The 52,684-nt window shown below is 62.7% G+C and carries 48 protein-coding genes (1 of these 48 running past the window's edge); 19 read left to right on the top strand and 29 right to left on the bottom strand.

The genetic code is table 11. The features are described 5' to 3' along the window. Positions 1-297 precede the first annotated feature (297 nt). The 20 genes from ftsZ to CV013_RS13980 all read right to left on the bottom strand — a co-directional run bounded on the left by ftsZ (position 298) and on the right by CV013_RS13980 (position 22,110). On the bottom strand, positions 298-1,929 hold the full coding sequence (gene ftsZ / locus CV013_RS14075) for a cell division protein FtsZ (RefSeq protein ID WP_102156334.1): 1,632 nt from the start codon (positions 1,927-1,929) through the stop codon (positions 298-300). A gap of 161 nt (positions 1,930-2,090) precedes the next feature. Next, a complete protein-coding gene (ftsA, locus tag CV013_RS14070) occupies positions 2,091-3,374 on the bottom strand; it encodes a cell division protein FtsA (RefSeq protein ID WP_102156333.1) in 1,284 nt (427 codons plus the stop codon). After that, positions 3,374-4,285, bottom strand: coding sequence for a cell division protein FtsQ/DivIB (locus CV013_RS14065; RefSeq protein ID WP_102156332.1), 912 nt, complete (start codon positions 4,283-4,285; stop codon positions 3,374-3,376). The genes ftsA and CV013_RS14065 overlap by 1 nt, the downstream gene beginning before the upstream one ends. Further along, positions 4,278-5,258: a D-alanine--D-alanine ligase gene (locus CV013_RS14060; protein WP_102156331.1), complete on the bottom strand. Its 981-nt coding sequence runs from the start codon at positions 5,256-5,258 to the stop codon at positions 4,278-4,280. Before CV013_RS14060 ends, CV013_RS14065 begins: the two co-directional genes overlap by 8 nt. After that, positions 5,255-6,223, bottom strand: coding sequence for a UDP-N-acetylmuramate dehydrogenase (gene murB, locus CV013_RS14055; RefSeq protein ID WP_102156330.1), 969 nt, complete (start codon positions 6,221-6,223; stop codon positions 5,255-5,257). The genes CV013_RS14060 and murB overlap by 4 nt, the downstream gene beginning before the upstream one ends. Further along, a complete protein-coding gene (gene murC / locus CV013_RS14050; protein ID WP_102156329.1) occupies positions 6,220-7,641 on the bottom strand; it encodes a UDP-N-acetylmuramate--L-alanine ligase in 1,422 nt (473 codons plus the stop codon). The genes murB and murC overlap by 4 nt, the downstream gene beginning before the upstream one ends. Further along, the gene (gene murG / locus CV013_RS14045) at positions 7,638-8,834 is read right to left on the bottom strand and encodes an undecaprenyldiphospho-muramoylpentapeptide beta-N-acetylglucosaminyltransferase (RefSeq protein ID WP_102156328.1); all 1,197 of its coding nucleotides are present in this window, start codon (positions 8,832-8,834) and stop codon (positions 7,638-7,640) included. Before murG ends, murC begins: the two co-directional genes overlap by 4 nt. After that, the gene (locus CV013_RS14040; protein ID WP_102156327.1) at positions 8,831-10,078 is read right to left on the bottom strand and encodes an FtsW/RodA/SpoVE family cell cycle protein; all 1,248 of its coding nucleotides are present in this window, start codon (positions 10,076-10,078) and stop codon (positions 8,831-8,833) included. The genes murG and CV013_RS14040 overlap by 4 nt, the downstream gene beginning before the upstream one ends. Beyond that, on the bottom strand, positions 10,075-11,421 hold the full coding sequence (gene murD / locus CV013_RS14035; RefSeq protein ID WP_102156344.1) for a UDP-N-acetylmuramoyl-L-alanine--D-glutamate ligase: 1,347 nt from the start codon (positions 11,419-11,421) through the stop codon (positions 10,075-10,077). Before murD ends, CV013_RS14040 begins: the two co-directional genes overlap by 4 nt. A gap of 52 nt (positions 11,422-11,473) precedes the next feature. Next, positions 11,474-12,544 (bottom strand): phospho-N-acetylmuramoyl-pentapeptide-transferase, encoded by a 1,071-nt coding sequence (gene mraY / locus CV013_RS14030; RefSeq protein ID WP_102156326.1) that lies wholly within the window; start codon positions 12,542-12,544, stop codon positions 11,474-11,476. Beyond that, positions 12,544-14,016 (bottom strand): UDP-N-acetylmuramoyl-tripeptide--D-alanyl-D-alanine ligase, encoded by a 1,473-nt coding sequence (locus CV013_RS14025; RefSeq protein WP_102156325.1) that lies wholly within the window; start codon positions 14,014-14,016, stop codon positions 12,544-12,546. Before CV013_RS14025 ends, mraY begins: the two co-directional genes overlap by 1 nt. After that, positions 14,013-15,476 (bottom strand): UDP-N-acetylmuramoyl-L-alanyl-D-glutamate--2,6-diaminopimelate ligase, encoded by a 1,464-nt coding sequence (locus CV013_RS14020; RefSeq protein ID WP_102156324.1) that lies wholly within the window; start codon positions 15,474-15,476, stop codon positions 14,013-14,015. Before CV013_RS14020 ends, CV013_RS14025 begins: the two co-directional genes overlap by 4 nt. Beyond that, a complete protein-coding gene (locus CV013_RS14015; RefSeq protein ID WP_102156343.1) occupies positions 15,473-17,140 on the bottom strand; it encodes a peptidoglycan D,D-transpeptidase FtsI family protein in 1,668 nt (555 codons plus the stop codon). Before CV013_RS14015 ends, CV013_RS14020 begins: the two co-directional genes overlap by 4 nt. Positions 17,141-17,193: 53 nt before the next feature. Further along, positions 17,194-17,601, bottom strand: coding sequence for a hypothetical protein (locus tag CV013_RS14010; protein WP_102156323.1), 408 nt, complete (start codon positions 17,599-17,601; stop codon positions 17,194-17,196). A gap of 68 nt (positions 17,602-17,669) precedes the next feature. Next, entirely contained in the window at positions 17,670-18,626 is a 957-nt protein-coding gene (gene rsmH, locus CV013_RS14005) for a 16S rRNA (cytosine(1402)-N(4))-methyltransferase RsmH (protein ID WP_102156322.1), read from the bottom strand. Continuing rightward, the gene (locus CV013_RS14000; protein ID WP_223805401.1) at positions 18,623-19,102 is read right to left on the bottom strand and encodes a division/cell wall cluster transcriptional repressor MraZ; all 480 of its coding nucleotides are present in this window, start codon (positions 19,100-19,102) and stop codon (positions 18,623-18,625) included. Before CV013_RS14000 ends, rsmH begins: the two co-directional genes overlap by 4 nt. Before the next feature lie 384 nt (positions 19,103-19,486). Further along, positions 19,487-20,266: a motility-associated ABC transporter substrate-binding family protein gene (locus CV013_RS13995; RefSeq protein ID WP_102156321.1), complete on the bottom strand. Its 780-nt coding sequence runs from the start codon at positions 20,264-20,266 to the stop codon at positions 19,487-19,489. Continuing rightward, positions 20,263-20,619: a hypothetical protein gene (locus CV013_RS13990; protein WP_102156320.1), complete on the bottom strand. Its 357-nt coding sequence runs from the start codon at positions 20,617-20,619 to the stop codon at positions 20,263-20,265. The genes CV013_RS13995 and CV013_RS13990 overlap by 4 nt, the downstream gene beginning before the upstream one ends. Before the next feature lie 69 nt (positions 20,620-20,688). Further along, complete coding sequence (locus CV013_RS13985; RefSeq protein WP_102156319.1) at positions 20,689-21,690, bottom strand: cysteine synthase A; 1,002 nt, start codon at positions 21,688-21,690, stop codon at positions 20,689-20,691. 102 nt (positions 21,691-21,792) lie between these two features. Beyond that, positions 21,793-22,110 carry a 2Fe-2S iron-sulfur cluster-binding protein gene (locus tag CV013_RS13980; protein WP_102156318.1) on the bottom strand — a complete coding sequence of 106 codons (318 nt, stop codon included), beginning with the start codon at positions 22,108-22,110 and terminating at the stop codon, positions 21,793-21,795. Between the two features lie 117 nt (positions 22,111-22,227). Here CV013_RS13980 and CV013_RS13975 point away from each other — a divergent pair, with 117 nt between their 5' ends. Continuing rightward, on the top strand, positions 22,228-22,818 hold the full coding sequence (locus tag CV013_RS13975; protein ID WP_102156317.1) for a DNA-3-methyladenine glycosylase family protein: 591 nt from the start codon (positions 22,228-22,230) through the stop codon (positions 22,816-22,818). Between the two features lie 103 nt (positions 22,819-22,921). Here the strand turns inward: CV013_RS13975 and CV013_RS13970 are convergent, their stop codons facing one another. After that, complete coding sequence (locus tag CV013_RS13970; RefSeq protein ID WP_102156316.1) at positions 22,922-23,365, bottom strand: MarR family winged helix-turn-helix transcriptional regulator; 444 nt, start codon at positions 23,363-23,365, stop codon at positions 22,922-22,924. Positions 23,366-23,446: 81 nt separating this feature from the next. On the opposite strand from CV013_RS13970, the gene CV013_RS13965 reads away from it, so the two are divergent. From CV013_RS13965 to CV013_RS13950, 4 genes are all read left to right on the top strand, one after another. Continuing rightward, complete coding sequence (locus tag CV013_RS13965; protein ID WP_102156315.1) at positions 23,447-23,902, top strand: hypothetical protein; 456 nt, start codon at positions 23,447-23,449, stop codon at positions 23,900-23,902. A gap of 122 nt (positions 23,903-24,024) precedes the next feature. Beyond that, positions 24,025-25,083: an NAD(P)H-dependent flavin oxidoreductase gene (locus CV013_RS13960; protein WP_102156314.1), complete on the top strand. Its 1,059-nt coding sequence runs from the start codon at positions 24,025-24,027 to the stop codon at positions 25,081-25,083. A gap of 78 nt (positions 25,084-25,161) precedes the next feature. After that, positions 25,162-27,234 carry an alpha/beta hydrolase family protein gene (locus tag CV013_RS13955; RefSeq protein ID WP_321196996.1) on the top strand — a complete coding sequence of 691 codons (2,073 nt, stop codon included), beginning with the start codon at positions 25,162-25,164 and terminating at the stop codon, positions 27,232-27,234. A 103-nt stretch (positions 27,235-27,337) separates the two neighbouring features. Continuing rightward, positions 27,338-28,144 carry an SDR family oxidoreductase gene (locus tag CV013_RS13950; protein WP_102156313.1) on the top strand — a complete coding sequence of 269 codons (807 nt, stop codon included), beginning with the start codon at positions 27,338-27,340 and terminating at the stop codon, positions 28,142-28,144. 41 nt (positions 28,145-28,185) lie between these two features. Here the strand turns inward: CV013_RS13950 and CV013_RS13945 are convergent, their stop codons facing one another. Further along, positions 28,186-28,476, bottom strand: a complete 291-nt coding sequence (locus CV013_RS13945; RefSeq protein WP_102156312.1) for a 4a-hydroxytetrahydrobiopterin dehydratase — start codon at positions 28,474-28,476, stop codon at positions 28,186-28,188. 47 nt (positions 28,477-28,523) lie between these two features. On the opposite strand from CV013_RS13945, the gene ccmA reads away from it, so the two are divergent. Together ccmA and CV013_RS13935 are read left to right on the top strand one after the other, a co-directional pair. Further along, complete coding sequence (ccmA, locus tag CV013_RS13940) at positions 28,524-29,105, top strand: heme ABC exporter ATP-binding protein CcmA (RefSeq protein ID WP_102156311.1); 582 nt, start codon at positions 28,524-28,526, stop codon at positions 29,103-29,105. Next, a complete protein-coding gene (locus CV013_RS13935) occupies positions 29,102-29,758 on the top strand; it encodes a heme exporter protein CcmB (RefSeq protein ID WP_102156310.1) in 657 nt (218 codons plus the stop codon). The genes ccmA and CV013_RS13935 overlap by 4 nt, the downstream gene beginning before the upstream one ends. A 204-nt stretch (positions 29,759-29,962) precedes the next feature. Here the strand turns inward: CV013_RS13935 and map are convergent, their stop codons facing one another. Both map and CV013_RS13925 read right to left on the bottom strand, forming a co-directional pair. Next, on the bottom strand, positions 29,963-30,790 hold the full coding sequence (map, locus tag CV013_RS13930; RefSeq protein WP_102156309.1) for a type I methionyl aminopeptidase: 828 nt from the start codon (positions 30,788-30,790) through the stop codon (positions 29,963-29,965). Positions 30,791-30,823: 33 nt separating this feature from the next. Continuing rightward, positions 30,824-31,660 (bottom strand): DUF3298 and DUF4163 domain-containing protein, encoded by an 837-nt coding sequence (locus tag CV013_RS13925; protein ID WP_102156308.1) that lies wholly within the window; start codon positions 31,658-31,660, stop codon positions 30,824-30,826. Positions 31,661-31,696: 36 nt separating this feature from the next. On the opposite strand from CV013_RS13925, the gene CV013_RS13920 reads away from it, so the two are divergent. The 8 genes from CV013_RS13920 (at position 31,697) to CV013_RS13885 (ending at position 39,593) form a co-directional block, all read left to right on the top strand. Beyond that, the gene (locus CV013_RS13920; RefSeq protein ID WP_102156307.1) at positions 31,697-33,079 is read left to right on the top strand and encodes a leucyl aminopeptidase family protein; all 1,383 of its coding nucleotides are present in this window, start codon (positions 31,697-31,699) and stop codon (positions 33,077-33,079) included. Positions 33,080-33,227: 148 nt separating this feature from the next. Beyond that, on the top strand, positions 33,228-33,566 hold the full coding sequence (locus CV013_RS13915; RefSeq protein ID WP_102156306.1) for a hypothetical protein: 339 nt from the start codon (positions 33,228-33,230) through the stop codon (positions 33,564-33,566). A 6-nt stretch (positions 33,567-33,572) separates the two neighbouring features. Then, positions 33,573-34,508 (top strand): N-acetyl-gamma-glutamyl-phosphate reductase, encoded by a 936-nt coding sequence (gene argC, locus CV013_RS13910; RefSeq protein WP_102156305.1) that lies wholly within the window; start codon positions 33,573-33,575, stop codon positions 34,506-34,508. 251 nt (positions 34,509-34,759) lie between these two features. Then, positions 34,760-35,098 carry a P-II family nitrogen regulator gene (locus tag CV013_RS13905; RefSeq protein ID WP_102156304.1) on the top strand — a complete coding sequence of 113 codons (339 nt, stop codon included), beginning with the start codon at positions 34,760-34,762 and terminating at the stop codon, positions 35,096-35,098. Positions 35,099-35,191: 93 nt separating this feature from the next. Beyond that, positions 35,192-36,601 (top strand): type I glutamate--ammonia ligase, encoded by a 1,410-nt coding sequence (gene glnA, locus CV013_RS13900; RefSeq protein ID WP_102156303.1) that lies wholly within the window; start codon positions 35,192-35,194, stop codon positions 36,599-36,601. A gap of 642 nt (positions 36,602-37,243) precedes the next feature. Beyond that, positions 37,244-37,819 (top strand): lysozyme, encoded by a 576-nt coding sequence (locus tag CV013_RS13895; protein WP_102156302.1) that lies wholly within the window; start codon positions 37,244-37,246, stop codon positions 37,817-37,819. Positions 37,820-37,893: 74 nt separating this feature from the next. Beyond that, positions 37,894-38,991: a hypothetical protein gene (locus tag CV013_RS13890; RefSeq protein WP_102156301.1), complete on the top strand. Its 1,098-nt coding sequence runs from the start codon at positions 37,894-37,896 to the stop codon at positions 38,989-38,991. Between the two features lie 11 nt (positions 38,992-39,002). Next, on the top strand, positions 39,003-39,593 hold the full coding sequence (locus tag CV013_RS13885; protein ID WP_102156300.1) for a fasciclin domain-containing protein: 591 nt from the start codon (positions 39,003-39,005) through the stop codon (positions 39,591-39,593). Positions 39,594-39,652: 59 nt separating this feature from the next. On the opposite strand, the gene CV013_RS13880 is transcribed toward CV013_RS13885, so the two are convergent. The 4 genes from CV013_RS13880 to CV013_RS13865 all read right to left on the bottom strand — a co-directional run bounded on the left by CV013_RS13880 (position 39,653) and on the right by CV013_RS13865 (position 48,453). Then, positions 39,653-43,885, bottom strand: coding sequence for a translocation/assembly module TamB domain-containing protein (locus CV013_RS13880; protein WP_102156299.1), 4,233 nt, complete (start codon positions 43,883-43,885; stop codon positions 39,653-39,655). Further along, positions 43,885-46,152 (bottom strand): autotransporter assembly complex protein TamA, encoded by a 2,268-nt coding sequence (locus CV013_RS13875; RefSeq protein ID WP_223805400.1) that lies wholly within the window; start codon positions 46,150-46,152, stop codon positions 43,885-43,887. The genes CV013_RS13880 and CV013_RS13875 overlap by 1 nt, the downstream gene beginning before the upstream one ends. 1 nt (position 46,153) lies before the next feature. Then, complete coding sequence (locus tag CV013_RS13870; RefSeq protein WP_102156297.1) at positions 46,154-46,996, bottom strand: arginyltransferase; 843 nt, start codon at positions 46,994-46,996, stop codon at positions 46,154-46,156. Positions 46,997-47,202: 206 nt separating this feature from the next. Further along, on the bottom strand, positions 47,203-48,453 hold the full coding sequence (locus CV013_RS13865; protein WP_102156296.1) for a threonine ammonia-lyase: 1,251 nt from the start codon (positions 48,451-48,453) through the stop codon (positions 47,203-47,205). An 89-nt stretch (positions 48,454-48,542) separates the two neighbouring features. Between CV013_RS13865 and CV013_RS13860 the strand changes: the two genes are divergently transcribed. The 4 genes from CV013_RS13860 (at position 48,543) to CV013_RS13845 (ending at position 51,853) form a co-directional block, all read left to right on the top strand. Beyond that, on the top strand, positions 48,543-50,207 hold the full coding sequence (locus tag CV013_RS13860; protein ID WP_102156340.1) for an amidohydrolase: 1,665 nt from the start codon (positions 48,543-48,545) through the stop codon (positions 50,205-50,207). Positions 50,208-50,585: 378 nt separating this feature from the next. Next, on the top strand, positions 50,586-50,807 hold the full coding sequence (locus tag CV013_RS13855; RefSeq protein ID WP_102156295.1) for a hypothetical protein: 222 nt from the start codon (positions 50,586-50,588) through the stop codon (positions 50,805-50,807). A gap of 201 nt (positions 50,808-51,008) precedes the next feature. After that, complete coding sequence (locus CV013_RS13850) at positions 51,009-51,473, top strand: PaaI family thioesterase (RefSeq protein WP_102156294.1); 465 nt, start codon at positions 51,009-51,011, stop codon at positions 51,471-51,473. After that, positions 51,458-51,853 carry a PaaI family thioesterase gene (locus tag CV013_RS13845; protein ID WP_102156293.1) on the top strand — a complete coding sequence of 132 codons (396 nt, stop codon included), beginning with the start codon at positions 51,458-51,460 and terminating at the stop codon, positions 51,851-51,853. The genes CV013_RS13850 and CV013_RS13845 overlap by 16 nt, the downstream gene beginning before the upstream one ends. Positions 51,854-52,397: 544 nt before the next feature. On the opposite strand, the gene CV013_RS13840 is transcribed toward CV013_RS13845, so the two are convergent. Beyond that, a protein-coding gene (locus tag CV013_RS13840) for a transglycosylase domain-containing protein (protein ID WP_102156292.1) crosses the window boundary here: on the bottom strand, positions 52,398-52,684 show its end. 2,026 nt of this gene lie beyond the right edge of the window; the window shows 287 of its 2,313 coding nt (coding positions 2,027-2,313); its start codon lies off the right edge, out of view; its stop codon occupies positions 52,398-52,400.

Genomic DNA, 52,684 nt, shown 5'->3' with positions numbered 1-52,684 from the left:
TAGGCTCAGGACCCATTACCGGCACCATTGAGGTTTGAAGCAAAATGGCTCAGCGCAAGAAAAAAGGGCGCAGGAATATGTCAATATTTCAAGTCCTTTTGACGCCGCGATGGGCCATTTTGGTCAAATCCCTTCGGGACGTCCAAATGGCTTCCATCTCAAGTCAAACCACCCTTGGAAAGGCGGATAGCCTTCCCGGCGGGCAGTTTGACTTGATATGTTCGCCATTTGGACGCCTCAACGGTGCCGGTAATGGGTCCTGAGCCTAACCACCGCGTAACGGGCCATTGCGTTCCCTTACTGGTTGTTCTGGCGACCGAGGAAGCGGGGAATCGAGAGCGATCCCGAATCCGCATCGTCGTCATCGTCCTCGGTATCGCGCGATCCTGCCGCGGGGCCGGAACCGCGCGAAAGGTTGGCCATCCGTTCGAACAGAGTGCTGCCACCTGTCTTTGCGCCTCCGGTGCCAGCACCAGCACCGCCGGGAGCCGCGCCACCACGGCTGGCGGGCGCAGTTCCGTCGGCACCACCATCGGCACCGCCGGACAGCAGACCGCGACGGCGGTTGTCTTCGGGCGGAGTGACCGGGGCATCGCGCTCGACCAGTCGGTCGGCATCGAGCAGCAGTTCGTCCTGTGCAGGAGGGGGGGCAGCATGGGAATCGCCACTGGCAGCGGGCGGCGGGCCCGGTTCTTCCGCCATCGCATTCCGCAGACCGGCGAGCGGATCGACGATGTCATCCACATCGTCCTGATACTCTTCGTCTTCCTGAGCCATTCCGCCCAGATCGAGCGGCTCTGCCTCCGGCTCAGGCGCCGGCGGAGTGGCTGCAACGGGTGCCGATGCAGGAACGGGTTCTGGCGCCGGGGCGACGTTGTCTTCCGGCAGATCGAGCACGGGCCGCTTGGGCGGACGTGCGCCGCCGAGCGAGAACGAACGGTTTTCGTCCGCACGGCTGACCTGACCGCCTTCGATCCCGGTCGCGACGACCGAAACGCGGATCTTGCCATCGAGATCGGGATTGAATGCCGAACCCCAGATGATGTTCGCGTCTTCGTCCACCAGTTCGCGGATATGGTTCGCGGCTTCGTCGACTTCGAGCAGCTTCATATCTTCGCCGCCGATGATCGAGATAATCACGCCCTTGGCCCCGGCCATGCTGACACCGTCGAGCAGCGGGTTGGCGATGGCGCGTTCGGCCGCTTCCAGCGCGCGGTTTTCGCCTTCGCCTTCGCCGGTGCCCATCATCGCCTTGCCCATTTCCTCCATCACCGAACGCACGTCGGCAAAGTCGAGGTTGATGAGGCCCGGCATGACCATCAGATCGGTGATCGAGCGAACACCCTGCTGCAGCACTTCGTCCGCAAGCTGGAACGCTTCCTTGAAGGTGGTTTCCGCCTTGGCGATCAGGAACAGGTTCTGGTTGGGGATGACGATCAGGGTATCGACATGCTTCTGCAGTTCTTCGATCCCGGCATCGGCCGCGCGCATCCGGCGCGTTCCTTCGAACAGAAACGGCTTGGTCACGACGCCGACGGTCAGCACACCCTTGCGCCGCGCCGCTTCCGCGATCACGGGCGCTGCGCCGGTGCCGGTGCCGCCGCCCATGCCCGCGGCGATGAAGCACATGTTCACGCCTTCGAGTGCGTCCTCGATTTCGGCCACGGTTTCTTCCGCCGCCGCCTTGCCCACTTCGGGCCGCGCGCCTGCGCCCAGCCCGCCGGTGATTTCCGGCCCAAGCTGAATGCGCGTCTGCGCGCCGGAAGATGCCAGTACCTGTGCGTCGGTATTGGCGACGATGAAATCGACACCTTCGATTTCAGCGGCGATCATGTTGGCGATAGCGTTGCCGCCTGCCCCGCCCACACCGATTACAGTGATTTTGGGACGCAGATCGTCGGTTGCAGGGGGGCCGATATTGATGCTCATTTCATTTCCCTCCAGAGGGCGGGCAGTCGTTGCAGTTATTGGTTCGAATTTGGCACAAAGCGATTCAGGCGTGCATCCCGCAGGGCACCTTATCCACAGCGCTTAACGGCTTAGTGACCATTATTCATGCGATAATTGACCATTTACCACATGTTGCTCCTTTAAAAGTACTCTTTCACCGCGCGAATGACACGCTGCACCACAGCAAGCCCGGAATAATTGCTGCTGATCTGGTAAGAAGAGCCCACCGAACGGATGTCCATCGGGTCTTCCGAAGCATAGAGGCACAGCCCGGCAAGCGTGGAAAACCCGGGGGTTGCGTTCGCTTCGCCCAGCCCGCGCAACGCAGGCGGCTTGCCCACCCGCACCGGGCGACCCAGCGCGCTTTGCATATATTCCGCGATCCCGGCCAGTTCGGCCCCGCCGCCGGTCACCACGACCTGGCCGCCTTTCGCACCGGCAAAGCCCATTTCCTTCAGCGCCTGATTGATCTGAGCGGTTAACTGGCCGAGCTGCCCGGTGATAACCGAAACCAGTTCGGCCCGCGGGATCGTGTTGCGATCGTCCGCGCCGGGCACTGGCGGTGCAGTGCCATCATCTTCGCCGGGGCCATTGACCGGGATCATATCCTTGTAATCGGCAGGCGAAGCGATGGCAGAGCCATAGCGGCACTTGAGCCGCTGCGCCTGAAACCGGCGAATGCCGAATGCGCTGGCGATGGTATCGGTGATGTCGCACGATCCGAAGGGGATCGCCGTCAGCCCGATCAGCATACCACCGGCATAGAGCGCTACGTTCGTCACATCGCCGCCGATTTCGATCAGCGCGGTGCCCAGCTCCCGCTCTTCCGGGCTGAGACATGCATAGCCTGCGGCAACCGGGGCGGCCACTACGCTGTGCACTTCAAGATGCGCGTTCTGGACCGCTTCGATCAGATTGCGGATCGGCGCGCCATCGGCCAGCATGACATGGATATCCACGCCCAGCCGCTCTGCATGAAGCCCCCGTGGATTGGCGACACCGTGCACCCCGTCCAGCGTATAATGCGCCGGCTGCGCGTGCAGCACACGGCGCGCATCGAACTGGATCGAATCCCGCGCGGCCACCAGCAGGTGTTCGATATCGTCTTCTTCGACGCGGCGCCCGCCGATATCGATTTCCACTTTCGCCACCCGGCTGCCCAGCCCGGCACCCGAACAGCCGACCCACACGCTTTCGATATTGGTTCCGGCGTTTTTCTCCGCCCGCTCAACCGCGTCGCGAATGGCATATGTCGCGGCAGCCATGTCCGTGACATAGCCGCGCTTGATCCCCTGACTGGCGCGATTGCCCGAACCGAGAACGATCATCTCCCCGGTTTCGGACTGCCCCATGATCATCGCGGAAATGCGGAACGATCCGACATTGACCGCACCGAACAGCTTGCTGATCCGCGGCAGGCCCATCACTCGCCCCCCTTGGTGTCGAGCGTAACATCGCCGGTGCGCCCCGGCACCCGCATGTAAATCCGTTCGGGCACGCGCATATCGAACGTCGCCACTTTGCCGCCCAGCAGGCGGTTCACACCATCGAGCCGGGCGAACGAAACCAGCGCGCCCGCGCTTTCATCTTCGCCATGCGGCAAAGCCAGCACCTGATCGGTTTTGAACGTCAGATTCCACCGGCGATTGCCGATCCATTCCGCCGCTGCCACCTGCGGCTTGATCGCAGGCGCGGTGTCGAGCAGCTTGCCTAGCGCAGCAACCTGTTTGGCGGCACCGGGGCCGGATACCTGCAACATGCCCTTGGCATTGGCGGGTTTGATCGGTTCGAGTTCGTGCCCGGTATTGTCGATCAGCACCAGCCGACCGGGTTTCCTGAGCACCGCCACCGGCACCCGTTCGACAACATCGATCCGCAGCGTATCGGGTAACTGGCGGCTGACCCGCGCATCGGCAACCCACGGCAGTTCGAGCATTTCCTGACGCAGCGACGCCAGATCGACCAGCGGCATCGGCCGGTCGCGCTCGCCCAGCGCGCGTTCGTACACCTTCAGCTCGTTCATCCGTTTGACGCCGGTGACAGTCACCCGGCGCACTTCGAACCCCGCGTCGGAGGCGACCGACGCGATCTGCGCCTGTGCCAGCGCGGGCAATCCGGCAAGGCTGGCAACAAACCATGCCAAAGCCACTGCGGCGCCCAGAATGATCGCCAGGAACACGCGGTGAAGCTGTTCCTCCGTAAACGGCAGCACAGCGACTGCTGCATCCATGAAGCCGGTTGTCTTTGCCTTCGCTTTGCGCGCGGTATTGGCGCGGCTGCGGGCAGCGGCGGCGCGGCGCACCCCCTGCCCCTTGCGCGCGATTTTCTCAGCCATCGGCGGTTCCCCCTTCGCCCGATGAATCCACACCCCGCATCGCTTCGGCTACGATCGCTTCCACCAGATCTTCGTAGCTCATCCCGCAATAGCGCGCCTGTTCGGGCACGAGGCTGAGCGGAGTCATCCCCGGCTGGGTATTGGTTTCCAGCACGAACAGGCCCGCTTCGCCGCGTTCGTCGTCCCAGCGGAAATCGGTGCGGCTGCATCCCTTGCAACCCAGCACTTCGTGCGCCTTCACCGCATAGGCCATGCACAGATCCGCGATTTCGGCAGGAATCTGCGCGGGACAGACATGCTCTGTCATGCCATCGGTGTACTTCGCGTCGAAGTCGTAGAAGCCCGATTTGGGCACCAGTTCGGTCACGGTCAGCGCGCGCGGGCCATCCGGCCCGTCGATCACCGCAGTGGTCAGTTCGCGCCCGCGAATATAGGGTTCGGCCAGCAGCCGGTCGAATTCCTGCCACGGCCCCGCCACATCGCGGCGGATGGGATTGCCATAATTGCTGGCGTCGGTGACGATGGCCACCCCGACGGAGCTGCCTTCGTTGACCGGTTTCAGCACATAAGGCCGCGCCAGCGGATCGGCGCGGTGCAGTTCCTCGCAATCGACGATCCGCCCGCCCGGCATCGGGATGCCGTGCGGCACCAGCGCCTGTTTGGTCAGTTCCTTGTCGATTGCGATCACCGAAGTTGCCAGCCCCGAATGGGTATAGGGGATACCCATCAGATCGAGCATACCCTGCACTGTGCCGTCTTCGCCCGGAACGCCATGCAGCGCGTTGAACACGACATCGGGCGCTGCCTCGGCAATGCGCGCGGCGACCTGCCGGTCCATATCGATCCGCGTCACGCGATGGCCGCGCGATTCCAGCGCATCGGCCACGCCTTCGCCGCTCATCAGCGATACCGGGCGTTCGTTGGCCCAGCCGCCCATCAGCACCGCGACGTGATATTTGCGTTCCATGTTCATGGCCGGCCCACCCGCTGAATTTCCCATTCCAGCGTAATGCCGGTTTCCGCATACACTTTGCGCCGCACGTCTTCGCCCAGCCCTTCGATATCGGCGCTGGTGGCGTTGCCGGTGTTGATCAGGAAATTGGTATGCTTCTCGCTCACTTGCGCGCCGCCCTTCGTCATCCCGCGACAACCCGCGGCATCGACCAGTTGCCAGGCTTTCTCGCCCGGCGGGTTCTTGAATGTCGATCCACCGGTCTTGGTCCGCAGCGGTTGCGATTGTTCGCGGGCATTGGCGATACGATCCATCTCCGCCCCGATTTCTTCAGGAATGCCCTCGCGCCCCTGAAACCGGGCGGATACCACCACTGCCCCATCGGGCAGAGCCGAGTGGCGATAGGTGTATTGCAGGTCCGCTGCGGGCAGCGTGACGAATTCCCCTTCGGGCAGAACGACATCGCAATCGACCAGCACGTCTGCCACTTCGCGGCCATAAGCGCCGCCGTTCATCCGCACGAACCCGCCGACCGTGCCGGGGATGCCGCGCAGGAATTCCACCCCCGCCACGCCCGCATCGCGCGCACGAGACGACACGAGAATGCCGCTGGCCCCGCCGCCGCATTCCAGCACCATGTCGCGCCGCGCATCGACCGTCGAGAATGCCTTGCCCAGCCGGATCACGACCCCCGGCACTCCGCCGTCGCGCACGATCAGGTTGGAACCGAGGCCCAGCGCCATCACCGGCATCGTGCCGTCGAGCCGGGCGAGAAATTCGCGCAGGTCTTCCAGATCGGCGGGTTCATACAGCCAGTCGGCATTGCCGCCGGTCTTGAACCACACCAGCGGTGCCAGCGGAGCGTTGGCGGTCAGTTTCCCGCGTAGCCCTTGCGCGTCGAACGGGGTGGTGACGGTTTCGTCCACTTCGGCGGTAGGTGCGCTGCCGTCATCGTGCATGGCCCAGTCGTCTGGCTGCCGCGTCATGCCGCCCGCTCCGCCGCGATGGCATCGGCAAGGCCCGCTGCCCAGCGAGTGATGTCCCCCGCGCCGAGGCAGACCACCAGATCGCCCGCCTGCGCTTCTTCGGCCAGAACTTTCGCCAGCTCGTCCCGATCCGCGACTTGCGCCGCCGAACGGTGGCCGTGCGATTTAAGGCCCGCGACCAGCGCGGCGGAATCGATCCCTTCGATCGGATCTTCGCCCGCTGCATAGACCGGCGTGGCATAGACCAGATCGGCTTCGTTGAAGGCGTTCTGGAATTCCTCCATCAGATCGCGCAGCCGGGTATAACGGTGGGGCTGCGCCACAGCGATCACCCGCCCTTCGCCTGCGCCGGTCACGCTTTCCCGCGCCGCGGCCAGCACAGCGCGGATTTCCACCGGATGGTGCGCGTAATCGTCGATCACTGTCGCGCCATCGACGGTGCCCACTTTCGTGAAGCGCCGCCGCACCCCGCCGAACTGCGCGAAACCGGTGCGGATCACATCGTCATCGCAATTCAGCTCCAGCGCGACCGCAATCGCCGCCAGCGCGTTCTGCACATTGTGCCTGCCCGGCATCGGCAGCCGGACATTTTCGATCACACGGTCTTCCGCCCCGCGCTGCCGCACTGTGACGTTGAAGACATTGCCGCCCGCTTCGGGCCGGACATCGGTGGCGCAAATATCGGCTTGCGGAGAGAACCCATAGGTCACCACACGCCGGTCACGCACTTTGCCGATCACTGCCTGCACTTCTGTGTGATCAATACAGAGCACTGCGGCTCCATAAAAGGGTACGTTATGGATAAATTCGACGAAAGCGCGGCGCACTCCGTCAAAATCTCCATAATGATCAAGGTGTTCCGGGTCTATATTAGTGACAACTGCGATGGTGCCATCCAGCCTCAGAAAGCTGCCATCGCTCTCGTCCGCCTCCACGACCATCCAGTCGCTGTCGCCCAGGCGCGCGTTCGAACCGTACTGCTCGATAATTCCGCCATTGATTACAGTGGGATCGACGTTCCCGGCATCCAACAGCGCGGCAACCATGCTGGTCGTGGTCGTCTTGCCATGGGTGCCAGCCACAGCGACGGTGTTCTTCAACCGCATCAATTCGGCCAGCATTTCCGCCCGCCGCACCACTGGGATGCGGTTTTCCAGCGCCGCAACTACTTCGGGATTCGTCCTTTTTACGGCGGTGGAGGTGACCACAACCGCTGCGCCTTCGACGTTTTCAGCGGCCTGCCCGATCTTCACTTCGATCCCACGCGCGCGCAACCGCTCAACACTCGGCCCTTCGGCGAGGTCGGAACCTTGCACTGAATAACCAAGGTTTTTCATCACTTCGGCGATGCCCGACATGCCGATCCCGCCGATGCCGACGAAATGGATCGTGCCGATGTCCGTACCCACGCCCTTCATACTACACTGTCCTTTGCCGCGCCCTGGCTGGCAGCTTCGCCTTGCGAAGCGCCGCGCGCATTGTTTGCGCCAACGCGAATTACATCCATTAAATCAACGCCGCCGAAGCTTTCGACGAGATCGGCCAGATCCTGCACCGCCTTGGGCCGCCCGCAATTCCATGCCGCATGGGCCGCGGTGGCCAGCGTCTCAGGATGTTGAGCCATAACCTGAATCTGCTTGGCGAGCTGCTTGGGCGTGAACCCCGCCTGCCGGATCATCCGCGCGCCGCCAGCCTTCACCAGTTCCTGCGTATTCGCCGCCTGATGATCGTCCGTCGCAATCGGCAGCGGGACGAGGATCGCCGGGCGACCCACCGCGGTCAGTTCGGCAATCGTCGATGCGCCTGCGCGCCCGATAAACAAATGCGCGTCTGCCAGTCGGGTGGCCATATCTTCGAAGTAAGTGCCCAGTTCCGCGGGGATATCGTGCCCGCGATAGCGCGCCCGCACCGCGTCGATGTCTTCCGGGCGGCACTGCTGCGTCACCTGCAAACGCTGCCGCAAGGCCGGTTGCAGCATCGCCAGCCCATCGGGCACGACTTCGCTCAACACCCGCGCACCCTGACTGCCGCCGGTCACCAGCACACGCAGGATGCCGTCTTCGGTGAAGGCGGGGAACGGCTGATCGCGTAGGCCCAGCACCTCGGCACGCACCGGATTGCCCACCAGATGGACTTTGTCCGCCAGCGAAGGCTTCAGCCGCTGCACATCGGGATAAGCGGTTGCGATAGCCTGCACTTTTCCGGCCAGCAGGCGATTGACCCGCCCCAGCACTGCGTTCTGTTCATGGATCACCGCCGGAATATCCGCCGCCACAGCGCCAAGCAGTGCAGGCAGCGAAGGATAGCCGCCGAAACCCACCACTGCCGAGGGCCCGAAGGTTTCGAACAGCTGCATCGCCATCCGCCGCCCGTCTAGCACCGCCTTGATACCGCCGGGCCAATGCAGCGGGTTCTTGCCGAAACGACCGGCAGGCAGAACATGCGCTGGCAGGAAGTCGGGTTTACCCGGCAGCTCCGCCCCGCGCTTGTCGGTCACCAGCGCGACGTGGTGGCCGCGCCGGTCAAGCTCCGCCGCCAATGCGAAGGCGGGGATGAGATGCCCGCCGGTGCCCCCGGCAGCGAGTACGAAATGGCGTGAAGCGCCGGTCATGGCCGGGTTCCCTTTGCGTTCTGACCCTGCATATTCTGTGTAATCAGATCTTTCAGTCCGGGTGTTCCCCGGTCGAGATAGGGGTTGCGCCGCGTCAGCGCCAACAGCAACCCGACCGCCAGACATACCGCAATGGTCGACGACCCGCCATAGCTGACCAACGGCAAAGTCATCCCTTTCGACGGGAATAATTGCAGGTTCACCAGAATATTGATGAACGCCTGTCCGCCGATCTGCGTCACCAGCCCGGCCCCTGCCAGCATCGAAAACAGATCGTCTTCATCCACCAGACGGGTCAGCACGCGGATCACGATGGCGAGATAGAGCACAACGATCAACGCACAGACCAGCAGGCCGAATTCTTCCCCGATCACCGAGAAGATATAGTCGGTATGCGCTTCCGGCAGCGTCATCTTGCGGACACCCAGCCACAACCCGCTGCCGGTCCAGCCCCCGGCCATCAGAGTACGCTGCGCCAGATCGACCTGATCGAAAGCGGTGCCGCCGCCGAAGAAGGAATCGATGCGATGGCGCGCATTATCGTACAGGAAATACGTCGCCGTCAGCAGCACCAGCCCCGCACCGGCCAGCATACCGACCCTCTGCAACTGGATGCCGGCGAGCAGGATGATAACGAACCACACGCCGCCAAACAGAATCGTGCCGCCCAGATCGGGCTGCATCATCATCAGCGCAGCGACCAGCCCCATGATACCGGTTATGATCGCCAGCACCGGCATGTCGGGATCGCGCATCCGCCAACTGACGATCCACGCCAGTAGTATCGCAAAACCGGGTTTGAGGAATTCCGACGGTTGAAACCCGATGCCGAGGTTGATCCAGCGTTTTGCGCCGTTCACCTCGCTACCGATCACAGGGACAAGCATCAGGAAAAACAGCATCGTAGCCGCCAGCACGATACCCACGCGGCGGGCATTGTTCCGGCTGAGGGTGGACGCGGCGAACATGACGATCAGCCCGACCGCCTGCCAGCGCACGTGCGCCCAATAGAAATAGAGATCGGGCAACGTGATCTTGGAGGTCGACAGACGATGCGCGCTGGCAGGGCTGGCCGCAGCAACGGCGGCAGTGCCGATCGCCATCATCGCAAGGATGAGAAACAGCAGCACCCGGTCGATCTCGCGCCACCAGATCTTGAGTTCGCCGATGCGCGTGGTGCGAAAGCGTGGCTCATTCGCGGGGCTTCTGCCCGCGCGCGGAATATATGGCTGGGACTGGCTCATGCCGCACCTCCCCGCCCACACGGATCATCGCCCTGCGTATCGCTTGTCAAAGCATCCACGAACTGGCGGAAGCGTTCGCCGCGCTGCTCGTAATCCTTGAACTGGTCGAAGCTGGCACAGGCAGGGCTGAACAGGACCACATCGCCCGGCCGCGCATTGGCGATGGCGCGGCTGACCGCTTCGCACAACATCTCCGCCCGTTCCACCTGAACCCGCCCGTCGAGCAATTCGGCAAAGCGCGGCCCTGCCTCGCCAATCGTGTACGCGACGGCGACATTGCCGACATGTGGCTCGCACGCACCCAGCCCATCTTCCTTGGGCAATCCGCCAACGATCCAGTGAATGCGCGGCCCGTTTGCCTCTGGCGGGTAGGCCGCCAGAGCGGGAGCGGTGGAATCGGTGTTGGTCGCTTTGCTGTCGTTGATGAACAGCACGCCGTTATGCGTGCCGGCCCGCTCCATGCGATGAGGCAGGCCTTTGAAGCTGCCGAGCGCTTCACCGATTTTTACATCGGCAACACCGAGACAGCGCGCGACAGCAATCGCCGCCTGTGCGTTTTGCAGATTGTGCGGGCCTTGCAGCGATGGCCAGTCGGTCTGTGCGCCGATCAGTTCGACATCGTCGATCGGGATGAAGACGTCTGTCTTTGCATTGCCGAGGACATCGAGCTCATCCTCGGCGGCAGATTCGACCACGGCATAATTGTCGGCCGACTGCATTTCAAACAGGCGTGCCTTGCTGGCGGCATAGGCGTCGAAACTCTCGTACCGATCAAGGTGATCGGGCGAAATGTTCAACAACACAGCTACATCGCAATCGAGGTTCTGCGTCAGATCGATCTGGTAACTCGACAGTTCGAGCACATAGACGCCACCTTCCGGCAACGGCTCCTGCCCCATGATCGGCAGGCCGATATTGCCGCCCATAGCGCTCGGCACACCAGCGGTTTGCAGGATGTGGTGGATCAGCGCGGTGGTCGTGCTCTTGCCGTTGGTGCCGGTGATGCCGACAATGCTGTGCGGCGGCAGATCGGCGCGCGCCTGCGCGAACAGTTCGATATCCCCGATAAGCGGCACCCCGAACTGAGCGGCCCGGCCAGCAATGGGGTGCGTGTTGAGCGGCACACCGGGCGACACCACGATAGCATCGAAGCCCGAAAGATCGATTTCCAGCGGATCGCCCATTTCGGCGCGCCCTTCCACCAGCGCGCGCGCATTTTCCTGCCGGTCCCACGCGACGACCTGCGCTCCGCTGGCCAGCAGCGCATCGACCGTCGCCAGACCCGACCGCGCAAGGCCGAGCACCGCGTAACGCTTACCCCGGAAGGCGGAAGACGTTATCACGCGCATCCCCCCGTCTGTGCCGGGGCGCACGGAGGGATATGATCCGCCCGTGTCATCGCAGCTTCAGTGTCGCCAGACCCAGCAGCGCAAGGACGATGGAAATGATCCAGAACCGGATCACGACAGTGGATTCTTTCCACCCCAACTGCTCGAAATGATGGTGTATCGGAGCCATGCGGAACACCCGCTTCCCGGTTCGCTTAAACCAGAACACCTGAATGATGACCGACAGCGCTTCGAATACGAACAGCCCGCCGACAATCGCCAGCACGATTTCATGATGGCTCGCCACAGCAATCGCGCCCAGCGCACCGCCCAATGCAAGGCTGCCGGTATCGCCCATGAACACCGCCGCCGGTGGGGCATTGAACCACAAAAACGCCAGCCCCGCGCCCATGATCGCCGCACAGAAAATCGCCAGTTCGCCCGCGCCGGGCACATGCGGAATGCCGAGATACGCGGAAAAGTCTTCGCGTCCTGCCAGATAAGCGATGATTGCGAAGGTGCCGGAAGCGATAATCACCGGCATTGTCGCCAGCCCGTCCAGCCCGTCGGTCAGGTTCACAGCGTTGCCTGCGCCAACAATCACCACAGCGGCAAACACATAATACGCCGGGCCAAGCGGAATCCCCGCCTGCATCATGAACGGCACGTAGAGCACGGTGTTGATCTGCCCGACGATGATCCACGACGCGATCCCTGCAACGATGAATTCGAGCAGAAGGCGGACCTTGCCCGATACGCCCTTGTGACTGGCCTTCGACACTTTGTCGTAATCGTCCATAAAACCGATTACGCCGAAACCGATAGTCACTGCGAAACAAGCCCATACGAACGGATTCCTCAGATCCATCCAAAGCAGCAGTGAAATCGTCAGCGAAATGAGGATCATCAGCCCGCCCATCGTGGGCGTACCACGCTTGGCAAGGTGCGTTTGCGGACCGTCTTCGCGGATCGGCTGCCCCTTACCCTGCCGCACCCGCAGCATATCGATGAAGCGCGGCCCGATCAGCAAGCCGATCATCAGAGCTGTAAGCAGGACGGCGCCCGAGCGAAATGTCTGGTAGCGTATGAGGTTAAGTACGCCCTCGAAATGCAACCATTCGGCAATCAGATAGAGCATCAGCCTTCCCGGCCCAGTGTCCCACGGTCGACGAAGTGAGCGACGACCCGCCCAAGCCCGACCGAATTCGAACCTTTGACGAGGACCGCGTCTCCAGCAGCAAGCCCGAATTCTTCGAGCGCGCCAATGGCTTCGCCTGGACCATCGCAATGCGCGAAGCCGAGTCCGGCGGCAAGCGGAGCGCCGCCCGGTTTCCCCAGTTCGCGTGCCAGCGCCGTCATCTCTTCACCAACCAGAACAACATAATCGACCTGCGCCTCCACCAGCGGTTCAGCCAGTTGCGTATGGAAACCGGGCCCGAAATCGCCCAGTTCTTTCATGCTGCCAAGAACGGCAATCCGGCGCGTAGCGGGTGTTTGCCCCAACTGGCGCAAAGTCGCTCGCATCGATGCAGGGTTCGCGTTGTAACTTTCGTCTATCAACAACGCGTAGCCACCCGGCGCAGCGATCCGGTGGCGCGCACCGCGCCCTTTCAGGCCACCCATTTCGGCCAGCGCAAGGCCGGCCGACCCCAGATCGCCGCCTGCCGCCTTAACCGCCGCCATCACCGCCAGCGCATTGGAAATCCAGTGATCCCCCGGCTCTGCCACGGTAAAGCACAGGCGCGTACCGCAAATATCCGCTGTCACCAGCGCGCCGCCATTGGCGCTGGGAATAGCGTCAAGCAATCGGGCATCGGCACTGGCGCTGCGGCCGAAGCCGATCACCGTCGCCCCTGCCGCCACGGCATGCGCTTTCAAACGCTCGAAATGCGGACTGTCAGCCGGAATGACCGCCGTGCCACCTGGCATCAGACCGCCAAATACCTCGCCCTTGGCATCGGCAATCGCCTCTTCACTGCCGAGGTTTTCGATATGCGCTGGCGCAATTGTCGTAACCACCGCGACATGCGGGCGCACCTGCACGGTCAGCGCAGCAATTTCGCCTGCGTGGTTCATCCCCATTTCGAAGATGCCAAACTGGCTGCGCCCCGGCATCCGCGCCAGACTGAGTGGGACGCCAACATGATTGTTGTAGCTCCGCACAGAGCGGTGCGCCGCCCCACGGCTGCTGCGGTCTAGCGCAGCGAAGATCGCTTCTTTCACGCCGGTCTTGCCGACAGAGCCTGTCACCGCGATCCGCAACGCATCCGCACGGTCGCGTGCTGCGGCTGCGAGAGATTCCAGCGCAGCGGTCGTGTCTTTCACCAGAATATGCGGCCAGTCGATCGGCTCACTCACCAGTGCGGCAGCGGCACCGTTGGCAAATGCCTTGGCCAGAAAGCGATGCCCGTCTGTCGTTTCACCTTTCAGCGCAACGAACAGATCGCCAGAGCGCACATCGCGGGAATCGATTTCTACCCCGGACACCTGAAACGCGCCGCTGGCCTTTCCGCCGGTCGCCGCTGCAATCGCATCGGCATCCCACAGCGCCAGCGCGAAACGGTCGCGTTTCTCTCGCGGCCATGACAGGATTGCGCGATTCACGCTCATGCCCCGGATCCCTGTCCAGCGGCGCATTCGCGCGCCACAGTTACATCGTCGAACGGCAATACGCGCATATCTTCCCCGGCTCCCACGATTTGCCCCTGTTCGTGACCTTTGCCTGCGACGAGGACAATGTCCCCGCTGCCCGCCATGTCGATGGCCGCGGCGATGGCCGCACGGCGATCTCCAATATCCTGCGCCCCGCTGGTGCCCGACATCACCGCGCGACGGATGTCCGCCGGATCTTCCCCGCGGGGGTTATCATCGGTAACAATCACAACATCTGCTTTCTGGCTAGCGACCCGGCCCATCTCGGCCCGTTTGCCCTTATCGCGATCTCCACCCGCTCCGAACACCACCAGAAGGCGTTTTTCCACGTGTGGGCGTAATGCGTCGATCGCAGCATCCAGCGCATCGGGGGTGTGGGCATAATCGACATAGACCGGCGCGCCTGCGCGATTGATCGCGGCTCGCTCCAGACGCCCGCGAACCGGCTGCAACCGCGAAAGAGCATCGAAGGTCGCCGCCGGATCGCCGCCGGTCGCGATCACAAGTCCAGCTGACACAAGCGCGTTGGCCGCCTGATAGGCACCGATCAATGGCAACACGACTTTGCGCTCAGCTCCATCGAATTCGAGATGCAGTTCCTGACCCAGTTCGGTGGGAGTGCGGGCGAGCAGGCGGATCCCCTCTGCCTGCTCGCCCACTGCCAGCACACGCAACCCCCGTGCGCGTGCGTGCTCTCCGGCGCGGGCGGACCAGCTATCCCCGCCCTGCCAGATAACGGCCGTGCCACTATCCATCACCACTTCGTCGAACAGCCGCATCTTGGCAGCGAAATATTCGTCCATCGTCGCGTGGTAATCGAGGTGATCGCGGCTGAAATTGGTGAAGGCACCGGCGGCGACCCGCAGGCCTTCGTTGCGATATTGCGACAGACCATGGCTCGACGCTTCGTAAGCGACATGCGAAACACCCTCGCGCGCCAGCCCGGTCATGTTGGACAGGAACGTGACGATATCGGGCGTAGTCAGCCCGGTGGAAACGCTCCCATCAGGGGTCGTAACCCCCAGAGTGCCAATCGATGCCGCACTGAACCCAGCCATACGCCACAACTGGCGGGTCATTTCCACGGTGGAGGTTTTGCCGTTTGTTCCCGTCACCGCGACAATGGCCTGCGGCACAGGCTGGAAGAAACGTGCAGCCAGCAAGGCAAATGCGCGGCGCGGGTTGTCGCTGGCAATATGCAGCGCTCCTTCCACCTTCGCTTCAGGCCGGGCGACCACAGCAACCGCACCGGCAGCAATTGCCGCGGGGATGAAGTCCTCCCCGTTGACTTTGGCACCCTGAAACGCGCCAAACACAGTGCCGCGCGCAACCTTGCGATTGTCGATGGCGAAACCCGTAACCGTCGCATCGACGTTGGCACTCAAGCCAGTATCGGCAAGGAGAGTCGCCAGCTTCATTCGCTTCCTCCGGTTTTGGGCACCAGCGGGGCGAGGTCCGACAGATCGACATCGCGCGTATTGTCGGGGTTGATGCCCAGCATAGGCCCGATACGCGGGACCAGTCGCCCGACAATCGGCGCAGCATTCCATGCGGCAGTGCGCTGGAAACTGCTGGCTGTCGTGCCCTTGGGTTCGTCGAGCATGGCGATCACGACATAGCGCGGACGATCCATCGGGAAGGCCGATGCAAAGGTCGAAACCACGGCGGTTTTACGATAGCCATGGGCACCCGGTTTTTCCGCCGAGCCTGTCTTGCCGCCCACTCGGAAGCCGGGTGCGTTAGCATTACGACCAGTGCCATAGACCGCAATCATCCGCAGCAGTTGACGCATCCGCGAGCTGGTGCTGGCCTTGAACACGCGGCGACCGCGCACAGCATGGCCCGGCTCCACCTTATACAGAGTTGCCGGGCGCCAGATCCCGCCGTTGACCAGCGCCGCATAGGCGCTGGCGAGGTGCAGCGGCGTTACTGCGATGCCGTGTCCGAAACCAACCGTCATCGTCCGCAAACGCGGCCACTTCTTGCCCGGCCAGATCGGGAAACCGCGCGCAGGTAGTTCAATAAACGGGCGTTCGTTCATCCCCAGATCGATCATCGTCTGGCGCAGACGTTCCGACCCCAGTTCATCGGCGATCCGGGCGGACACAGTGTTAGACGAATGGATCAGCGTTTCCGGCACGTTGAGCGTTGCGCCCATCGCGTGGCTGTCTTTGATCGTGAAACGCCCGACTTTGATTGGCGAGGCATCGTATTGCTTACCGAAATCGCGCACTACGCCCGCATCGATTGCACTGGCCACGGTGATCGGTTTGAATGTCGAACCCAGTTCGTAAACCTGATTGGTCACGCGGTTGAACATGTTGTCCACGCCCGCCTGATCGATCTTGTTGGGGTTGAATTCGGGCAACGAGGCAAGTGCGAGCACTTCCCCGGTATCGACATCGAGGACGATCCCGGCCGCGCCCTTCGCATCGACCGCGCGCATACCGCGATTCAGCTCATCTTCCAGCGCGCCCTGCACCCGTGCATCGACCGACAGCGCCACAGGCTTGCCCCGCTGTGCCGGATCGAGCAGTCGCTTATCGAGCACTTCTTCCATACCGACATGACCGTGGCCATTGGCCCCGACATAGCCGAGAACGTGTGCGCCCATCGACCCTTGCGGATAATGGCGTGAATTCTCTTTCGGCATTTCGAGTGCGAGCTCACCGATGGCGAGCACTTTGTTGGCTTCTTCCGGCAGGACACGGCGGCGCAAATATCCGGCACGCCCCGACGTCAGCTTCGCAGCCACTTCGCTTTCATCCATGTCGGGGAAAATCGACACCAGTTCCCGCGCCACTTCCTGCGGCGTTTTGACGAGCGGGCTGCCGCCATTAAGCGCAGCCGGGTTGTACCACAGCGCAAATGCCGGAAACGCGCGCGCCAGCGGCTGTCCGTTGCGGTCGGTGATCTCGCCTCGCGGCGGCAACAACGCTTCGCTGAGCGTTTCGGTTACTACCGACCGGTCGGCCAGCCCCAGAAACCCGATCCGCATCACCGCCGCCAGCGCTACAGCGCCGAACATCATTGCCACGACCAGTAAACGAATACGGGCGACAGTCAGGGACTGCCGCCGCATCGTCACCAGCCGGACCCGGCCAGACGAGATTGCCGTGCTGACCGTGAGTGCGTTCACCGCCCCCCCTCGGCCAATAGCTCGCCACCTTGCGCGAGCGCTGCGGCCAGCGCCCCTGACTCAACTCTGTTATGCACCGGCTTGCCCGTCAGCGGAGATACCATTTCCGGGTATTTCATCACCCGCCCCGCTTCGGGTGCCTGCGCCACCCGGATCGGAGATGGCGCATCGCGCGAAGGAACTTCACCCAGTGCCGCCAACTGACGCTCGCTTTCCAGATACTGATCGGCGCGCGGCGGTTCATAGCCGAAATCGACCGCGTTCCATTGCGCCAGCTGGTGCTGGCTGGCCCGCGTTTCGAATTCGGTTTCGAGGATCGTTTTTTCCTGTTGCAACGACACGATGCGGCGTTCAGCGAGGCGCACTTCGCTCTTCACCGAATTCACCTTGAACGTCAAAGCCATGAATGCAGAGAAACAGATTGCAAGGGTCACAGCCCATCCAATCTGACGCAAGCGACTACCGTTTACCATCATGCAGCCTCCCTGGTTGACGTTGCAGTGCGAACCGCGTGGCGCAGCGTTGCCGAGCGCGCGCGGGGGTTTCTGTCGAGTTCAGCGGTGCCGGGGCGGATCGCCTTCGACACGTTGCGAAATGTGGCTGGGGCCGTTTCGGCCTGCGGCAAGTGGCGCGATCCGGTGGCATTGGCGCCAGATGCATCGCGCAGGAACCGTTTGACGATGCGATCTTCCAGACTGTGAAAGCTGACCACAGCCAGCCGCCCACCTTCGCTCAGCAGCTCTTCCGCTCCGCTCAGCCCCTGCTCCAGTTCCGCCAGTTCGGCGTTCACATGGATACGCACCGCCTGAAAGCTGCGTGTGGCCGGGTCTTTCGGCGCGCCGGGCCGATAGCCGAGCGCCTTGCGAACCACGCGCGCTAGATCGCCCGTGGTTTTCAGCGGACGGGCAGCAACAATCGCGCGGGCGACGCGGCGGCTCTGGCGTTCTTCGCCATAATGATAAAGCACGTCGGCAATCTGCGCTTCATCGGCAGTATTCAGGAAATCGGCCGCGCTTTCGCCATCCTGCCCCATCCGCATGTCGAGCGGGCCGTCGGACGAGAAAGCAAAGCCGCGATCCGCCTGATCGAGCTGCATCGACGAAACGCCAATATCCATCACCACGCCATCGACGCGCGATATGCCCGCTTCGCGCATGGCCGCGACCATTTCCGAAAAACGGCGCGGGTGGAGAACGAGACGCGGTGGATTTTCCTCCGTCTCGCGCCACTTGCAACCCGCTGCAATCGCATCGGGATCGCGGTCAAACGCATGAACAATGGCGCCTGCATCGAGCAGGGCACGGGTATAACCGCCCGCACCGAACGTGGCATCGACGATCACGTCGCCCGGCTGCGGCGCCAGTGCGGCGATCACTTCGTCCAGCAGCACGGGAATGTGCGGGGCATCGGGGGACGGGAACACGCTCACTTGCCCTTCCCCTTGGCCATGAAGTCGGCACAGGCAGCCTTCGCGGCAGCCCACTCGTCACCCATCTTCATCAGTTCTTCGGGGTTCCAGATGGTGAACTGACGGCCACCGCCCTGAAAGAACAGCGCATCGCCGACATTGCCAAGCGTACGCAGATGTTCCGGCATCACGAAGCGGCCTGAATCGTCGAACGGCACGCGGGCGAAGCCGAACAATTGCGCCGCACGCGTATCGCGGTCGAAATCGAGGCCGTACTTGTCCTCTTCGCGGTCGAGCTGCGCTTCCAGCTCGGGCATGCGCGACAGGCCGAACCCGGTCAGGCAGTTGAACCGGGCATGTTTATCGAGGCACAGGACTTTCCCGTCGCTGGAAGCCTTCACTGCGTTGCGAAACAACGGAGGCAGGACAAAGCGATCCTTCTCGCCCATCGGCGAGAAGGCTTGTCCGCTGTAACCGTTGAAATCGTTCGACGCCAAGTTCCCCTGCCCCTCTGAGGAGGTACCCACCTCCGCGAACATGCCTCCCCCGTGACCGGCCGCGCATGCGAGGCCGGGTCGCGCCGCCCATCGGCAGCACGCAACACGAAACAGCATCTTCGATGGAAGATGGTCTTAACCAACCTGCTTGAGGGATGGAAGGGAAAATTAGGGGATTAATGGGGAAATTACGGTATTATGTTGATTTTATGTCACTTTCCCTCTCAGCGCCTCATGCACAAATTGCCGAACACCACAAGCGATAGCTACGCGAATCCACGATGTCCCGCGCTATCCCCGGCCCATTTCCCGTAATTTCCCTAATTTGAAAAGCGACTCCGATTCTCCCCGGTCGCAGCAAGGAGTTCGGCAAATACAGTGCGCTCAGTCGTTGAATGCGCGCCTGGCCAGATCGCGCAGTAGCTCCGCCCCGTCGGTCACGTGCTGCGGTTCGAACAGGGCCGCATCGGCCACAATCAGCGCGCGCCCTTCCCCAATAGCACAATCGGCCACGATCCCCTGAGCAGACAAAGTGCACGTTGCCGGAGCTTTCCGATCGGTCGGGGCAAGCACGAATTGCCCTGCCTGATTGATCGGCAATTCACTGCCTGCGACTGCCACCCTTCGTTCGCCCTGCGGCTGATCCATGTCGTAGCGCAGTTCCAGACCCCACCGCGACAGAATTGGCGACAGCAGGGCGACATCCTGGGGGCGACGCTTGTCGCCGATGGCAAAGTGCGTGTCGCCGGTCAGAAATGGATCGGCGAACAGCAACAGGTGCCCACCGCGTCGCACCCAATCGTCCAGCGCGACATTCTCAGCCGGTGCCAATGCACGCGGCTGCGCCAGCAACAGGCGCTTGTAACTCGTCAGAGAGCCATTCTCTCCCGCAGCCCCGCTATCGGCCCCGGCGAGTGTATCGAGCGGGGCAAGCCTCCAGTCCCTCTCCAGCGCGGTGCGTGGCCAGGGTGGTGGCTGCTTGCTATCCAGCAGGTCCGTTACGCTCGCGCTTTCGTTCCAATAGATAGGCAACGAGGAATAGAGCGCGACCGGCGGTCGATCACGCGCAGGCCATGCCAAGACAGCAAAACCGGCCAGCGCGGCGATAAGCAAAGCCAGCCCGATATAGAACCGCCGCCGATTACGGATAACGAAGAGGTTCAATTGCCGGTGCCGGGAACCGGCGCATCCATCGCGGGGGATGCAGTAGGCGCAGGTGTGGCGGTCGTGCCATCATCGGCCGGAATATCGGGCACGACACCCGCATCGGCCAGCGGATCGTTTTGCGGGGTCGAAGGGGTAGCGGGCACAGTGGCCGCCGCCTCTGGCACAGTGGTCGCTTCGACTTCCTGCGCGCGATTTTCGATAACGTTGGCGATCCCGACCAGCAGGAGCACACCGACCAGCAGCGACACGCCGACCTGCAACCGCTGAACCGCTTCGGCCCGCGTGCCGCCCAGCGGCACCGCTTCCTCAGCCTCTTCCGTTTCGGGTTGTCCGGTCTTGCTATCGGGCATAGCCGGGAAAGTAGTCTATGCTGTGCGCCAGTCAATCGCTGCCGCACATACACGCGCGATCAGATGCGATCAGGCGCGATCCAGCCAGTCGAACACCGGCAGATCTTTCGACCGCAACCAGTCTGCATTATAAAGCGTGGAGAGATAGCGGAAGCCCGTGTCGCACAGGATCGTCGCCACCCGCGCATCCGGCCCAAGCTGCTTGCCCAGCTTCACGGCCCCGGCAACGTTGATGCCAGACGACAGGCCAAGGCACAGCCCCTCTTCGCGCAGCAGACGGGCGACCCATTCCAACCCTTCGCTGTCCGAAACGCGGAACTGGGTATCGACCGGCGCACCTTCGAGATTGCCGGTGATGCGCCCCTGCCCGATCCCTTCCGCGACGGAACTGCCTTCGGATTTCAATTCGCCTTCGGCATAGTAGCTATAGAGCGCCGCACCGAACGGATCGGTCAACGCGATGGTTGTGTCTTCGCTATGACTTTTCAAGCCCAGCCCGATCCCGGCAAAGGTTCCGCCAGTGCCAACGGCACAGGTGAAGCCGTCGATCCGACCTTCCATCTGTTGCCAGATTTCTTCCGCCGTCCCTTCGATATGGGCCTTGCGGTTGGCGGTATTGTCGAACTGGTTGGCCCAGATTGCGCCTTCGGTTTCTTCGGCAAGACGGCGGCTGGTGTGGACGAAATGGTTGCAATCCGCGAACTTGGTTGGCGGAACCAGCACCAGCTCCGCGCCCAGCGCGCGCAGGGTGTCCATCTTTTCCTTCGACTGATTGTCGGGCATCACGATGATCGTGCGATAGCCCAGTGCATTGCAGACCAGCGCCAGCCCGATGCCGGTGTTGCCCGCAGTGCCTTCCACTACGGTGCCGCCGGGCTGTAATTCGCCGCGCGCTTCCGCATCGCGCACGATCCACAGGGCGGCGCGATCCTTCACGCTGCCGCCGGGGTTGGCGAATTCGCACTTGCCCCAGATTTCGCATCCGGCCGCTTCGCTTGGCCCCTTCAGGAGCACCAGCGGGGTGTTACCAATCAGATCGAGAGTATTGTCGCGCACAGGCAAAGTCATCATGCAGCGCGAGTTAAGCCCCCACCCCGCACGGCGCAACGCAGTTCCACTACGCCCCCTGACACAGTGACTTGGCAGAGGGCGGAGCGGGAAAAGGTAATGCGGTCAGTCTTCCTGAGCGATCGTGACCTTCAGCCCGTCGAGCTCGGGGTTGAACGGGATCTGGCAGCTCAGACGCGAATTTTCGTCGCGGTAATCGCTGCTTTCCAGCAGATCGTCCTCGTCTTCGCTCATTTCAGGCAGCTTGTCCTTGAACGCGGGATCGACATGGACATGGCAAGTGGCGCATGAACAGCAACCGCCGCAAAGGGCCAGCAGCTCGTCGAACCCGTTGTCGCGGATCGCTTCCATCACCGTGAGGCCATCGTCCACCTCGATCGTGGATTCTTCGCCCGCGCGGTTGACCACTGTCAGCTTCGGCATCGATTTCCTTCCCGTCGTTACAAGGAGCCCCCTGTCGGGCCTTTGGCGGGGCTGCTAAGGGCTGTGCGGCGATTTGGCAAGCAGCCCTAATCGCGTTAGTATTTCAGGAGAGCGACAATGGGTTTGAGTGCAGAGGCGATCCGTGCCGGGCTGGACCATGTCGCAGACCGCGAACCGGCAATGGCGCAGGCGCTCGAACTGGCAGGCTATCCCGAACCGCGCATCCGCGAGCGCGGCCACCGCACATTGCTCCGCGCAATCGTGGGGCAGCAGGTTTCCGTAGCGGCGGCGGCGAGCATGTGGCGCAAGCTGGAGGCGGAACTGGGCGAAGATATCGCGCCGGATGAACTGCTGGCCCGCGATTTCGATACTCTGCGCGCCTGCGGCCTGTCGCGGCAGAAACAGGGCTATGCCCGCTCGCTGTGCGAACTGGTCAGCGCGGGGGCCATCGATTTCGACAATCTGCCTGCCGATGACGAGGAAGCGATTGCCGAACTCACCCGGGTCAAGGGAATCGGGCGCTGGACTGCCGAGATATACCTGCTGTTCGCAGAAGGGCGCGCCGACATCTGGCCCGCCGGCGATCTGGCGGTGCAGGTCGCTGTCGGCCGCATCATGGAACTGGACGAACGCCCCGGCGAAAAGCTGACCCGAACACTGGCCGAAAACTGGCGCCCCCACCGCGGCGCCACGGCGATCTTTACCTAACACTACTACGCAGTGGGCAGCGATCCGGTGTAAAGGGCTGCGGTCGGGTTTGGAGGGAGCGTGAAGTGTCGGAAATCGACAACGAAGCTGTCGTTCGTTCAGATCAGGCTAGCGTAGCAGACGTTTGATCCCGGTAGATGACCTTTTGCATCAGTTCGACAAGCTGATGCTGCTCCTCCATTGATAGGCCCGCCATTGTTTCATTATTGACGGACATGGCTGCCTCAATCGCTGCATCGCGCAGCCCCTTTGCACGATCGGTCAGCCGAATCCGCTGTACCCGGCCATCGTTATTGTCCCTTTCACGCCGGACAAGCCCGTCGCGTTCCATCCGCGCCAGCGTATTGGCCATGGTGGCCTGTTCAATATCCAGACGCTCGACCAGATCCTTCTGCGTCAGTCCGTCACCTTCCCACAGTTCCAGCAGCGCCGGAAAGGTGCCGGGGGTAAGGCCAAGCGGACGGATACGTGCGGCCAGCCCTTTTTCGAACAGCCGCGCCATATGATTGACGAGGTATCCGGCTGACAGGTCTTTGGAGAATTCCATACCTCGCCGCTAGCACTTGCATAGCAGGCTATACAACTATATATAGCCTGCTATGTTAATTGACTGGCGCAGAAGGTTCCTATGACCAAAGTGATCCACCCCATTGCAGGCGCGCTTGCCCTGCTGACGATTATTTCCTTCTGGCTATCCACTGCGATGTCAGAACTGTTTGGCAGTGAAGCGCTGGTCGTCACCGTTAAAACAATGATCCCGTGGGGCTTCCTGATTCTGATCCCTGCGCTGATGGCGGCAGGCGGTTCTGGTTTTCAACTGGGTAAGGCATGGCGCAATCCAGTGGTCACTGTGAAACGCAAGCGTATGCCGATCATCGCGGGCAATGGCATTGCGATCCTCATGCCATCAGCCCTCTATCTGTCTTCCAAGGCTCAGGCAGGGTCTTTCGATGCCGGGTTTTACATGGTGCAGGCCATTGAATTGATTGCTGGTGCGGTGAACATCACCTTACTCGTCCTCAACATGCGCGACGGATTGAAACTCACCCGTAAACGCTCCGCGCCGCGCAAAGCCGATGATTAAGCGAGCTTCACATCTCTATATGTGCTGACCAGTGTCGGTCCCTCTCCTGAGCCTAACCACCCCATTAACAGACATCCCCCCCCAAATTTGGCTCTCCCCAAACCGCGCGTTAGGGGAGAGCTATGTCTTTGATTGATCGCTTCCAGCTCACCGCTCCATTGATACAGGCACCGATGGCGGGGGTTTCGACGCCCTTGATGGCGGCGGAGGTTTCGGAGGCCGGGGCGATGGGCTCCATCGGGATCGGTGCCACCGATGCAGACGGCGCGCGGGCGATGATCGGGGAATTGCGCGGCCGCACCGCAAGAGCGTTCAACGTCAACCTGTTCGTGCATGACAGCCCGACACCCGATGCGGAGCGGGAGGCGGAGTGGCTCGCATGGCTTGAGCCGGTATTTCGGCAATACGGAGCGCAGCCGCCCGCGTCGCTGAACACCATCTACACCGGCTTTGGAGACGATCCCGCTATGCTGGCGATGCTGCTGGAAATGGCGCCGCCAGTGGTCAGCTTCCACTTCGGCCTGCCCGGCCCCGATGCGGTGTCGGCAATGCGCGAACGCGGCATCTATCTGATGGCGACCGCGACCAGCCTTGCCGAAGCCAAGGCCATCGAAGCCGCCGGTATCGATGCTATCGTCGCGCAAGGGATCGAGGCAGGCGGCCATCGCGGCATATTCGATCCCGCCGCGACCGACGATGCGCTGGGTACGATGGCGCTCACCCGGCTGCTGGTACGGCACGCGCGATTGCCGGTGATCGCAGCGGGCGGGATTATGGATGGCGCGGGAATAGCGGCTGCGCTCGATCTCGGTGCAGTGGCGGCACAGCTTGGCACAGCATTCGTCGCGTGCCCGGAATCGGCAGCGGACGACGCCTATCGCGCGGCGCTCCGCGGCCCCGGCGCGTATCACACCACGCTCACCTCGCTTATCTCCGGCAGGCCCGCGCGCGCCCTCGCCAATCGGTTCACTGCTCTGGCGGACAGCGCGGGTGATCGACTTCCGCCCGATTATCCGAGAGCATACGACGCAGGGAAGGCGCTGCACGCCGCCGCGAAGGCACAGGGCGAGTTCGGCTACGGCGCGCAATGGGCGGGGCAAGGTGCCCCGCTGGCCCGCGCCATGCCCGCCGCGCAACTGGTGCAAACCCTGCGGAGCGAGCTGGATCAGGCGCGGAAATAGCGCCTTCCATTCCCCTTGACCTCGCCCCGATCTGTATTATTTCCACAATACAGTATTTTCCGGGGAGGAATTTCCATCATGTCCATTATTCGCAAAGCCGCTCTGCTCGCCACAGCGGCAGGCCTCATCACGGCCACTGCCGCATATGCCAGTCAGGAGAAATCGATGACCGCCAGCAAGACCGCCGCCGTAGAAGCGAAGGTCGATCAAGCCAAACTGATCCCGCGCGAGGATCTGTTCGGCAACCCCACCCGCGCCGGGGGCCAGCTAAGCCCCGATGGCAAGTGGCTGAGCTGGCTGGCCCCGAAAGACGGGGTGCTCAACGTATTCATGGCCCCCGCCGCCGATCCCTCTGCCGCCAAGGCGATGACCGCTTCGACCGACCGCCCGATCCGGCAGTACTTCTGGGCGCCCGACAGCAAGAGCATCCTGTATATTCAGGACAAGGGCGGAGACGAGAATTTCCTGCTCTATGGCGTGGATGTCGCCAGCGGCAAGGAAACCACCCTCACTCCGTTCGAGAAAACGCGCGTGCAGCTAGTGGGCGCATCGACCATTCAGAAGGATAAGCTGCTGGTCGGCCTCAACAATCGCGATGCGCGGTTCCACGATGTCTATCTGCTCGATCTCGGCAGCGGCAAGCTGACCGAAGTGCTGCAGAACGATGGCTATGCCGGATTCCTCGCTGACAACAACCTGCACCTGCGGATGGCGCTGCGCCCCAATGCAGAAGGCGGGATGGACTATTTCGCAATCGACGATGGCAAAATCGCTGAAAAGCCGTTCACCAGCACCGGGCTGGAAGATTCGCTGACGACATCGCCAGCCGGATACACCACCGACGGCAAAACGCTGTACTGGCTCGACAGCCGGGGCCGCGATACCGCCGCGCTCTACGCGCAGGACGTGGCAACCGGCGAACGCAAGGTTATCGCGGAAAATGACAAGGCCGATATCGGCGGGGTCATGACCGACCCGATCACCGGCGAAGTCGAAGCCTATTCGGTCGATTACCTGAAAACCGAATGGACCGCGCTCGACCCCGATATCAAGGCTTCGCTCGACTGGCTCGACAGCAAGTTCGATGGCGAATTCGGTGTATCGAGCCGGACGGATGACGATACCAAGTGGATCGTGTGGAACGATCCCGTCTCTGCCCCCAGCAAAACCTATATCTACGACCGCAAGGCGAAGACGCTCACCGATTTTTATACCACCCGGCCCGAACTGGCTGGCGCACCGCTGCAACCGATGCAGCCGCTGGAAATCACATCGCGCGACGGGCTGACGCTGGTCAGTTACCTGACCTTGCCGCCGGGCAGCGACAGCAACGCCGATGGCGTGCCCGATGCGCCGGTGCCGATGGTGCTGCTGGTTCACGGCGGCCCGTGGGCGCGCGACGGATATGGCTACAACAGTTACCACCAGTGGCTGGCCAACCGCGGCTATGCGGTGCTCAGCGTCAATTTCCGCGGCTCGACCGGGTTCGGCAAATCGTTCATCGAAGCGGGCAATCTGCAATGGGGCCGCAAGATGCAGGACGACCTGGTCGATGCGGTCGCATGGGCGGTCGACAAAGGCGTCACGAGTAAGGACAAAGTGGCGATCATGGGCGGTAGTTATGGCGGATATGCCACGCTGGCGGGCATGGCCTTTACCCCCACCGAATATGCCTGCGGTGTCGATATCGTCGGCCCTTCGAACCTCGAAACGCTGCTGAAAACCATCCCGCCATACTGGGTGCCAGTGATCGCACAGTTCCATCAGCGGATGGGTAACCCCGAAACCCCCGAAGGGCTCGCAATGCTCAAGGAACGCAGCCCGTTGTACAAAGCCGGCGATATCGTCCGCCCGCTACTGATCGGTCAGGGTGCCAACGATCCGCGCGTCAACAAAGCGGAAAGCGACCAGATCGCTGACGCGATGAAGGCCAAGGGCATCCCGGTCACGTATGTGCTGTTCCCCGACGAAGGGCACGGTTTTGCCAAGCCGACCAACAACATCGCTTTCAACGCGATCACCGAGAATTTCCTCGCCACCTGCCTCAAAGGCCGGTCGGAGCCGATCGGAGAGACAGTGAAGGATTCGACTGCGGAAATCATCCAGGGCGGCCAGTTCGTGAAAGGGCTGGACGGCGCAACTGCGAAGTAACGCGCAACCCCCGTTGCATTACGCAACGGATCGCTGCACACACTATAGCCGCGCGATGGGTACACCCTTTCGCGCGGCTATATATTTCGGGGAGAGTGCAAGGATGAGCGAACGCAAGGCGATCTTCGTCACGGGTGGCGGTTCCGGTATCGGGCGGGCCATCGCGGAATACTTCGCCGGGCGCGGCTGGTACGTTGGGCTGGGCGACGTCGACGGAGATGCAATGGCCGCCACCTGCAACGGAATCGGCGCGGATAACTGCTTCACGCATAAATTCGACGTGCGCGACCGGCCTGCCTGGGACATCGCCCTCGATGCCTTTTCCGAAGCCGCCGGCGGGCGGATCGACGTGATGGCGAACAATGCCGGCATCCCACTCGGCGGTTCGCTGTCGGACAATACCACCGATGAAATCGACCGCTGCATCGATATCAATCTCAAAGGTGTGCTCTACGGCGCTCAGGCTGCCCTGCCCCACCTGAAGAAGGCCGCACCCGGCTCCTGCCTGCTCAACACCGCCAGCGCGGCGGGGATCTACGGCACGGGTGGCGCATCGGTCTATTCCGCGACCAAGTTCGGGGTGCGCGGTGTGACCGAAGCGCTCGATGCGGAGTGGGCCGAATTCGGCATCAATGTACGCAGCCTGTGCCCCGGCTTCATCGACACCCCGCTGATCGAGAAGGCCCCCAACCAGTCTAGCAACGAATCGATCCGCGAACGGGTGATGGCCGCAGGGCTGGAAATCACCCCGCCGCTGGCAGTGGCGCAGGCGGCATGGGATGCCGTGCATGGGGATAAGCTGCACACGCTGGTCGGAAAGACCGCGCACCGCGTCGCCTTCGGTGCGCGCTGGATGCCGGGCCGGGTCCGCAAAATGGCCCGCGATAATGCGCGCCCGTTGGGGCAGTAAGGCGGACTGATCCACCTCCATCCTCCCCCGCACGGGGAGGATTACAGCAAACGATCTATCGCGGTGGCCATGTCTGCATCGCGCTGGCTCAGCCCCCCTGCATCGTGCGTGGTGAGTGTGATTTCCACCCGGTTGTAAACATTGAACCATTCGGGATGGTGGTCGGCCCTTTCCGCCAGCAGCGCGACTCGCGCCATAAACCCCCACGCCGCGCTGAAATCGGCAAATTCGAACGTCCGTTCTATCGCCTTGTCATCGCGCGCCAGTTGCCATTCGGGCAACCCCGCCATCATCGCGGTGCGTTCGGCGGCGGTCAGTTCGGCAATCGGCATACGGGACTCCTTGTTCACCGGCAGGCTTTCGCTTATCGCGCTGCCCCATGCAAGCCAGCCTCGCCGCCACGGATATTGCCTGCCGACGCGGCGACCGATTGTTGTTTCGCGGCCTGAGCTTTGCGCTCGGCGCGGGGGAAGCGATGCAGGTGCTGGGTGCCAATGGCACGGGCAAGACCAGCCTGCTGCGAATTCTCGCCGGATTGCTTGCCCCTTATGCCGGATCGGTCAGCGCCAGCGAACTGCCTGCCCTGCTCGACGGTCGCCTGCCGCTGGACGAACATCTGCCGCTGGGCGAAGCGCTGGCATTCTGGAACCGCATCGATGACGGAGCGATTGCGCCGGAAGTGCTGGCCATGCACGGGCTCGACACCTTGCTCGATGTGCCGGTGCGATATCTTTCGACCGGACAGCGTAAGCGCGCCGCAATTGTTCAGTCGAATGCAAGGCAGGCACCGATCTGGCTGCTCGACGAACCGCTCAACGGGCTGGACATTCATGCGGGCGAGCGACTGCAGGGCGCCGTCGCCCATTATTGCGCGCAAGGCGGGATCGCAGTGATCGCATCGCACCAGCCGTTCGCCGTGCCCGATCTGCGGACACTCGATCTGACTGAGTTCGCGGTATGAGCGGTTTCGCACGTCTGCTGCGGCGCGATCTGTCGCTACTGCTCGGCAACGGGCGCGGCGGGCCTTTGCTGCCGATGCTATTCTTTGTGGCGGTGGCGGTGCTGTTCCCGTTTGCCGTGGGGCCGGACGCCCCACTGCTGGCGCGCACCGGCGGCGGCGTGCTGTGGATCGCCGCACTGCTGGCCAGCATTCTGCCGATAGACCGGTTGGTGACCCCCGATGTTGAAGCCGGGGTATTCGATCAGCTCGCCCTGCGCGGCATTTCGGAAGAGCTGGCGATGGCCGCGCGATTGCTGGCCCACTGGCTCAGCTTCGGCCCACTGCTGTTGCTGGCCACTTTGCCTGCCGCTGCTTTGCTCGGACTGGACGGGCGAACATTGCAGACTCTGCTGCTGGGCCTGCTGGCCGGCACACCGGGGCTGGCGGCCATCGGGCTGGTGATCGCCGCCCTTACCACTGCATTGCGGAGCGGAGCGGCATTGGGCGGATTGCTGCTGGTGCCGCTGGGCGTGCCGATCCTGATTTTCGGTGCTGGCGCCCTCGCCCGTCCCGACGATACGGGAATTGCGCTGTGTGCAGCGATCAGCCTGGCATTATGCGCGGTGGCTCCGTTCGCAGCGGGCGCGGCGATACGGGCGGGACGTGAGGGATAGGGCCGGGTCGTCAACGGCAAAGATGCTCAGCATCACCAATGGTGCATCTCTGCCTGACCGCACATTTGGCAAAGAGCGGGCGATGGATTGCCGCATCGCCTGCAACTCCGCGCAATAACGCACAGATGGGAGGGAGGCGCACTCGCCCCACTTCTCTCCATCAACCGCTCGCAATCGCGACCTGAAACGCGGGCACCGCCCGATTTATGCGTAAGGCGGCTTGTCCAGCCCCTTCGGGCTCAGCGTGAAGATCTCGCAGCCATCCTCGGTGATACCGATCGAATGCTCGAACTGCGCGGACAGGCTCTTGTCGCGCGTCACCGCGGTCCATCCGTCGCTGAGCAGTTTGACCCACGGTTTGCCGAGGTTGATCATCGGTTCGATGGTCATGAACATACCGGGCCGCAGTTCGGGGCCGGTGCCTGCCTTGGCGGCGTGAACCACCTCGGGGGCATCGTGGAACAGACGACCCAGACCGTGACCGCAGAATTCGCGGACCACGCCATAGCGGAACTGTTCGGCATGGGCCTGAATCGCCGCGCCGATATCGCCCAGCCGCGCACCGGGCTTCACCTGATCGATACCGATCATCAGGCATTCATGGGTCACATCGACCAGCCGCCGCGCCTTGAGCGAAACATCGCCCACCAGATACATGCGGCTGGTGTCGCCGTGCCATCCATCGAGCAACGGAGTCACATCGATGTTGACGATATCGCCGTCTTTCAACTGCTTGTCGCTGGGGATGCCGTGACACACCACGTGGTTGATCGAAATGCAGCACGAATGGGTATAGCCGCGATAGCCAAGCGTAGCGGGCACCGCGCCGCCATCGAGCGTCATCTGCCGCACGACATCGTCCAGCTCTGCCGTGGTCACGCCGGGCTGCACCATCGGCGCAAGTGCGTCGAGGATTTCCGCAGCCAGCCGCCCGGCCCGGCGCATTCCTTCGAATGCCTCCGGGCCGTGGATCTTGATGGTGCCGTCTCGGATGACGGTTTCGTCGCCTGTAATGGTCTGGTATTCGGTCATACCCGCCCACTTAGCGATTGTGCGCGCGAATTGCTACTTCGCAGCGAACGCGCCCTTGTATTCGGGCTTCACCGTGGCAAGCACAGCCTTGGTCACCGGCAGGGTCAGTTCGTAAGCCCCTTCCGCGTAAGGCCCGGCAACATACGGCCCGAAATAGATGCCGATCCGGTCAAACGCCTTGCCATTGCTGGAACCGACGAAAACCGTTGAATCTTTCACGTGCTGACAATCGTCGAACCCGTAATCCGAACCGGGCGCGTCGGGGCCGCGCTTCTTGGCACGTTCGGCATCGAGCGCCTTGCACAGTGCCGGTTGCAGCGCCTTGTCCAGCGCAGCGGCGGACGTGAACATGTCCACACCTTTCACCAGCTTCTTGGAGCTTTCGACCCACACGCTCGATTCGCGACCGTACATCCCATGTGCGCCACCGGTGTAGGAGGACAGGTCCGCCGAAATACTCAGATAACCGGGCACACTGGCCACGACCTTCCATTCCTTGCCATAGCTACGGCTCTTGCATGAGGCACAATCGGGGGGAGAGTCCGCCAGTGTTTCCGCGAAACCGGCGCGCTCTTCCTTAAGGGCTGCCTCGCTATCCTTTTTCAGCAGAGCAGCCAGTTCAGGGTGTGCAGAAACCGCTGCCGGCCATGCATAGACAAATTCCCACTTGCCACCGTCTTTCTCTTCCGTTTTCTGGATCGAAACACCCTTTGCATCGTCTGCAATAGCAGTGGCGGAAGCGGTTGCGGCACTGGAGGCCGGGGCGTCGCTCGGCACAGCACTGGCAGCGTCGGATGCAGTCTGTTCCTTGCCAGAACAGCCTACAACGGCCAACGCAATTGCAAGCGACAATAATGAACGAACAGGCATTGGCATTCTCCGGTAAAGCATCAATATAGAGCGCATATGAACAGCAAAAACCAACTGGTCCAGCCCGATCGCGGACAAGACGCGATAGTAATCCATCTCGTTAACCAGAACAGCTTCGGCAACTGGATGAAATCGCTAACCGTTGGCCAGAAGGCCACACTCGCGGCACAGAATTTCACTGGAAATGGTTACCAGACCGCTATCGTTCCCGATGGCGACAAATGGTTCGCAGTGGGCGGCGTTGCCGACCCGGTTGATCTGTCGAGCTGGTGCCTGGCCAAGCTGGCCGAAACACTGCCTGCCGGGACATATCGCCTCGCCACCGGCAGCCCCGGACCGGCGCTGTTCGGCTGGCAGACCGCACAATATCGCTTCACCCGGTATTACGACTCGCCCGACGCCACCGGCCCGCGCATTTTGCTGACCAAAGACGCGAAAGCCATCGATGCGGCTGTGGCAGAGGCAAAGGCCGCGATGAAAGTCGCCGATCTGGTCAATACCCCGGCGGAAGACATGGGGCCCGCAGCGATAGAGGCCGAATGCGAAGCGCTGGTCAAAACCCACAAAGCCAAGCTCTCCGTCGTGAAGGGCGATCAGCTCGAACGCGAATATCCGATGGTGCACGCCGTCGGCCGAGCCGCCGCGCGCGAACATGCGCCGCGTCTGCTGCATCTGACATGGGGGGATGAAAGGCACCCCGTACTGGCGCTGGTCGGCAAAGGGGTGTGCTTCGATTCCGGCGGGCTGGATATCAAGGGGGCCAATGGCATGGCTCTGATGAAGAAAGACATGGGCGGCGCGGCCCACGCCATCGCGCTGGCCGGGCTGGTTATGAACGCCGGGCTGAAAGTGCGACTGCACCTGATCGTTCCCGCAGTGGAGAACGCCATCGCAGGCAATGCCTTCCGCCCCGGCGATGTCCTGCACAGCCGCAAGGGGCTGACAGTGGAAATCGGCAACACCGACGCCGAAGGTCGCCTCGTCCTGGGCGATGCGCTGACCCGCGCGAGCGAGGAAAAGCCCGACCTGATTATCGATTTCGCGACTCTGACAGGCGCCGCGCGTGTCGCGCTCGGCCCCGATCTGCCCGCGCTGATGACACGGCGCGATACCACGGCAGAGGCGCTGATCGCGGCGGGCAAGGCGCATAACGACGAAATCTGGCGCCTGCCGCTGCCGGCTGCCTATGTCGAATATCTCAAATCCGACATTGCCGACACCGGCAACGCCGCCAGCAACGGCTTTGCCGGCGCCAGCGTAGCCGGGCTGTTTCTCGACAAGTTCGTAGGCGACGATATCGACTGGGCGCATTTCGACACATTCGCCTGGCGACCGGCGGCAAAGCCGGGACGGTCCAAGGGCGGCGCGGCGCTGGGCCTGCGTGCAGCATGGCACATGCTGTGCCAGCGGTATGGCTAAATCGCGGACATACAAGCGTTGTCAGGTGTGCCGATAAAGATCCATTTTCGAGCCAATAGGGGGCAACTCGCGCGGTGCGCTTGCCCGCACCGCCACCACAGTATAAGCGCGCAGATCGTTTACCCTTGGGGGCAATAATAGAAGTTTCGTGACGAATACTGGCGAATATACTCTGCCCGTCGGCCAGCTTTCGCTGTCCGGGCCTGTCGCGCGCCCTGAACCCGGCACTCTGCCACTGCGAGGCGACATTGCCCATATCGCATTGGCCAACCGCTATCTGGTCGCGGCATATGTCATTCCTATTCCTCGTGAAATCGGGGCAGCGGGGGCGCAACTGCTGCTCACGCCGTCGGACACCGCCGAAGTGGTCACGACGCTCGAACCGGGCGCCCGGTTCGAAGCGCTCGACTATGCGGGGGACTGGTGCTGGGGCTGCTGCGGGCCGGAAGGGCCGAGCGGCTATCTCCCCATCGCGCAGCTTGCCTGATCTGCCATGACCGCCAATGTATTTATCGACGGGGCCGTGGGCACCACCGGACTGGAAATCGCCGAACGGCTCGCCGGGCGCAGCGAATTTGCGCTCGTCACGCTGGACGAGGCACGCCGCAAGGATACCGCCGCCCGCCGCGAAGCGCTGAACGACGCCGATTTCGCGATCCTCTGCCTGCCCGACGAGGCCGCCCGCGAAGCGGTGGCGCTGATCGATCCGGCCAGCAAAGTGCGGGTGATCGACGCATCGAGCGCGCACCGCGTGGCCGACGGGTGGACGTATGGCTTCCCCGAACTGATCGGGCGCGACACTGTCGCCGGTGCCATGCGGGTATCCAACCCCGGCTGTTATCCCACCGGATTCCTCGCGCTGGTCGCACCGCTGGTGCGGGCCGGGCTGCTGCCTGCCGACTGGCCCTACACCGTCAATGCCGTCTCGGGATATTCGGGCGGTGGCAAGGCGCTGATCGCCCGGTTCGAAGCGGATCGGGACATTGCGTTCCGCGATTATGGCCTGACGCTGGATCATAAGCATCTGCCCGAAATGCAGCGTCACGCGGGGCTGGCTCACCTGCCGGTGTTCGCCCCTGCCGTGGTGCCCGCGCATCGCGGGATGGTGGTGGAAGTGCCTCTGCCCCTGGCCGCCATTCCCGGCGCGGGAAGCCCCGATGCGATGCGCGATGCGCTGGCGAAATTCTGCGGCGACAGCGCGATCGTGCGGATGGGCACCCCGCCCGACGATGGCGAAATCCTGCTGCGCGGATCGCGCGCGCCGGGCGACAGGCTGGAACTGTTCGTGTTCGCGCGTGCAGACGGTTCGCAGGCGCGGCTGATCGCCACTCTCGACAATCTCGGCAAAGGGGCCAGCGGCGCTGCGGTGCAGAGCCTCAACCTGATGGCTGGCCTGCCCGAAACCGCCGGACTCTCGCTCAGCGACTAAGGGTGCTGCCCAAAAAACAGGCACTGCCTGCCCGTTCCGGTGGCAGACATCGCCAACACTGCGGTATGCAGACAATTTTCGCTTGCCCGAACCTATACGAAAGTGCCCTTTAAACGCGCGTTTCGTTGCCCTAGGATCGCTGCATCGTCCCTTGGCACGATTCTTGAAGAATTAATTCCAAGGCAAATCCAGCCACCCGGCTGCATGGGGCGGAAACGTTCCGGGCAGACGGACCTTTCTGCGGGGGTCACGTGAAAAAGATCGAAGCGATCATCAAGCCGTTCAAGCTCGACGAAGTGAAGGAAGCGCTTCACGAAATCGGGGTGTCGGGCATCACTGTGCTCGAAGCCAAGGGTTTTGGGCGTCAGAAAGGCCACACCGAGCTGTATCGCGGCGCCGAATACGTCGTCGATTTCCTGCCTAAGGTAAAACTGGAAGTGATCGTGCCCGACGCCATCGCCGAACGGACTGTGGAGGCGATCGCGGGCGCGGCCCAGACCGGGCGCATCGGCGACGGCAAGATTTTCGTGTCCACTATCGACAGCGCACTCCGCATTCGCACCGGCGAGAAAGACGACGACGCGATCTGACGCGCCGCTCGCATCCGCCCTGCGGCGGATCGCAACCGAATTTCGAAAATCCCCCGGCAGACTTGCCGGGATATACTGAAAGGGATGATAAAAATGGCCTCTGCAAAGGACATCCTCAAGAAGATCAAGGATGAAGAGATCGAATGGGTCGATCTTCGCTTCACTGATCCCAAGGGCAAGTGGCAGCACCTCCAGATGCTCGCCGCCCCGCTTGGGGAAGACGAGCTGGAGCAGGGCCTGATGTTCGACGGTTCGTCGATCGAAGGCTGGAAGGTCATCAACGAATCCGACATGATCCTGAAGCCGGACCTCGACGCATGTTATGTCGAACCGTTCTCCGCCACGCCGATGTTGATCCTGTTCTGCGATATCGTGGAACCGTCCACCGGCGATCTCTATGCGCGTGACCCGCGTTCGACCGCCAAGCGCGCCGAAGCCTACGTGAAGGCCAGCGGTGTGGGCGACACCGTCTATGTCGGCCCCGAACCGGAATTCTTCATGTTCGACGACGTGAAGTTTTATGACGGTTACGAGGGTTCCGGCTTCAAGATCGACGACATCGAACTGCCCGGCAACACCAACCGCGATTACGAAGGCGGCAACATGGGCCACCGCCCGCGCGCCAAGGGCGGTTATTTCCCCGTGCCGCCGGTCGATAGCTGCATGGATATCCGCGCCGAAATGGTTTCGACGATGGTCGAAATGGGCCTGCCGATGGACAAGCATCACCACGAAGTGGCCGCCGCGCAGCACGAGCTGGGCATCACCTTCGGCACGCTGACTCAGACCGCCGACCGCGTGCAGATTTACAAGTACGTGGTGCAGATGGTCGCGCAGGCATACGGCAAGACCGCCACGTTCATGCCCAAGCCGATCAAGGCCGACAACGGTTCGGGTATGCACACCCACATGTCGATCTGGGACGGCAAGAAGCCGCTGTTCGCCGGTAACGGCTATGCCGGGCTGTCGGACACCTGCCTCTATTACATCGGTGGGGTCATCAAACATGCCAAGGCGCTGAACGCGTTCACCAACCCGACCACCAACAGCTACAAGCGGTTGGTTCCGGGCTTCGAAGCGCCGGTTCTGCTGGCCTATTCGGCGCGCAACCGTTCGGCATCGTGCCGCATCCCTTACGGTGCGGGCGAGAAGGCGAAGCGCGTGGAATTCCGGTTCCCCGATCCGCTGGCCAACCCGTACCTCGCGTTTGCCGCGCTGCTGATGGCGGGCCTCGACGGGATCCAGAACAAGATCCATCCGGGCGAAGCGATGGACAAGAACCTCTACGATCTGCCCCCGGCAGAGCTGGCAGAAGTTCCCACCGTGTGCGGATCGCTGCGCGAAGCGCTCGAATCGCTGGAAGCCGATTACGAGTTCCTGCTGAAAGGCGACGTGTTCTCGAAGGATCAGATCGACGCCTACCTCGAACTGAAGTGGGACGAAGTCAGCCGCTGGGAAACCACCCCCAGCCCGGTCGAATACGATATGTATTACAGCGCCTGAGCCAGCTAACGGCTCAATCGTTGCCGAAGAAGAAAGGCGTTCGGGAAACCGGGCGCCTTTCTTCGTGCGGGTATTGGCGTGCGGCTGGCGGCGTGCCCGCTCCGGCGGTAACGGTTTCCTACAGGCGGTGCGCTCGCCCATAAACAGGCCGTGATCGCCACGCCGTGCCGGGGTGCCCCCTCCGATTGGGTCATTCCGCGATGCTCCGGCGCAGATTGAGGAGACAAAACCGAAGTCCACAGTGCCGCCCGACGAAACTCCCATAAACTCCTGTTTATTTGGTTCTTTCCTCCGAAAGTCACAGATTTCAAAACTCAAAGAACGGTCCATGTCTCCGCTCAGGAACAGGTGATTGGCCGGGATCGGCGTGGCGCGATGGATCGGGTTGCGAAGATCGACACGATGCCCCGTTCGCCCCACCCACGCCTCCTCGTCACCCCGGCCACCGAGCCGGGGTCCAGCTTCCTCTGGCCCGCCACAGGACAAAAAGCTGGGCCCCGGATCAAGTCCGGGGCGACGTAGTGAGGGGGCGATGGAGTCAGAGACAGCCGCCTTGTCTGCGCTGCCGACACCGGGCGGGTTTCCTACTCTCCGATCTGCTGCCAGATGGTGCGGCCTCATTCACCAGCGAAGGGGCCAGCCATGCACCGCAAGACCATTTTCGATACTGTCCGCCATATGCTCCGCCGGGGTTTCACCGGCAGCGAAGTGAGCGCGCTCGACACAGCTATCGATGCCGCATTAGCTGAAAAGCCAGTTCGCAGCGTGTCTGCCGATGGCATTGCGCTGATCAAACGTTTCGAAAGCTGCGCCCGTTTGCGCGGCGATGGCATGGTCGCCGCCTACCCCGATCCGGGGACCGGCGGCGCACCGTGGACCATCGGCTGGGGTGCAACCGGCAGCGGGATCGGCCCGGATACGGTCTGGACACAGGCGCAATGTGATGCCCGGCTGGAAAGCGATCTGGCCCGCTATTCAGCCGAAGTGACCGCTGCAATCGGACAAAGCCCAACTACGCAGGCGCAGTTCGATGCGCTGGTCAGTTTCCATTACAACACCGGCGCCATCGCCCGCGCCACTCTGACCGCCCGCCATAACGCCGGCGACTATACCGGTGCCAAAGCGGAATTCGCCCGCTGGAACCGGGCCGGTGGTCGCGTGCTGAACGGCCTGATTGCGCGGCGAGCGGCAGAGGCCAGACTCTACGGCAGCGAGTAGCACGCAAATCATTGAGTCTTCAGGTCGGAACAACCCGACAGGATCACCCGTTCTATCGGCCAAAGGAGACGATCATGCGTACCATACTAGCGGGTGCGGCGAGGCTGGCGTTTGCCGCTACCATCGGCGTGTTGCCGACGACTGCATTCGCTGCCCCCGGCGGCGGCCACGAAAACGGCAACGGCAAATCCGCCGACAATGGCCCCGCGATGAAGCAGGACAATTCCGCAAAGAACGACAAATCCAATCAGGGCCCGCAAAAGGGCCCGCAAAAGGACAAGACCGCCAACGGCCCTGCGATGAAGGCCGCACAAGCCGCCGCCGTGCGGGGTAACGGCAACAATGCCAAATCCGCGCCCGACAACCATACCCCCTCTGCCACGATGAAACCGGGCAAGCCGGACAAGGCCCAACACGCGGCTGGCAATAGCCCTGACCGCGGCAATTCGGGCAAAGCCATGCCGGTGAACAAAGCAGGTGGGAACAACGGTGCCAGGGGATTGGCCGACCGCAACGATCTGCGCGGTGCCGATGCCAGTCACCCTGTTCGCCGGGTAACGCGGATCGCGCATATCGACCGGACCATCAACCACGGCCTGATCGACGGGTGCCCGCCCGGCCTGGCTAAAAAAGGCACTGGCTGCACACCTCCGGGCCAGTTGAACAAACGCCCCGATACCTGGCATGCGTTTTACAATCGCCCGTCATGGTGGGGATATGACCGACTGTCGGGCAACGATTACCGGTATGACAACGGGTATCTTTATCGCATCAGCGGGGATTCGATCCTCGGCTATATCCCTTTGCTGGGCGGTGCGCTGTCGATCGGGAGCCAGTGGCCGAGCTATTACCGCCAGACTGAAGTGCCCGGCTACTATGCCGATTACTACAATCTGGGGCAGCCCGATGCGTATCGCTATGCCGATAACGTGCTGTACCGGGTCGATCCCGGCACGCAGGCGATCACTTCCATCGCCGCATTGCTGACCGGCGATGAGTTCAATGTGGGTCAGCCGATGCCTGCCGGATACGGCGTGTATAACGTGCCCTATGCCTATCAGGATCGCTACTACGACAGCCCCGATGCCCATTACCGCTATGCCGATGGCTATGTGTATCAGGTCGATCCCAAGACCCGGCTTATCACAGCCGCAATCGAGCTGTTGAGTTGAGGAGCCGTCCAATGAAAGCCACAAAAATGCTCGCCGCCGCTACGCTGGTCGGCCTGATGGTTCCGCTCGCCGCCTGTTCGGGCAATGGCGAAGAAACGTCGGACAAGGCCAGCCCCACTCTGGCCGATAAGACCACTCGCACCCTCGCCTCTGTCATCGCGGGGCAGAGCGAACTGTCGCAAGTGTCCGACGCGATGGCGGAAGCCGGGCTGGCCGGGGTGTTCGATGGCCCCGGCAGTTATACCGTGCTGGTGCCGGAAAACAGCGCGTTCGAGGCATTGGGCAAAACGGGCAAAACATTGACCGATGCCGCCCATCGGCCCGAACTGGTCGCGGTGTTGCGCGATCATATCCTGCCCGGCGCACTGACGACCGCGGCGATTGAAACCGCCATCGCGGAAAACAACGGCTCCGTCGAAATGCGGACGATGGGTGGCAACACTGTCACCTTCACGCAGGAAGACGGCAAGATCGTCGTCACGGGTGCGGACGGATCGCGCGCGACTCTCGACGGGCAGGCCATCGCTGCCAGCAACGGTGTGGCGATGCCGATCAGCGGGCTGCTGAAGAAAGCCGCTCCACCCGCCACAGCACAGCAGTAAAGCGGCTTTCCGCAGCACGATTCACCGGGCGGTTCACGCTGTGATTCACAGGGCGAAGATCAGTAATCCTTGCTGGCCTTCGCCCCGATTGAATCGCGCCCGATCGTCGAAATCGACCCCAGCAGCGACAGCCACGAGGTAATGCGGAATTCGACATTCGTGGCACTGTATCCGCGCCCGTCGGTGATGATTTCGACATAGAACTTGCGGCCGATGTTCTTGCCCAGCGCGACCGAGGTTTCACGGTTGATCGCCGGGTCCGCACTCACGATACGCAGGCGGTCCAGCCCGATAGCGCTCCGCAACTGGTTGATCGGGTCCAGCCCGCCGCCACCTTGCAGCGATGCGACCGCTGCACCCAGTTGCAGGGCATCGGTGGCCGAAAGGCTGGTGATCGATCCGCCAAACAGCAGGCGCGACAGGATTTCCTCTTCCGGGTAGGCCGGATTGGAGGAGAAGGTGATTTCCGGCTGCATGGCATTGCCCTGCACCTTCACCGTCACCGTCAGATCGTTCTTGGTCGTTTCGGCCACGATATCCAGGCGCGGATCGATCGGCACGCTCTCGTCAAAAGTGATCCGCCCGCGAGTCAGGTCGAACTGCGTGCTGGCGAAGGTATAGTCGCCGCGCACCACTTGCGCCCGCCCGCCGATGCGCGGATCGTCGGTCGTCCCGCGCAGGCGGATATCGGCATCCCATTCGCTGTCCAGACCCATGCCGCGCACATCGACCCCGCCTTCGGCGGTGGCATCGATCATATAGCGCCAGGGACCGGTGCGCGCCTGACGCGGTGCCAGATCGGGCGGGACGTTGATTTCGCGGGTGCGGATCTGCGGCAATTCCGATGCCGCCGTGGCCATCCCCATGCGCCAGCTGGCCCCGTTGACCCGCAGCCGCCCGGCAATCGTGCCGCCGAAGCCGCGCGATACGATCCGCATCGGCCCGGTGACGGTCGCGGTCAGACCGTTGGCATCGAGCAAGGCCGCGTTGCGCGCGGCCAGCCGCAAGTCGAGCTGCGGCCCGCGATCCGCGCTCATTTCGCTGAGATCGACCGTGCCGCTGCCGACAACGGTGCCGCCATTGGGCGCTGTGCCAGAGAATGAAGTGAGCCGCAGGCGCGAGCCGGAGAACGTACCGCGCGCTTTCACTTTGCTGATATCGGTGCCGGACAGCCCGCTCCGCAAACGCATGTTATCGCTCGCCAGCGATCCGCGAACCTGCGGACTGGACAGTGTGCCCGTCACATCAGCCGCCACCGATAGCGGCCCGGTGAGGTCGAAAGTGTTGATCGCCGCCAACCGCCACAGTGCATCCGCCGGACCGGAATAACGCAGTTGTGCGAACAGGCTACCCGCCCGCAACCGATCGGCCAGCCCGCCATCCTGTGGCAAGCCCGATATGCGGCCCTGCAACCGGCCCAGCCGCTTGCCATCGGCATCGTCGATCACCGCGCGGGTGGCGAGTTGATCCTGCGTCAGCTTGAGCACCAGCGCCAGATCGACCGGCCGCGAGGTGAGCACAAGGCCCGAACGCGATAGGCCGTCGATCTTCACCCGCGCTTCGCCGGTGGGCAGACCGCCCCGTTCGCCCGCGATATCGACTACGCCTGAAATCTTGCCATCCAGCCCCAGATCGGCCCCGGCAATATCGGCCAGCGACAGCGGCATATCCGCCAGTTGCAGGCGACCGGCCACTTGCCCGTTATCGAAAGTGCCCTGTGCGATCATCGCGCCGCCGGCAAAGTTGACCTGTGTCGGCTGCAACTGCCAGCCGCCATCTTCCTGCTTCACCACAACGGCGCGGCGCGGCATTGCAATCGGCTTGCCGGCATAGCTGCCGCGCGCGGCCACGGCATAGCGTTCGGGCGCAATCTTCGCATCGAGCTGCAACACGAACGGGCTGCCGCGTCGCCCTGCCAGCGCCGCTGTGGCCGTGCCGCTGCCGTTCACCAGCTTCGCCTGCGCCGACATCCGCGACAGATACATCCCGTCGTAACCGATGCCTTGCGCCACGATATTGCCGTTGATCGTGCTCGACCCTTCTTTCAGCAAGCCATTGCCTGTGATCGTGGCGCTGGAAATCGATAGCGGTGTCTCGCCACCGAAGGCCGCCTTGCGTGCTTTCAGATCGACAGCGAACGCCTGCCCGCCATCGCGCGGGGAAATCGCGACTGTCCCGTCCAGCCCGCCGCCAGCCAGCGCCAGCGTACCATCGGCGCCGCCTTCGCCCAGCATGATTTCGCCGGTGACCGAAGTCTTCCACACGTCGAGCTTCTCGATCGCCAGCCGGGTCGGGCCATTGGCGGGGGAATAAAGCCCCAGCGTGCCCGCGAACGGGCCGAGCATCGATTCACCCTTCGTCTCGATACCGAAGCCGCCCTCTATCGGGGCGAGCGCGACGCGCACATCTTTCAGCCCGGCAGCAGGCAGCGGATCGGCAAATACCAGCACCGCTTCCGGCCCGCGGCTGGTATATCCGCCCTCGACCGTGAACGGGCCGTAATCCGCGCTCTTCCCGCTGCCGCGTAACGTGCTGCGGTCTGGCGCAACAGTGCCATTGGCAGAAAGTGTCAGCTTAGCTGCATTGAGCCGCAGATTGCGAAGCGTGATCGCGGTGTTGGCCGCCATCGTCACCCCGCCGCGCAACCGGATATCCGGCCCGGCCACGTTGGCGATGGTGCCATTGGTCACGCGCGGAATGCGTCCCTGGAAATCGGCGGAAAGCGTCCACGGTCCCTGCCCGTAAGCGAAATCGATATCGGCAGCGGCATTGAGCTTACCGACATTATCCAGCGCCAGCCCGTTGGCCACCACCGGGCCGGTCAGCCGGTAAGTGCCCTTGTCGGTATCGCCCGCCAGCGCGAGCTGCGCCTCCGCACCGGGGAATTTCAGAGCCAGCCGGTCCGATGCCAGCTTGCTGCCAGCATAAGTCACTGTGCCGTTGAGTGTGCCGCCGATCAGTCGCGGATCGACTTGCGCCGATCCGGTGGCCACCCGGCCCACAGTCGCATTCAGCGGCAAGACCCAGCGCGCACCGTCGTATGTCGCCGTGCCTTTCTGCACTACGTCGCTCAACTGCGTCGTGCCGGATGCGAATTTCGCCAGCGACAGCGTGTGCGCGATAGACAGGTCGCGGAACTTGCCATCCAGCACCGCCTTCAACGTCAGCCCTTCGATCCGCGAATCCGGGCCGAGCAGCCCCGGATCGGTCAACTGTGCATCGACCGCGAGCTTGCGCGCCAGATTGTTGCCCAGATCGAGCGTACCGTTGGCCGTGCCGCGCAGCCCGCTGGCAACCAGTTGCAGCTTCCCATCGAGCACACTGTTATCGAGCCTGCCAAGCCCAAGATAGGATACTGTCTTGCCCGCCAGCCGCGCGGGAATGCCATCGAGCAGCGGCGCAGGCTGTGCCTGCCCGGCAATCGAATATGTTCCGGCATAGTTCCTGAGCTGGAACGCGACAAACGGCGCACCGTCGCGGGTGACGACCCCGCCGCCCTTCCACTGGGTCCACGTGCCATTGCCGAACACTTTGCCGCGATATCCGGCATCGGCACCGATCAATCCGGCCAGCACCCCATCTTTGGCGGCGACATAATCGGCATCGATATCGAATTTGTCCCCATCGGGTTCGGCATCGATCAACGCATGCAGCCGGTCTTCCGCGCCCAGCTTGCCATCGGCCTTGAGATAGACTTTGCCGCTGCGAATATTGGCCTGCGCCAGCAGGTTCACTTTGTGCGATTTATCGCCCGCGATCCCCTTGGCAATCGTCAGATCCCTGATTTGCAGGCGATCCACGCGGATATCGAAATTGGGCAGGATCGGTGCATCGGGATCGCCGGGCAGAAGCTGCGGCTGGCGCAGCAAAGTGCCGCGATGCGTCACCAGTTCGCGCACGTCGAGCCCACTCGAAAGCCAGTGGAGCGGTCGCCAGTCGAGATCGACCCGCGGCACCCGCAGGAACGGCCCCTTCGGATCGGACAGCGTCACATCGTGCAGCGTGGCGGTGCCATACAGATTGCCATCGATCCGCCCGATCTTGACCCGCAGGCCCGATGCCGGTGCCACTTTGGCGATCTGATCGACCACGAAACGGTGCCCGATCGGACTGTTGAGGATTGCGACACCGGCGGCGATCAGCAGAGCGATGCCAACCACAATTCCGATGGCCCATTTGCCCACCCTGCGGCCCAGCGAACGGCGCGGCGCGGCAGCCTGCTCTGCCCCGGTTTCGGGCGCAGTGTCCGCTACCGAATCCGTATCCGGCTGTGGAGTTTCGCTGTCGCTCATCAGAATGCCTGCCCCAGCGATACATACACCGCGACCGGCCCATCGCCCGGCTCAGGATTGAGCGGCGTGGCCACATCGAACCGCAGCGGGCCGAACCCGGTCAGATAGCGCACCCCGATCCCGGCGCCGACGCGAATATCTTCGAGTGTCGGCGTCACGCTCTGGCTGACAGATCCGGCGTCGACGAACGGCACGACTTGCAGCGCACCGCCGAAGAACCCGGTCTTGATGCGCGCTTCGAACGAAGCCTCGACCAGCGATCGTCCGCCAGTGTTCGCACCGAACTCGTCACGCGGACCGATCGCGTCGTAACCATATCCGCGCACCGATCCGCCGCCGCCAGCGTAAAAGCGCCGCGACGGAGCGATTTCGTCGAGCGGGGCACCAGGGATCGAACCGACTCTGCCACGCGCGGCCAGGATCACCCGACTGCCGACCGATTTGTAAATCGCCGCATCGACCTGACTGCGGACATAGAAACTCTGCACCCCATTTCTGCTCGACACCTCGGGCGAGAGCTGGCCAGCGATGCGGAACCCCTTGGTCGGGTTCAGCAGATCGTCCGAAGTGTCGAACTCAACCATTCCGGGGATTGCCGCGATGAAATAAGTATCCAGCGGGATGACAAGGCCCAGTTCGGGAATCTTCAGTCGTTCTTTCGTCGCGACAAGCGCCATCCCGATGCTCCAGCTAAACGGTTTCTGGAACAGCAGAGTCGATGTCTTCTCCAGCGAACCGATCAGCGAAAGGGTGTTCGCGTCATACGCATCGGTATCGATTGTCGATCCATAGGCATCGACAGTGAGGACTTTATCGCGACCGTTGAAGTTGTTCTTGCGGAACGTCACGCCCAGCAATTGTTCACGCGTCCCGGCAATGCCGCGCACCCGCAACATCCCTTCGGGCGGGAACAGGTTGCGGTGTTCCCAGCTCGCCTCGACACGGACGCCCTCGCCCGTGCCATAGCCGATCGAGCCGGCAATCGTCCGCAACTTGGCCGGTGTCATCTCGACATCCATCGCCACAGTGCCCGGCGCATCCCCTTCCGGTTGAGTCACCGCGCGCGGAGTGATCGTGACCGTGGATACCAGCCCGGTGGCCACAATGGCCCGGCGCAAATCGGTCGACAGGCTGCGCTGATACACGTCGCCCCGGTCGAAACGGGCGATTTTTTCCAGATGGCGGCTCGACAGGAAGTCGGGCATTTTCGACACGACTTCACCGAACACGAACTTGCCATTCGGGCGAACCGGCATTGTCAGATCGCCTTCCACCCGGTCGTGATCGATCAGCAGCGACGGCGCGTTGATCGCAGCAAACGGATACCCGGTTTCGCCCAGCGCGGTGTCGAGATCGGCCTGCTCTTCCACGATCTTGTCGCTCGACATCGGATCGCCGGTCTGAATTTCGAACGCCTTACGCAGCGTTTCGGCATCGGGGGCGGTCGCCAGATCGCCCATATTGATCGCGCCGAACCGATAATGCTGCCCCGGAATGATGTCGAACCGGACCTGCGCCTTGCCATCCGCGGCGGGGCTGTCTCCGCTGTTATCTTCGACAGTGCGGATAATCTGCGCGTCGTAATAGCCATAGACCCGCAGCAAAGTGGCCAGCAGTTCTTCGTCCGACTTCGCACGGGCGGCGAGCTGCGCCAGATTGTCCCCATCCTTGTTCAGTTCGGCAATGGTCGACAGCGAACGGAACCGGTCGGTGAATTCGCCGCGTTTGGGGAACGCCGCTTCGTCTTTGGGGAAAGCGAGCTTCAGATTGCCTGCCACCGAACGGACATCGCCGTTTTCCAGTGTCGGGGCCTGCATATCTTCATCGAGATCGGCAAACTGGATCGTATCGTCCGGTTCCAGCGGAGCCAGTTGCGGCAGATCCAGTTCGTCGGGCCAGGGAATGGCGATCTGCGGCGCGTCGTCGAGCGGCGAGTCCGCAGCAAGACTTTCGCCCGCAATGGCATCGGCATCGGCACGAGCTTCCTGCGGCGCGCCTTGCTGCGCCCACGCCTCCGGGTCGTCGACAGCGGAATCGGGGATCAGATCCTGCAGGGTTCGCGGGGTGCGGCGCGGTCTGGCGGGATTGTCGGTGGCGGGGTTATCGGTGGCGGGATCGCCGGGCAGTTGAACCGTCGGCTCTACTGCCCCGGTCGCAGCCGCATCCTGATCTGTCGCCGGGTCTGCCGTGTTTGCAGCGACATCCTGCGCCACAGCACCCTGCGGCGCAGCCACGGCAGCCAGTGCCGCCGCGATTATCGTCAGCAAGCTACTGTGCGAAGCCCACTTGCGGGAGCGCGGCGTCTTTCGCGGCGCTGGCACGGGCATCGTCACGCGGGGGAGCGGCGACGGCGCGGGCAATAAGCGCGTCCTGCTCTGCCCGATCGAGTCGCCGCCAGCCATCGCGTTCAAGCAGTTCGAGTGGACGATAACGCACCTTGTATTGCATCCGGTCCGATCCTTCGACCCAATAGCCGAGGTACACAAACCCGAGCCGTTCGGCCGCGACCCGCTGGATGTGTTCGAGGATGATGTAATTACCAAGCCCGGATCGCACCTTATATTCCGGGTCGTAGAACGAATAAATCATCGACAACCCGTCACCCTGACGATCCGTCAGGCAGGCGCCTACCAGGCGACCCGCCTGCGACCCAATCGCGGGCTCCCTGTATTCTATAACGCTACTTGTTACCGGGGTATGCTCTACCATATCGGCATAATCAATATCATCCATCGCCGCCATGCCGCCGCCCGGATGGCGCGAAGCGAGGTATTTTCGCAACAGTTCGAATTGTTCCGAAGTCGCCCACGGGCGGCATTCGGTTGCGATCAGGTCGGAATTTCGCTTCAGGGTCCGCTTCTGTGCATTCGACGGGCAGAAATCGGCGGCCGGAATCCGCACCGAAATGCACGCCTGACAATCGGTGCAGCTGGGGCGATAGGCCACTGTCTGGCTGCGGCGAAAACCGATCCGGCCGAGCGCTTCGTTCAACTGGTCGGCATGCGGCCCTTTGAGTTCGGTGAAAACTTTGCGCTCGCTCCGCCCTTCCAGATAGGGGCACGGAGCGGGGCTCGTCACGAAGAAGCGGGGAAATCTGACCGGTGCCGTCACGGTGCGTGCTGCGCCCTCTTTGGAATGAAATGTCGAAGGGGGTTATGCCCCGCCGATGGCCACGGTAAAAGAGTCTTAACCATCTATCTTGGTTAACAAAGACTTATTTCGGGAAAAATAGCGAATCGCTGCCGGGAATCGCCGGGCGAGAGGGCCCGGCGATTCTCTGTTTCTGCAGATCGTTCGGCGGATCGAATCCGGTCAGTTCAGTTCAGCTCCACCGGGCTGACCGAATACCCCTTCGCCCGCAGATTAGCGATCAGTTCGCTGATCTGTTCGCCATCGCGCGCCTCGCACTCGATGTCGGTAATCAGCCCCTTGGCAGGCAGCGTGGTGAAGATGCGCTGGTGATAGATTTCGATGATATTCACGTTGTGGGCATCGAATTCGCGCATCACCTTGAACAGCGCACCGGGGCGATCCTGCAATGTGATCCGCAACCGCGCGAGACGGCCCGACCGCGCCAGATCGCGCAGCAGAACATTGGCGAGCAGCCGGGTGTCGATATTGCCGCCACACAGCACCAGCCCGATCTTGCGACCGGCAAAGCGCTCAGGATGCGACAGCACCGCGGCCAGACCGGCAGCGCCCGCCCCTTCCACCACGGTCTTTTCGATCTGCAACAGCAGACTGACCGCACGTTCGAGCGTGCCTTCTTCCACCAGCAGGATTTCGTCCACCCGCTTCGCGATCACTTGCGAGGTGAATTCGCCCGGCTCCTTCACCGCGATCCCTTCGGCCAGCGTATCGCCGCCGCAATCCATCTCGCGCCCGTTGATCTTCGCAAACATCGACGGGAACAGCGCGGCCTGCACCCCGACCACTTCGATGTTCGGATTGGTCGCCTTGGCCACTGTGGACATGCCCGAAATCAGCCCGCCGCCGCCGATGGGCACCACCAGACAATCGAGATCGGGGCGATCCTCCAGCATTTCCAGCGCGACAGTGCCCTGCCCCGCAGCGACTTTCGGATCGTCGAACGGGTGCACGAATGTCAGGCCCAGTTCCTGCTCCAGCTTGCGGGCATGGGCATAGGCTTCGTCGAAGGTTTCCCCTTCCTGCACGACTTTGCCGCCCACGCTTTCGGTCTGCATCACTTTCACCGTGGGCGTAGTGCGCGGCATGACGATCGTCACCGGCACGCCCAGTCGGCGCCCGTGATAGCTGAGCCCTTGCGAATGGTTGCCTGCCGATGCCGCGATCACGCCCTTGGCGCGCTGTTCATCGGTCAGTTGCAGCAAAGCGTTGAGTGCGCCGCGTTCCTTATATGCGGCTGTAAATTGCAGGTTTTCGAACTTGAGCCAGATTTCCGCGCCGCAAATTTCCGACAGAGTAATCGAATGCATCATCGGGGTCCGCACGACAGCGCCGCTAATTCGTTCCGCAGCTTCGCGTACATCGTCGATGGTCAGAGGCAGATCGTCTGCCGGGGCGATTGCGGTGTTGCTTTCGTTCATGATGGCGCGCGCCCTAGGGCATAACGCGCGCGGGGGGAACACGGCTTGTTTGCATTTGCATGTGCGAAAAACGCGCTATTGGAGTGGCCATGACTATCGTTCGTTCTTTTGCAACTGCCGTTGCCGCGCTTGCGGCCACTCTCGCCCCGGTCGCTCAGGCCGATACGCTGATCGACAATATTCAGGGAATTTCAGTCGATCGCGAAGGGAAAGTCACCCGTTTCACGGCAATGTGGATCGACGATGACGGGCGCGTGAAGCAATTGCTCGATCGGAAAGACAAGCGCCCCAAACAGACCGATTTCGCAGTCGATGGCAAGGGGGCCTACGTCATACCCGGCCTGATCGATTCGCATCTGCACATGATGGGACTCGGCTTTGCCCAGCTTACGCTCGACCTCAGCGATACGCAGTCGCTGGCCGAAGCGCAGGAGAAAATCCGCGCCTATGCCGCCAAACACCCTGACCGGCGCTGGATCGTCGGCGGCGGGTGGAATCAGGTGAGCTGGGGGCTTGGCCGGTTCCCCACCGCCGCCGAACTCGACGCTGCCGTGCCCGACCGGCCGGTACTGCTCGAACGGGTCGATGGCCATGCCGTGTGGGCCAACAGCGCCGCGATGGCGGCCGCCGGGATCACCGCCAAAACCGCCAACCCCGCTGGCGGGCGGATCGAACGGATCGCCGGTGGCAAGGCGCCCGCCGGGGTTTTCGTGGATCGGGCCACTGCGCTGTTCGACACAACCGTGCCCGCACCCCGCCCGGAAGATCGCGATCTGGCATTGGCGAAGGCGCAGGAACTGCTGCTGTCGAAAGGGGTGACCGCTGCCGCCGACATGGGCACCAAAATCGAAGACTGGCAGAGCTTTCGCCGTGCGGGCGACCTCGGCTGGCTGCGGATGCGGATCATGTCCTATGCCTCTGGCATCGATGCGATGGCGCTGATCGGCGGCCCCGGCCCGACCCCGTGGCTGTATAAGGACAAACTGCGCCTCAACGGGGTGAAGCTGTTTCTCGACGGGGCGCTGGGTTCGCGCGGGGCATGGCTGAAGCAGCCTTATGCCGACGACGCGGGCAATACCGGCCTGCCGCTGATGACCGGGGCACAGCTCCGCAATATGATGAGCCGCGCCGCGCTCGATAAATTTCAGGTGGCGGTCCATTCCATCGGGGATGCCGCCAATGCCGAAGTCCTCGACGCGATTGCCGAGCTGTCGGACACCTACAAGGGCGACCGCCGCTGGCGGATCGAACACGCGCAGATCGTAAGCCCGGCGGATATCGCGCGGTTCGGCAAATACGGCATCGTCGCATCGATGCAGCCGACCCATCAGACATCGGACCGGATCATGGCAGAGGCGCGGCTGGGGCCGGATCGGCTGGCGGGCGCCTATGCCTGGCGCTCGATCGCCGCGGCCGGGGGCCATCTGGCATTCGGTTCGGATGCCCCGGTGGAAGCGCCCGACGCATTCGCCGGAATCGCCGCCGCGATCAGCCGCACCGGCCCCGACGGGCAGCCGTTCGGCGGATGGATGCCGCAGGAGGCGATTACGCGGGAGGCCGCGCTGGCGGCCTATACATCGGGCGGCGCATGGGCGGGATTTGCCGAAGGGCGCTTTGGCGAACTGAAGCCCGGCGAATGGGCCGATTTCGTGATGGTGGATCGCGATCCGCTGATGGCCAGCCCGGCCGATATCCGCGCGACCAGAGTGCAGGAAACATGGGTGGGCGGCGAACGGGTCTATTCCGCGAAATAGAGGCTTTACGTCACGCGACGTTTACCAAAATGTAACTATAGCGGGTTACTCACCTGTCATAATCGCCACAGTTGGTGATTTTGTAAGGGAAAGCGCCCGATATCGGGAACCGACCCGTGCGATCGATGTTTGAACGGTTAAATGGGGCCTTCCGAAGAATTTCTGGCGCGCTATGGCATTCCTGCCACACTTACGGGAAAGCATAGCAAAATGCCGAAGTGCCTGAGAGGAATGAGCTGAATTATTATGGTTTTCCGAGGCGTAAATTATCGTTAAAATGAATTGATAGCCCGGAATTCAAGGTTGCCTGTGTATAGTGATTGGCATAGGGAACCATCCGACCAGATTTTGAATCGCTTCATCTAAGGAGATTGCAGAATGAAGTTCCGTAACCTCGCCGCAGCAGCAGCAGCAGCGACCCTCGTTACCGCACCTGTGGCCGCTCAGGCTGCTACTGCCGATCGCACTTCGGCCCCGTCGAAGGATGCCAGCGAACTGTCGGGCGGCTCGCTCGTTCTCGCAGTTCTCGCTGTTGCTGCGATCATCGCAGGCATCGTTATCGCCGTCGACGGTGGTGACGACACTCCGGTCAGCCCGTAGTCGCTGACTTCTCTTATGAAGCGAGAAACGGGGCTTTCGGGCCCCGTTTTTTATTGTCCGCCGCAAATGCATTGCGGGGCAATTCGCCGCAGGGCGATGCGCCATAGCGATACGCCCGGTGCGCCGATACAGCGGCGAACCCGGTCGCGCACGGCAATAAGGCCTTGTCATCCCTCCCCCATCGCGGCACCCCGATTCGCAATGGACCGATATCCCGACAAATTCGATCCGCAGGTCATGGCATCTGCGGCTTTTCAGCGCAGCCACACCGGATGGCTGGGCCTGCGATACAGCGATCACGGCGAAGACTGGGTGGAACTGGAGCTGCCCTGGCGCGCCGATCTGCTGGGTGACGAACGCCGCCCGGTGCTCGCATCCGGCCCGATCATCAGCCTGGTCGACATGGCATCGGGTATGGCCATCTGGACCGCAGCGGGCACATTCGTGCAGATCGCCACGCTCGACCTGCGGGTCGATTATAACCGGCCCGCGCGCGAACATGCCTCTGTCTTCGGGCGCATGCGCTGTTACCGCCGCACCCGCTCGGCCATGTTCGTGAACGGCATCGCGCACGATGGCGATATCGACGATCCCATCGCACACGTCGCCGGGGTGTTCATGGTCATCCGACCGACGAAGGGGGACGTGCGATGGAAGAACTCCTGACGGCATATGCCCGCTCGCTGGGCATTCGCGTGGTGGGCGAACGTGACGGCGCGCCACTGTTGCAGATCGATTTTTCCGCCGACGTAGAGGGGCGGCCCGGCGCCTATCACGGGGGCGCCACTGCGGGCCTGCTGGAAACTGCCGGATACGCCGCTCTGCATAGTCGGCTGCGCGAACTGGGCCGCGATGCCGCGCTGAAACCTATCAACATCACCGTCGAATACCTCTCCGCCGGTCTGCCGCAGACCAGCAATGCCCGCGCCCGCATCGTCCGCCTCGGCCGCCGCAACGCCAATCTGGTGGTCGAAGCCTGGCAAAGCGATACGGACAAACTGATCGCGATGGCGACAATGAACGTGCTGATCGTGGACGAGGAATAGCGGACGGCTTTTTGCTGGACGCGACGCAGCATTGCAGCGCCCGACATCGCCTCAACGCACCAGGTCACCCCGGCACACCCCCACCCGCTCGTCATTGCGAACGCAGCGAAGCAATCCATGAAGCGACGGCCCCACCCATCGCGGCGGTCGTGGTGGGGGCGAGGTGTGGTCGATGGATTGCCACGTCGCCTGCGGCTCCTCGCAATGGCGAGGGGTGGGGATACGCGCGATAGTATTGGCCCGCCATCGGCAGTGCGGGCCCTTCCCCCGAACCAAACCCTCTCCGTGTCTTCGTGCCTTCGTGTGAACCAAGCTGTCACCCGCCCCTCCGCCCATCGCGGGAGTTGTGGCGCACGCCATCGATTGCCGCGTCACTGCGCTCCTCGCAATGACGAGTGGCGGAGAAGGATACCCCCGCACCCCTCTCTCCGTCGCCCCGGACCTGATCCGGGGCCCCGCTGTTCTTCCGGCGCGGTGCTTCAAGAAGCTGGACCCCGGCTCGGGGGCCGGGGTGACGTTCAGGTAGTGGCCAGAACAGCGCGTATCAGCGGAGCGCGGTGGGCGACATTGGCAGATACAACGCCACGCCCCCGAACCTGCCAGCCGCCGCCTGATTCCCGACAGGCTCCGCAGGCGCAGGCGGCGCGGGAGAGGGCGTTGCGGTGCCCTGCCCCGGCGTCACTTGCAGCCCGTCGCGGTTGAGCCGCACGTCCACCGGCACTCCGCCCACTTGCGTAGAGACAGTCGCGCTGCCGTCTTCCACATTGAGCCGGGTGTTGCCATCGCCCACCGGCAGGTCGCGCAAGTCGGGGATGTCCATCGGTTCCACCG

Source organism: Tsuneonella flava, assembly GCF_002870965.1.
GTDB lineage: Bacteria > Pseudomonadota > Alphaproteobacteria > Sphingomonadales > Sphingomonadaceae > Tsuneonella > Tsuneonella flava.
The sequence above is the reverse complement of the archived record's forward strand: the minus strand, read 5'-3'. Positions and strand labels throughout refer to the sequence as shown.

Excerpts from the sequence above, each read along its gene's own strand:
- ftsZ (WP_102156334.1), bottom strand. The coding sequence starts at position 1,929 with ATGAGCATCAATATCGGCCCCCCTGCAACCGACGATCTGCGTCCCAAA.
- ftsA (WP_102156333.1), bottom strand. The coding sequence starts at position 3,374 with ATGGGCCTGCCGCGGATCAGCAAGCTGTTCGGTGCGGTCAATGTCGGA.
- CV013_RS14065 (WP_102156332.1), bottom strand. The coding sequence starts at position 4,285 with ATGGCTGAGAAAATCGCGCGCAAGGGGCAGGGGGTGCGCCGCGCCGCC.
- CV013_RS14060 (WP_102156331.1), bottom strand. The coding sequence starts at position 5,258 with ATGAACATGGAACGCAAATATCACGTCGCGGTGCTGATGGGCGGCTGG.
- murB (WP_102156330.1), bottom strand. The coding sequence starts at position 6,223 with ATGACGCGGCAGCCAGACGACTGGGCCATGCACGATGACGGCAGCGCA.
- murC (WP_102156329.1), bottom strand. The coding sequence starts at position 7,641 with ATGAAGGGCGTGGGTACGGACATCGGCACGATCCATTTCGTCGGCATC.
- murG (WP_102156328.1), bottom strand. The coding sequence starts at position 8,834 with ATGACCGGCGCTTCACGCCATTTCGTACTCGCTGCCGGGGGCACCGGC.
- CV013_RS14040 (WP_102156327.1), bottom strand. The coding sequence starts at position 10,078 with ATGAGCCAGTCCCAGCCATATATTCCGCGCGCGGGCAGAAGCCCCGCG.
- mraY (WP_102156326.1), bottom strand. The coding sequence starts at position 12,544 with ATGCTCTATCTGATTGCCGAATGGTTGCATTTCGAGGGCGTACTTAAC.
- CV013_RS14025 (WP_102156325.1), bottom strand. The coding sequence starts at position 14,016 with ATGAGCGTGAATCGCGCAATCCTGTCATGGCCGCGAGAGAAACGCGAC.
- CV013_RS14020 (WP_102156324.1), bottom strand. The coding sequence starts at position 15,476 with ATGAAGCTGGCGACTCTCCTTGCCGATACTGGCTTGAGTGCCAACGTC.
- CV013_RS14015 (WP_102156343.1), bottom strand. The coding sequence starts at position 17,140 with ATGCGGCGGCAGTCCCTGACTGTCGCCCGTATTCGTTTACTGGTCGTG.
- CV013_RS14010 (WP_102156323.1), bottom strand. The coding sequence starts at position 17,601 with ATGGCTTTGACGTTCAAGGTGAATTCGGTGAAGAGCGAAGTGCGCCTC.
- CV013_RS13990 (WP_102156320.1), bottom strand. The coding sequence starts at position 20,619 with ATGCCCGATAGCAAGACCGGACAACCCGAAACGGAAGAGGCTGAGGAA.
- CV013_RS13985 (WP_102156319.1), bottom strand. The coding sequence starts at position 21,690 with ATGATGACTTTGCCTGTGCGCGACAATACTCTCGATCTGATTGGTAAC.
- CV013_RS13980 (WP_102156318.1), bottom strand. The coding sequence starts at position 22,110 with ATGCCGAAGCTGACAGTGGTCAACCGCGCGGGCGAAGAATCCACGATC.
- CV013_RS13975 (WP_102156317.1), top strand. The coding sequence starts at position 22,228 with ATGGGTTTGAGTGCAGAGGCGATCCGTGCCGGGCTGGACCATGTCGCA.
- CV013_RS13970 (WP_102156316.1), bottom strand. The coding sequence starts at position 23,365 with ATGGAATTCTCCAAAGACCTGTCAGCCGGATACCTCGTCAATCATATG.
- CV013_RS13965 (WP_102156315.1), top strand. The coding sequence starts at position 23,447 with ATGACCAAAGTGATCCACCCCATTGCAGGCGCGCTTGCCCTGCTGACG.
- CV013_RS13960 (WP_102156314.1), top strand. The coding sequence starts at position 24,025 with ATGTCTTTGATTGATCGCTTCCAGCTCACCGCTCCATTGATACAGGCA.
- CV013_RS13955 (WP_321196996.1), top strand. The coding sequence starts at position 25,162 with ATGTCCATTATTCGCAAAGCCGCTCTGCTCGCCACAGCGGCAGGCCTC.
- CV013_RS13950 (WP_102156313.1), top strand. The coding sequence starts at position 27,338 with ATGAGCGAACGCAAGGCGATCTTCGTCACGGGTGGCGGTTCCGGTATC.
- CV013_RS13945 (WP_102156312.1), bottom strand. The coding sequence starts at position 28,476 with ATGCCGATTGCCGAACTGACCGCCGCCGAACGCACCGCGATGATGGCG.
- ccmA (WP_102156311.1), top strand. The coding sequence starts at position 28,524 with ATGCAAGCCAGCCTCGCCGCCACGGATATTGCCTGCCGACGCGGCGAC.
- CV013_RS13935 (WP_102156310.1), top strand. The coding sequence starts at position 29,102 with ATGAGCGGTTTCGCACGTCTGCTGCGGCGCGATCTGTCGCTACTGCTC.
- map (WP_102156309.1), bottom strand. The coding sequence starts at position 30,790 with ATGACCGAATACCAGACCATTACAGGCGACGAAACCGTCATCCGAGAC.
- CV013_RS13925 (WP_102156308.1), bottom strand. The coding sequence starts at position 31,660 with ATGCCTGTTCGTTCATTATTGTCGCTTGCAATTGCGTTGGCCGTTGTA.
- CV013_RS13920 (WP_102156307.1), top strand. The coding sequence starts at position 31,697 with ATGAACAGCAAAAACCAACTGGTCCAGCCCGATCGCGGACAAGACGCG.
- argC (WP_102156305.1), top strand. The coding sequence starts at position 33,573 with ATGACCGCCAATGTATTTATCGACGGGGCCGTGGGCACCACCGGACTG.
- glnA (WP_102156303.1), top strand. The coding sequence starts at position 35,192 with ATGGCCTCTGCAAAGGACATCCTCAAGAAGATCAAGGATGAAGAGATC.
- CV013_RS13895 (WP_102156302.1), top strand. The coding sequence starts at position 37,244 with ATGCACCGCAAGACCATTTTCGATACTGTCCGCCATATGCTCCGCCGG.
- CV013_RS13890 (WP_102156301.1), top strand. The coding sequence starts at position 37,894 with ATGCGTACCATACTAGCGGGTGCGGCGAGGCTGGCGTTTGCCGCTACC.
- CV013_RS13885 (WP_102156300.1), top strand. The coding sequence starts at position 39,003 with ATGAAAGCCACAAAAATGCTCGCCGCCGCTACGCTGGTCGGCCTGATG.
- CV013_RS13880 (WP_102156299.1), bottom strand. The coding sequence starts at position 43,885 with ATGAGCGACAGCGAAACTCCACAGCCGGATACGGATTCGGTAGCGGAC.
- CV013_RS13865 (WP_102156296.1), bottom strand. The coding sequence starts at position 48,453 with ATGAACGAAAGCAACACCGCAATCGCCCCGGCAGACGATCTGCCTCTG.
- CV013_RS13860 (WP_102156340.1), top strand. The coding sequence starts at position 48,543 with ATGACTATCGTTCGTTCTTTTGCAACTGCCGTTGCCGCGCTTGCGGCC.
- CV013_RS13855 (WP_102156295.1), top strand. The coding sequence starts at position 50,586 with ATGAAGTTCCGTAACCTCGCCGCAGCAGCAGCAGCAGCGACCCTCGTT.
- CV013_RS13850 (WP_102156294.1), top strand. The coding sequence starts at position 51,009 with ATGGACCGATATCCCGACAAATTCGATCCGCAGGTCATGGCATCTGCG.
- CV013_RS13845 (WP_102156293.1), top strand. The coding sequence starts at position 51,458 with ATGGAAGAACTCCTGACGGCATATGCCCGCTCGCTGGGCATTCGCGTG.